At 67.8% G+C, this 57,671-nt stretch carries 51 protein-coding genes and 3 tRNA genes (1 of these 54 running past the window's edge); 22 read left to right on the forward strand and 32 right to left on the reverse strand.

The annotated features are described in order from the left end of the window. Window positions 1–447: 447 nt before the first annotated feature. The 9 genes from AB0L97_RS15520 to AB0L97_RS15560 all read right to left on the reverse strand — a co-directional run bounded on the left by AB0L97_RS15520 (window position 448) and on the right by AB0L97_RS15560 (window position 11,217). Window positions 448–1,293 carry a hypothetical protein gene (locus AB0L97_RS15520; protein ID WP_364429645.1) on the reverse strand — a complete coding sequence of 282 codons (846 nt, stop codon included), beginning with the start codon at window positions 1,291–1,293 and terminating at the stop codon, window positions 448–450. A 93-nt stretch (window positions 1,294–1,386) separates the two neighbouring features. Beyond that, window positions 1,387–3,906: a hypothetical protein gene (locus AB0L97_RS15525; RefSeq protein ID WP_364429648.1), complete on the reverse strand. Its 2,520-nt coding sequence runs from the start codon at window positions 3,904–3,906 to the stop codon at window positions 1,387–1,389. Further along, window positions 3,906–6,431, reverse strand: coding sequence for an ATP-binding protein (locus tag AB0L97_RS15530; RefSeq protein WP_364429651.1), 2,526 nt, complete (start codon window positions 6,429–6,431; stop codon window positions 3,906–3,908). Before AB0L97_RS15530 ends, AB0L97_RS15525 begins: the two co-directional genes overlap by 1 nt. Continuing rightward, complete coding sequence (locus AB0L97_RS15535; protein WP_364429654.1) at window positions 6,431–6,976, reverse strand: hypothetical protein; 546 nt, start codon at window positions 6,974–6,976, stop codon at window positions 6,431–6,433. The genes AB0L97_RS15530 and AB0L97_RS15535 overlap by 1 nt, the downstream gene beginning before the upstream one ends. Further along, entirely contained in the window at window positions 6,973–7,233 is a 261-nt protein-coding gene (locus tag AB0L97_RS15540) for a hypothetical protein (protein ID WP_039796594.1), read from the reverse strand. The genes AB0L97_RS15535 and AB0L97_RS15540 overlap by 4 nt, the downstream gene beginning before the upstream one ends. A 16-nt stretch (window positions 7,234–7,249) precedes the next feature. Next, window positions 7,250–8,254 (reverse strand): conjugal transfer protein, encoded by a 1,005-nt coding sequence (locus AB0L97_RS15545; RefSeq protein WP_364429658.1) that lies wholly within the window; start codon window positions 8,252–8,254, stop codon window positions 7,250–7,252. A 68-nt stretch (window positions 8,255–8,322) separates the two neighbouring features. After that, window positions 8,323–9,447 (reverse strand): GAF domain-containing protein, encoded by a 1,125-nt coding sequence (locus AB0L97_RS15550; RefSeq protein ID WP_364429660.1) that lies wholly within the window; start codon window positions 9,445–9,447, stop codon window positions 8,323–8,325. A gap of 373 nt (window positions 9,448–9,820) precedes the next feature. Next, window positions 9,821–10,714, reverse strand: coding sequence for an ROK family protein (locus AB0L97_RS15555; RefSeq protein WP_364429663.1), 894 nt, complete (start codon window positions 10,712–10,714; stop codon window positions 9,821–9,823). Window positions 10,715–10,764: 50 nt separating this feature from the next. After that, window positions 10,765–11,217, reverse strand: a complete 453-nt coding sequence (locus tag AB0L97_RS15560; protein ID WP_356968241.1) for a hypothetical protein — start codon at window positions 11,215–11,217, stop codon at window positions 10,765–10,767. Window positions 11,218–11,483: 266 nt separating this feature from the next. Between AB0L97_RS15560 and AB0L97_RS15565 the strand changes: the two genes are divergently transcribed. Beyond that, window positions 11,484–12,200: a MerR family transcriptional regulator gene (locus AB0L97_RS15565; RefSeq protein ID WP_364429667.1), complete on the forward strand. Its 717-nt coding sequence runs from the start codon at window positions 11,484–11,486 to the stop codon at window positions 12,198–12,200. A gap of 378 nt (window positions 12,201–12,578) precedes the next feature. Here the strand turns inward: AB0L97_RS15565 and AB0L97_RS15570 are convergent. Further along, window positions 12,579–12,655: transfer RNA gene (locus AB0L97_RS15570), tRNA-Pro, on the reverse strand. 47 nt (window positions 12,656–12,702) lie between these two features. After that, a tRNA-Gly gene (locus AB0L97_RS15575) sits at window positions 12,703–12,776 on the reverse strand. Between the two features lie 990 nt (window positions 12,777–13,766). On the opposite strand from AB0L97_RS15575, the gene AB0L97_RS15580 reads away from it, so the two are divergent. Then, window positions 13,767–14,717 (forward strand): GGDEF domain-containing protein, encoded by a 951-nt coding sequence (locus AB0L97_RS15580; protein WP_355075952.1) that lies wholly within the window; start codon window positions 13,767–13,769, stop codon window positions 14,715–14,717. Between the two features lie 15 nt (window positions 14,718–14,732). Here the strand turns inward: AB0L97_RS15580 and AB0L97_RS15585 are convergent, their stop codons facing one another. Together AB0L97_RS15585 and AB0L97_RS15590 are read right to left on the reverse strand one after the other, a co-directional pair. Beyond that, window positions 14,733–15,545: a DNA-formamidopyrimidine glycosylase family protein gene (locus tag AB0L97_RS15585; protein WP_364429671.1), complete on the reverse strand. Its 813-nt coding sequence runs from the start codon at window positions 15,543–15,545 to the stop codon at window positions 14,733–14,735. Between the two features lie 23 nt (window positions 15,546–15,568). Continuing rightward, window positions 15,569–16,042, reverse strand: coding sequence for a ribose-5-phosphate isomerase (locus AB0L97_RS15590; RefSeq protein WP_355075948.1), 474 nt, complete (start codon window positions 16,040–16,042; stop codon window positions 15,569–15,571). A gap of 421 nt (window positions 16,043–16,463) precedes the next feature. Here AB0L97_RS15590 and AB0L97_RS15595 point away from each other — a divergent pair, with 421 nt between their 5' ends. Beyond that, complete coding sequence (locus tag AB0L97_RS15595) at window positions 16,464–17,327, forward strand: M48 family metallopeptidase (protein ID WP_364430147.1); 864 nt, start codon at window positions 16,464–16,466, stop codon at window positions 17,325–17,327. Between the two features lie 40 nt (window positions 17,328–17,367). On the opposite strand, the gene AB0L97_RS15600 is transcribed toward AB0L97_RS15595, so the two are convergent. After that, window positions 17,368–18,009 (reverse strand): disulfide bond formation protein DsbA, encoded by a 642-nt coding sequence (locus AB0L97_RS15600; protein ID WP_364429674.1) that lies wholly within the window; start codon window positions 18,007–18,009, stop codon window positions 17,368–17,370. 179 nt (window positions 18,010–18,188) lie between these two features. Between AB0L97_RS15600 and AB0L97_RS15605 the strand changes: the two genes are divergently transcribed. The 4 genes from AB0L97_RS15605 (at window position 18,189) to AB0L97_RS15620 (ending at window position 21,769) form a co-directional block, all read left to right on the forward strand. Then, window positions 18,189–19,424: an FAD-dependent oxidoreductase gene (locus AB0L97_RS15605; RefSeq protein WP_364429677.1), complete on the forward strand. Its 1,236-nt coding sequence runs from the start codon at window positions 18,189–18,191 to the stop codon at window positions 19,422–19,424. 106 nt (window positions 19,425–19,530) lie between these two features. After that, on the forward strand, window positions 19,531–19,932 hold the full coding sequence (locus AB0L97_RS15610; RefSeq protein WP_355075942.1) for a YciI family protein: 402 nt from the start codon (window positions 19,531–19,533) through the stop codon (window positions 19,930–19,932). Further along, window positions 19,929–21,194, forward strand: coding sequence for a DUF6596 domain-containing protein (locus AB0L97_RS15615; protein WP_364429681.1), 1,266 nt, complete (start codon window positions 19,929–19,931; stop codon window positions 21,192–21,194). Before AB0L97_RS15610 ends, AB0L97_RS15615 begins: the two co-directional genes overlap by 4 nt. Window positions 21,195–21,292: 98 nt before the next feature. Then, complete coding sequence (locus AB0L97_RS15620) at window positions 21,293–21,769, forward strand: NUDIX domain-containing protein (RefSeq protein ID WP_364429684.1); 477 nt, start codon at window positions 21,293–21,295, stop codon at window positions 21,767–21,769. 3 nt (window positions 21,770–21,772) lie between these two features. On the opposite strand, the gene AB0L97_RS15625 is transcribed toward AB0L97_RS15620, so the two are convergent. Further along, window positions 21,773–22,609, reverse strand: a complete 837-nt coding sequence (locus AB0L97_RS15625) for a phosphoribosylaminoimidazolesuccinocarboxamide synthase (protein ID WP_364429687.1) — start codon at window positions 22,607–22,609, stop codon at window positions 21,773–21,775. 216 nt (window positions 22,610–22,825) lie between these two features. Between AB0L97_RS15625 and pepN the strand changes: the two genes are divergently transcribed. Beyond that, on the forward strand, window positions 22,826–25,408 hold the full coding sequence (gene pepN / locus AB0L97_RS15630) for an aminopeptidase N (protein WP_364429690.1): 2,583 nt from the start codon (window positions 22,826–22,828) through the stop codon (window positions 25,406–25,408). A 177-nt stretch (window positions 25,409–25,585) separates the two neighbouring features. Here the strand turns inward: pepN and AB0L97_RS15635 are convergent, their stop codons facing one another. From AB0L97_RS15635 to AB0L97_RS15650, 4 genes are all read right to left on the reverse strand, one after another. Beyond that, window positions 25,586–26,050 carry a DUF5130 domain-containing protein gene (locus tag AB0L97_RS15635; RefSeq protein ID WP_355075932.1) on the reverse strand — a complete coding sequence of 155 codons (465 nt, stop codon included), beginning with the start codon at window positions 26,048–26,050 and terminating at the stop codon, window positions 25,586–25,588. Continuing rightward, window positions 26,037–26,315: a hypothetical protein gene (locus AB0L97_RS15640; protein ID WP_355075930.1), complete on the reverse strand. Its 279-nt coding sequence runs from the start codon at window positions 26,313–26,315 to the stop codon at window positions 26,037–26,039. Before AB0L97_RS15640 ends, AB0L97_RS15635 begins: the two co-directional genes overlap by 14 nt. A 104-nt stretch (window positions 26,316–26,419) precedes the next feature. Further along, the gene (locus tag AB0L97_RS15645; protein WP_364429695.1) at window positions 26,420–27,994 is read right to left on the reverse strand and encodes an alpha-amylase family glycosyl hydrolase; all 1,575 of its coding nucleotides are present in this window, start codon (window positions 27,992–27,994) and stop codon (window positions 26,420–26,422) included. A 247-nt stretch (window positions 27,995–28,241) separates the two neighbouring features. Further along, a complete protein-coding gene (locus tag AB0L97_RS15650) occupies window positions 28,242–28,646 on the reverse strand; it encodes a globin (protein WP_195043276.1) in 405 nt (134 codons plus the stop codon). Window positions 28,647–28,889: 243 nt separating this feature from the next. Here AB0L97_RS15650 and AB0L97_RS15655 point away from each other — a divergent pair, with 243 nt between their 5' ends. Beyond that, window positions 28,890–29,594: an HNH endonuclease gene (locus tag AB0L97_RS15655; RefSeq protein ID WP_355075927.1), complete on the forward strand. Its 705-nt coding sequence runs from the start codon at window positions 28,890–28,892 to the stop codon at window positions 29,592–29,594. A gap of 4 nt (window positions 29,595–29,598) precedes the next feature. On the opposite strand, the gene AB0L97_RS15660 is transcribed toward AB0L97_RS15655, so the two are convergent. Further along, entirely contained in the window at window positions 29,599–30,165 is a 567-nt protein-coding gene (locus AB0L97_RS15660) for an XRE family transcriptional regulator (RefSeq protein WP_364429699.1), read from the reverse strand. 191 nt (window positions 30,166–30,356) lie between these two features. Between AB0L97_RS15660 and AB0L97_RS15665 the strand changes: the two genes are divergently transcribed. Then, window positions 30,357–31,052, forward strand: coding sequence for an AzlC family ABC transporter permease (locus tag AB0L97_RS15665; protein ID WP_364429702.1), 696 nt, complete (start codon window positions 30,357–30,359; stop codon window positions 31,050–31,052). After that, window positions 31,052–31,360, forward strand: coding sequence for an AzlD domain-containing protein (locus tag AB0L97_RS15670; protein ID WP_355075921.1), 309 nt, complete (start codon window positions 31,052–31,054; stop codon window positions 31,358–31,360). Before AB0L97_RS15665 ends, AB0L97_RS15670 begins: the two co-directional genes overlap by 1 nt. A gap of 551 nt (window positions 31,361–31,911) precedes the next feature. Here AB0L97_RS15670 and AB0L97_RS15675 read toward each other — a convergent pair. The 8 genes from AB0L97_RS15675 to AB0L97_RS15710 all read right to left on the reverse strand — a co-directional run bounded on the left by AB0L97_RS15675 (window position 31,912) and on the right by AB0L97_RS15710 (window position 44,322). Further along, window positions 31,912–32,577 carry a hypothetical protein gene (locus AB0L97_RS15675; RefSeq protein ID WP_364429706.1) on the reverse strand — a complete coding sequence of 222 codons (666 nt, stop codon included), beginning with the start codon at window positions 32,575–32,577 and terminating at the stop codon, window positions 31,912–31,914. Between the two features lie 46 nt (window positions 32,578–32,623). Beyond that, the gene (locus AB0L97_RS15680) at window positions 32,624–33,076 is read right to left on the reverse strand and encodes a thioesterase family protein (RefSeq protein ID WP_355075992.1); all 453 of its coding nucleotides are present in this window, start codon (window positions 33,074–33,076) and stop codon (window positions 32,624–32,626) included. A gap of 8 nt (window positions 33,077–33,084) precedes the next feature. After that, the gene (locus AB0L97_RS15685) at window positions 33,085–38,022 is read right to left on the reverse strand and encodes an NAD-glutamate dehydrogenase (RefSeq protein ID WP_364429709.1); all 4,938 of its coding nucleotides are present in this window, start codon (window positions 38,020–38,022) and stop codon (window positions 33,085–33,087) included. Window positions 38,023–38,215: 193 nt separating this feature from the next. Further along, window positions 38,216–38,338 carry a hypothetical protein gene (locus AB0L97_RS15690; protein WP_355075915.1) on the reverse strand — a complete coding sequence of 41 codons (123 nt, stop codon included), beginning with the start codon at window positions 38,336–38,338 and terminating at the stop codon, window positions 38,216–38,218. Between the two features lie 571 nt (window positions 38,339–38,909). Beyond that, complete coding sequence (ettA, locus tag AB0L97_RS15695) at window positions 38,910–40,586, reverse strand: energy-dependent translational throttle protein EttA (RefSeq protein WP_039796561.1); 1,677 nt, start codon at window positions 40,584–40,586, stop codon at window positions 38,910–38,912. Window positions 40,587–40,666: 80 nt separating this feature from the next. Next, window positions 40,667–41,164 (reverse strand): single-stranded DNA-binding protein, encoded by a 498-nt coding sequence (locus AB0L97_RS15700; RefSeq protein WP_355075913.1) that lies wholly within the window; start codon window positions 41,162–41,164, stop codon window positions 40,667–40,669. Window positions 41,165–41,323: 159 nt separating this feature from the next. Then, on the reverse strand, window positions 41,324–42,292 hold the full coding sequence (locus AB0L97_RS15705; protein ID WP_355075911.1) for a serine/threonine dehydratase: 969 nt from the start codon (window positions 42,290–42,292) through the stop codon (window positions 41,324–41,326). Further along, complete coding sequence (locus AB0L97_RS15710; protein ID WP_364429716.1) at window positions 42,289–44,322, reverse strand: cytochrome c oxidase assembly protein; 2,034 nt, start codon at window positions 44,320–44,322, stop codon at window positions 42,289–42,291. The genes AB0L97_RS15705 and AB0L97_RS15710 overlap by 4 nt, the downstream gene beginning before the upstream one ends. A 199-nt stretch (window positions 44,323–44,521) precedes the next feature. On the opposite strand from AB0L97_RS15710, the gene AB0L97_RS15715 reads away from it, so the two are divergent. The 4 genes from AB0L97_RS15715 to AB0L97_RS15730 all read left to right on the forward strand — a co-directional run bounded on the left by AB0L97_RS15715 (window position 44,522) and on the right by AB0L97_RS15730 (window position 48,111). Then, window positions 44,522–44,595 (forward strand) — tRNA-Arg (locus tag AB0L97_RS15715). A 285-nt stretch (window positions 44,596–44,880) separates the two neighbouring features. Then, window positions 44,881–45,852 carry an AsnC family transcriptional regulator gene (locus AB0L97_RS15720; RefSeq protein WP_364429719.1) on the forward strand — a complete coding sequence of 324 codons (972 nt, stop codon included), beginning with the start codon at window positions 44,881–44,883 and terminating at the stop codon, window positions 45,850–45,852. A gap of 162 nt (window positions 45,853–46,014) precedes the next feature. Further along, entirely contained in the window at window positions 46,015–46,887 is an 873-nt protein-coding gene (locus AB0L97_RS15725) for a VOC family protein (protein WP_364429722.1), read from the forward strand. A 3-nt stretch (window positions 46,888–46,890) separates the two neighbouring features. Beyond that, window positions 46,891–48,111 (forward strand): carboxylesterase family protein, encoded by a 1,221-nt coding sequence (locus tag AB0L97_RS15730; RefSeq protein ID WP_364429725.1) that lies wholly within the window; start codon window positions 46,891–46,893, stop codon window positions 48,109–48,111. A gap of 31 nt (window positions 48,112–48,142) precedes the next feature. Here AB0L97_RS15730 and AB0L97_RS15735 read toward each other — a convergent pair whose 3' ends face one another. Next, window positions 48,143–49,132 carry a zinc-binding alcohol dehydrogenase family protein gene (locus AB0L97_RS15735; RefSeq protein WP_364429728.1) on the reverse strand — a complete coding sequence of 330 codons (990 nt, stop codon included), beginning with the start codon at window positions 49,130–49,132 and terminating at the stop codon, window positions 48,143–48,145. An 86-nt stretch (window positions 49,133–49,218) separates the two neighbouring features. Between AB0L97_RS15735 and AB0L97_RS15740 the strand changes: the two genes are divergently transcribed. After that, window positions 49,219–49,548: a metalloregulator ArsR/SmtB family transcription factor gene (locus AB0L97_RS15740; protein WP_356968276.1), complete on the forward strand. Its 330-nt coding sequence runs from the start codon at window positions 49,219–49,221 to the stop codon at window positions 49,546–49,548. A gap of 124 nt (window positions 49,549–49,672) precedes the next feature. Here AB0L97_RS15740 and AB0L97_RS15745 read toward each other — a convergent pair whose 3' ends face one another. Both AB0L97_RS15745 and ectB read right to left on the reverse strand, forming a co-directional pair. After that, window positions 49,673–50,071 (reverse strand): group 1 truncated hemoglobin, encoded by a 399-nt coding sequence (locus AB0L97_RS15745; RefSeq protein WP_355075990.1) that lies wholly within the window; start codon window positions 50,069–50,071, stop codon window positions 49,673–49,675. Window positions 50,072–50,218: 147 nt separating this feature from the next. Then, entirely contained in the window at window positions 50,219–51,475 is a 1,257-nt protein-coding gene (gene ectB, locus AB0L97_RS15750) for a diaminobutyrate--2-oxoglutarate transaminase (protein ID WP_364429732.1), read from the reverse strand. A gap of 227 nt (window positions 51,476–51,702) precedes the next feature. On the opposite strand from ectB, the gene AB0L97_RS15755 reads away from it, so the two are divergent. Genes AB0L97_RS15755 through AB0L97_RS15765 form a run of 3 tightly spaced genes read left to right on the forward strand, consistent with a single transcriptional unit; the run spans window position 51,703 to window position 54,279 of the window. After that, on the forward strand, window positions 51,703–52,476 hold the full coding sequence (locus tag AB0L97_RS15755) for an ABC-2 family transporter protein (RefSeq protein WP_355075897.1): 774 nt from the start codon (window positions 51,703–51,705) through the stop codon (window positions 52,474–52,476). After that, entirely contained in the window at window positions 52,469–53,296 is an 828-nt protein-coding gene (locus AB0L97_RS15760) for an ABC-2 family transporter protein (RefSeq protein ID WP_364429736.1), read from the forward strand. The genes AB0L97_RS15755 and AB0L97_RS15760 overlap by 8 nt, the downstream gene beginning before the upstream one ends. Then, window positions 53,293–54,279 carry an ATP-binding cassette domain-containing protein gene (locus tag AB0L97_RS15765; RefSeq protein WP_355075893.1) on the forward strand — a complete coding sequence of 329 codons (987 nt, stop codon included), beginning with the start codon at window positions 53,293–53,295 and terminating at the stop codon, window positions 54,277–54,279. Before AB0L97_RS15760 ends, AB0L97_RS15765 begins: the two co-directional genes overlap by 4 nt. A gap of 25 nt (window positions 54,280–54,304) precedes the next feature. On the opposite strand, the gene AB0L97_RS15770 is transcribed toward AB0L97_RS15765, so the two are convergent. Beyond that, on the reverse strand, window positions 54,305–54,982 hold the full coding sequence (locus tag AB0L97_RS15770; RefSeq protein ID WP_355075891.1) for a DUF4389 domain-containing protein: 678 nt from the start codon (window positions 54,980–54,982) through the stop codon (window positions 54,305–54,307). Window positions 54,983–55,220: 238 nt separating this feature from the next. Here AB0L97_RS15770 and AB0L97_RS15775 point away from each other — a divergent pair, with 238 nt between their 5' ends. From AB0L97_RS15775 to AB0L97_RS15785, 3 genes are all read left to right on the forward strand, one after another. Beyond that, window positions 55,221–55,637, forward strand: coding sequence for a hypothetical protein (locus AB0L97_RS15775; protein WP_355075889.1), 417 nt, complete (start codon window positions 55,221–55,223; stop codon window positions 55,635–55,637). Between the two features lie 106 nt (window positions 55,638–55,743). Beyond that, the gene (locus AB0L97_RS15780) at window positions 55,744–56,916 is read left to right on the forward strand and encodes a PLP-dependent cysteine synthase family protein (RefSeq protein WP_364429742.1); all 1,173 of its coding nucleotides are present in this window, start codon (window positions 55,744–55,746) and stop codon (window positions 56,914–56,916) included. Next, on the forward strand, window positions 56,913–57,671 hold the 5' portion of the coding sequence (locus tag AB0L97_RS15785; protein ID WP_364429745.1) for an MFS transporter. The gene runs 480 nt beyond the window's last position; 759 of the gene's 1,239 nt are visible here — the first part of the coding sequence; the start codon lies at window positions 56,913–56,915; the stop codon falls past the right edge of the window. The genes AB0L97_RS15780 and AB0L97_RS15785 overlap by 4 nt, the downstream gene beginning before the upstream one ends.

Below are 57,671 nucleotides of genomic sequence, written 5' to 3' on the forward strand. Positions count from 1 at the left end.
TCCGGATCCACCAACGGCTCCGGCTCCGGCTCAGGCTCCCGACCCACACCCCCACCCGGCGCCGCCTCCACCCGAGGAGCCACCACACCACCCGGCGCACCCTCAACCGACTGACCCGGCTGCTGAACCGGCGGACCACCCTGCTGACCAGGCACAGCATGACCCGGCACAGGCGGACCAGACGAACCCGGGCTCGCCTGCGCAGAACCCGCGTGACCGGGATCGCCTGCTCCATTCGGCTGACCAGGCCCCGACTGGCCCGGCCCTGGAGCGCCGGACTGCCCCGGTCCAGGAGACGGGCTGCCAGGCTGCCCCGGCACCCCGCCCGGCCGTGGCCGCTGCTGATCCGGCCGGTTCGACCAAGGCGTCACCGGCCCCGGCGGCGCCTCGGGCTCCTCGCCGGTCTCGATCTGGGGCTCTACTTCTGTTGGCGGCATCGCTTACTCATCACATTCCACTGCCGAGCACTCGCTTCACCCGCACGTCGTTCGTGCTCGGGATGACCAGTTCGACGAATTCGCCGGTCGTCGCATCGGTTGTGACGACCCGTGTCTCGCTGACCGCGATGCCGACCTGAGTCGGCGCATTGCTTCGATAATTCCAGAAAACCAAGTCACCCGCCGATACCGCGGAGGGATCCACCCGCTGGCCGCACGCGCCCTGAGCCGCAACGGTGTTCGGCAGCACGACTACCGACGCGCCGTCAACCTGTCCACAGGGCCGCCTCGCCGATCCGCTCGCTTGCCCGGCGCCCTCGGTAGCGGATGGCTGCTCCCCCGTAGCCGCGCATCGCCCCGTCGATTGCGCTGCCGAGGCCTGGTAGATCACCGATCTGGTGAACTCCGCGGCGCCCACGCGGCTACCGGAGCCGTTCTGCGCGCCGCTCGCCGTCACCTGGGCCAGGGCGAGCTGACGGGCACACTCCGCGCCGACACCCGAACTGCCGTTCAGCAACGGAACACCCTGATATGGCGCGTCTTTCAACGCCGTCGCACAGGCGCGCTGCCAGTCGGACGCGCCGGTGTCATCCGGGGCGATGGTCAGTTCCGCGTACGGGTTGGTGGTGGGAAGGGTGGTCAACCCGCCCGTCGGCGCGCTCTGCGCCGTCGGCCGCGCGACAGTCGAGGCGCGACTCTCGGTTACCGTCGCGGAGGGGTCGGGCCCCACCGCACTGTCGCACTGGTAATGCAGGTCGGACGCGATCGATGAGGTGGCGCCGCCGATGACCAGCACCAGGCCCATCAAAAGCAGCAACATGGCGCCGACGCCCCCTAGCACCACCCATACCCACATCGGCATCAGTATGAATGTCAGGAGACGACCGATCATCGAGAACCTTTCTGTGCGTTCAGACCCGTTGCCATACGCTTCGAATCCCGGTGCGGATCACGGACGTCTGTTTCTGAGATTATCTATCAAATCCCACGGTATGCGAGGCTCCTCGGGATGCCTCGGGTCCGGCGGCATGAACGGGCTGTGAGCAGTGTCCGGTTGCGCGAGCGAGTTGGCACCCGTACTCATCTTCCCTTGTTGATACTGGATTGTCTGGGTGCCGTTGTCGATCTCGGCACGCAGCACCCGAACCCGTTCGAGGTCGGTTGGATCCTGCGCCACCCAATTGGTGGCGGCCTGGATTCGAAGCGCATGCTCGTTGGTGATCCATTTCCCCAACCGGTCCGCTTGTTCGGGGTTGACGTCGGCAATATGGGCGCCGTGCACCAAGATCGTATCCGAGGTATCGCCGCTCGCAATTTTCTGCAATTTTGTAATGAAATCCATCTCAGGATTCAAGACATACGATCTGCCGAGCTCTTCCAATTCGTTGCTCCGGAGCGCGACACCACCGGGGAAATCGCCTCGGTACCGATCGACCACGGCCTCCAGGGCATGGAACCTGGCCATCATCATATGCGGATCATGTCCGTTCACCAGATCGTTCTCGAAAAGCCCGTGAGCGGCAACGACACTTCCGATGTGACCCGACTGAAGCGGCTCTTTATCAGTATGCTTGATGACATCCGTTGTGGCGTTCCAGGCCCGGTGCAAGACTCTCTGCCTGACACCGGCCATCTGGAGGGCGAAGGGGATATTGGACGACAGACCTGTCATATGCACGACATTCTGCGCGGCGAACGCGGCTTCCCTATCCGCACTCGAGGCCAGCCGAAGGTTCCGAGCGCGACGCCTGGCGCGTGCGATGCCGTCGCGGGCGGTATTCGCGTTGTGCACTTGTGTGTTCACCCCCGCGTGTGCGGCCGCTCGCAGGTCCTTGGTCTTCATGCCCCGCGCCTTGTTCCTCTTGTCCATATGGTCGAGCCAGGACCAAGGACTGAACGGGTTGAGGCGCCCCCCGGCGAGCCACGCTGTGACCGGCGAACTGTTGATGGTGCTGACCGCGCCGAGCATCGCGAGCGGGGACATGGAGTTGGCCGCACCCGAGTTGCCCATGCCCAAGCCCATACCCAGTGCGGCGCCACCGCCGCCGCCCCCTGACGATCCGCCGCTTTGTATCGCCGCCCCGATACGGTTGGTCACCCAGTCGTTGGCCTCGTCGATATTTCGGCTCAGTCGCCGCACCTGGATGATGGCGATGATCTCGACACCCGCACCGATGACGAAGACCACCATGATCTGACCGTTCGCGGCCCGGAACAGGCTGCCCAGCAACAGTTCGTAAACGCCGAGGGCGATCACGAAGAAGGCCATCTTCCCCGCGGAGATGAAGCCGTGCACCACGCAACGAACGGTGAATGTCTGCGTCGGGCCATAGATGTAGCCACCCGCGGCGAACCCGAAGATCGACGCGAACCCGTAATAGATCAGGTCGAGCGCGGCCCACATGATCTTGATGGACAGATACGCGGCGAAGGCCAAGAGAATGACCGCGCACAGCAACAACAGCAGTCCGGCTCCGATCTGGCCGACGCCCGGATTCTGCATCGCGGAATACGCGGCGCCGTCGCCGCATGATCTCATCCCGTTGCGCACCCGGTCTTCGCTGCCTGCCGCCATGCCTGCGGACCACGCCGCCCGGCAGGACGGGTTGCTGTCCACGACGTGCCCGGTGTTCCACACCTGCAACGGATAGCGCACGAAATTGTCCGCCATGGTCATTTGCAGCGTGGCGACCAATTGGTTCGGATTAGGATTGCTGTTCCCGTTCAGACCCGCCGCGACCGAGAGTCCCAAGTCACGCCCTTGCACCAGCACCCCGTGGTCGGATAGTGCCTCACCCAACGGGTTCGCCAGGAAGAACACGCTTGCGATAGCGAAGAAAATCATCGTCACGACCTGCGTAACGGCCTTGGCGTACAGGGCACGAACGATGAAATAACCCACGAAGAAGGCACCGATCGCAAGCGCCGTCGCGGCCATCAGGGGCGTCGCGATCTGCGTTGTCAAGTTGCGGGCCATCGCTTGCAATGGGGCGCTGATCAGGTTCAGCCATTGGAAATCCAGCGCCTTGGCCGGGAGCCAGACCCCCGTGATGGATAAGAGCTGCCATACCGCGAACAACGGCATGAGGATGATCCACAGCGCGAAATTGCCCAAATTCAGCACTCCGCCGCGATCGACCACCAACATATAGCTCGACACATTGACCCCGTAGGAGTCCCTGATGTTCATCCAGCTGGTCGCGGCGTTGGGTGCGGTTCCCTGAGTCGCGGTGCCAGGCTGGGCGCCGGATACCGCATGAACGAGGCCAGGAAAGACGAACAGCGCGAAGAGGGCCAGGACGATCCACGCGGTTCGCCGACGACGACGGGATGCGGCGATCCAAGTCCGGAATCGCCGGAACACCATCTGCGGCCGCCAACGGTCCGTGTCCCAGAAGAACTGCGGTTCCCAGGGCAGCCCGAAAGAAGACTGATCGGTGCGAATGCTCGAGCCGAGTAGAGATCTCATCAGCGCACCAATCGCTCCGGCAGGCTGGAGCGCACACTGTTGACGCTGGTCGGGGTGCTCGTGATCGCCGCGGCCCGGTCGGGACGCGCCGGACCGAGCACCTTGCCGCGACCGATGCGGTTCAGCGCGTCACGCATGAACATCTCGCCACGGCGCTCCTCGGGGATCTGCCGACCGGGCCCGACCGGAGGCGAGGTCTCTTCGCGCAGGATCTGCAAGAGGAACGGGGCTTCCTCCAGATCGACACCCAGCCACTCCAAACTGTTGCGCGCCAGCGTCTCGTCGCGCTGCCGGAAGACGAACCGGTTCGGGATGAGGTTGTGCGCCGCGCCCTGGAAGTCCGTGGCCGGGTCGTGCGAGGCGAGCCCGATCGCGGCCAGGTGCTTACGGCCGTCACGGCTGAAATCCGAAGTAACCGCCGAGCCGACCTGCGTCTGCGTGAAATGGTGCGCCTCGTCGCCGACCAGCAAGCCGAACCTGCCGTTGTCCGAGAGAAACGCCTCTCTCGCCGCGACACCGACCAGTTCGTACAGCGCCGTGCCGAGCCGCTTGGTCAACGGCAACCTGTTGTACAGGTGCGGAGTGGTGAGTTCCTCGGCGCTCGGCAGTTGCAGGTTGTGACTGCGGACCACCGTCGCGGCGGCATCCAGGCGCAGCGGTCGCAGCTTGGGATCGAACAGCACCGGCACCCGCTCCACCACGGTGCCCAGCCGCGCCGCCAGATCGGCGTACTCCTCGCCTCGCTCGGGATGCTCTCGCAAGCGGCGCACGACGTGAAAAAGATCGAGCAAGCTCTTGATCTTGTGCTCGGCCATGCCTCGTGGTGACAGCAGATTGCTCGCCGCCGCGCCCGCACCCGAGGTCGGTGACAGATCCAGGAGCGGAAGGATGGAGTCCAATGCCCGTTCACCGGCGATCCGCGGGTTGAACAACCGCAGCGGATCCAGGGACACCGTGGGATTTGCCAGGTCGATGATGACCGCGTCATCGATCGACCGCGCGAAGTGCTCCCATTCGCCGACCTGACTGCGGTCGATGGCGAGGAACTGGCCGCCCATGTCGTGTACGAGCACCGCCATCAACTTCAGGAAATACGATTTGCCCGAACCGAGTTCGCCGGTCACCGCGAAGGATGCGGACAGGTCGTGCAGCGCGGCTTCCATAATGCCGAAGTGGATCGGCTCGAAATGACCCGACAGTAGGTTGACCCCGATCACCGGACCGCTGTCGTCGCCGATCTGACTGGTGGTGAACGGCACGAAGCCGGCCCACATGTCCGAGGGGACGATATGGGCGTAATCGTCGAATGCCCGCCGCGGCGCGCTGCCGGGTATGAACATCGACCACAGGTCGACCTGCGCCCCCACCGGCGCGGTCATGTCGACCTGGAAACGCTTGTAGCGCCGCTTGAGCGTGTTGACGGCATCCATGGTGGCGTCCCGTGACGGGCCGCCGATGGCGATGACGGTGGTGAACGAAACCTCCGATTCACCGCCGTTGACTTCGAAGTGCTGGTTGTATTCGCCGAGCATCCGCGCTTTCGACGCCAGTGTGTTCTGCGCGAAGGAGACCTCCTGGTCCCGCTGATCCATCTGCTCGCCCAGCCGGCGCAAACTGAGTTCGTTGTTCTTCAGAACCTGCTCGGCGGGCTTGGTCGAGATCCGCATAGCCCAGTCGACGGTGACGTCGCCGAGACCCTCCAGCACGTTGAGGAACTCGCTGCCCCCTGGAAACGTCATGCCCGCGTAGGGGAACGAGTGCGGCGTCAGCATCGCCTGATACGACGGACGGTATTCGAAATCCGGCTGCACCACCTTGACCACTGGGACGAACGATGGCCGGATACGCCGGTTGCTGTCGGCCTGCGCCCCTTCGTCGAGCGCCGCGGAGCGGAACACCGCCGCCGTCGCATCATCCAACGCGCCCGCCCGGGTGGGCGCCACCGGATCACCTGCCGCGCCACGCGAAAGGTAGTGCTCCCAGAGCCATTGGAACAGGGCGGCGGGCACCGGCACCGGATCGAAGTCACCGCCGACCCTGGACAGGATCTCGTTCGCCTTCTCGTCGTATTGGTCCAGGTCGGCACGGGAGATCGCCGTCGCGTCGATGGTGGTGGTGCTGCCCCGCCACAGCCGCGACAACGCGGACATGCTGGAGTTGCTCGCCCCGACCGGGATCGACAGCAGGAAGACGCGAGTCTGCGGCATGATCGCGTACACGCGCTCGTAGGAGGCGACCACCTCGTCGGCGTAGTCCTCGCACTCGTCCAGGTCGACGCCTTCGACCATCTTGGTGAGCACATCGATGGTGTTCAGCCGCGCCTGGATGCCCAGCAGCAGCGATCCGCTCGGCAAGTTGGTGACCAGCGCGTGATGCGCCAGCTTCACGTCGTACTTGTCGCTGGCCTTGCGCAGCCCGTAGCCGAGCGGATTGACGAAGTAGGTCGCGGTGACCAGCCCGGAATGGGTGAACTGGAGATTGCCGCGAATCGCCGCGGTGGGCTGTAGGTCTCGTCCGAGTGCCATCAGGGGCGTCCTCCGGGATTCGGGCCATTGCCGTTGCCGTTGTCGTTACCGTTCAGCCGCCGCCACAGGTCGGTAGCCTTGCCGCCCCCACTCACCACCTCGAGCATGCGGACACCGGGCTTCGGCTCGGCGGCCACGGCCGCGCCGGGGTGGTCGGGCAGCAAGAGGACCACGGTCTCCTCGATGAACATGGTGTGGCGCACCGAGTCGCCGGTGATCGGCATACCGGAGGCGGACACCGGCTTGCGGTAGACGATGAGCCTGCCCAGCCACAGGGCCCGCGAGGTCATCCGGACACCCGTATAGGGGACGAGGCCGAGCACGAAGACCACCAGGATGGTCAGCGCCAGGCCGGTGATGAAAGTGACGGCAGGGTTGAGCGGGAAAGTCATGGCGCACACCGAAGTCACCGACATCATCGCCACACCGGCGGCGACCTGCGGCAGGGTGTAGGGGCCGAACGGGAGCTTCTGCCCGTTCTGCGCCTTGCCGATCATCGTGGGGACACGTTTGATCGGCGTGAACACCTTGATGACTTGGCTCATCGATAGCCACCGATGGGATGATCTGGGACGATCAGGTTCGCGTCCGTGCGCGCGTAGTTGATGGTCGTGGGCAGAATCCAGATCACCACCCCGGCCATCAATCCCGATCCGAAGACGACGATGATCCGCGCCGGCGACAACCTCGATTTCGCTGCCTCGGAAATCACCACACCGATCGTCACGATGGCGATGATGATCATCCCGCCCCATCGGACAAAGATCAGGATGCCATAGAGGATGTTGCTGAGATTACCCATCGGGCTGCCTCTCGGATCAGTTCTGTGTCGCCGGCGGAATCGTCACCGTCGGCGAGGAAGACGAGGTGGAAGTGGGCGGCGCTCCGCCGCGGGAATCCTGACCGACGACTACCGCCAGCGGACTCGACAAGGCTGGAATCGGATCTATGGACACCACCTGCCACTGGCCCGCATTGCGGATCATGGTGAGCGGGTAGGCCAGCGTCGCGGTCGCTCCCGTATCGGCTTTGGGGTTGATGGTGGCCAGCACTTGGGCCTTCGCGCCGCCGGAGCCGCAGCTCGAATCGTCGGTGGTGAGCGAGGTCAGCTCGACGGCGGTGAAGGGCGGCGGTTTCAGCGCGGCCAGCCCGGCATCAGGAGTGATGTAGCGGGCCACGTCACCGTTCCCGGCCAGCATGGCACTCAGGAAACCGGCCGCGACCTGTCCGAGCGGAGTATCCGGCGCGCAGGGCGCACCGTAGGCCAGTTTGAGATCGACGCCCTTCGAAGGAGCCTGGACGAGGGCGGGTGTCGACAGCGCACGCAGCCGCCCGTCGGATACCGAGACCGCGACACGGTAGAACTGCCGCTGATCCGGCGCGGTCGCGGCGCCGACTTTGCCGACTCGGACCGACACCGTCACCGACCAGACTTCGAGCCCGCCCGCCGAGAGCGCGCGCGATACATAGACGACCGAGGGGTCGGAGACTTGGCGCGCTGACGAAGGCAACGTGATCTGCTGATTGGAGCCGACGTATTCGCCGATCCGGTCCTGTTGTCCCGCAACGGCACTGAGGTAGGCGACGACGAACTGCTCGGCGTAGGAACCGGCCAATTGCGCATGCCCGACGATTGCCGTCGTCGAATCATCCGACGGCGCGGGTGGACCGGAGTCGAAGACACTGAGAATCGCGTGGCCGCCGCCGAGTACGGCGAGAACGGCGAGCACCGCGACCACAATGTTGTCGCGACGGCGGCGGGCGGCCATCCGGCGAAGCAGTGCCTCACCCGAATCTGCCGACTCACGAACGCCTGTCCTCACTCCCGAAATGGTAGAGAGCACAGGCGTTGTTAACCGGCCGGTAGTTCCCACTCATGGGAACTAAACTGTCAGCAGGCTGGGTTGCTTTTCATCCTGCCCGCGAGCCAATGCCGCAATTGTTCGTCGTATCCGATCGGCGCGTTGCGCTGCCGCGGTTCCAGCACCTGGCGATGGGTTTCCAGCAACGGAACGTCGTCGGCGACACGGACCAGCTGGGCGATCGCCAGCTGTCTGCTGGAGTACCCGGGATAGGGGTAGAGGAGCAGCGACGTGGGCGTGTAACCGCCGCCGTAGTTGAGTACCCGCAACGTCACACCGCAGCTGTCGCCCGACCGCAGCCGTTCGCCGAGTTCCGCCAGCCGGGGACGGTCATCCGGATGGAAGACGTCGACCGGACGGAAGAGATAGTCCCACCGCACCCACGGCGCGGGATCGGTGAGCCAGTGCGAGATGCTGGTGTGCTCGAGCTGGACCACGGCCAGATGCGTGCCCGCCCGGCGATGCGCCTCCCGCAATCCGATTCGTTCCAAGGTCGGCCACGCCGCAGGCGCGTTCTCCGAGGTCACGTCCTCGATCAGCCACCAAGCGCCGCGCGTGCGGTCGTCGTCGCGGGCACGAATGGTGATCCGCCATTGGGCCGGGCGCCCGAATCCGTGTATCACGGTGGTGTCGAATTGCATTCGCTCACCGGGCTTGGGGTCGTAGAGCAGATCGAGCATCTCGGCGTGCCGGTCGAAACTCGATACCCGGTGGAACAGTTCCGCGATCGACATCCTGGGGACGTACTCTTCGGCGGTACTGCCGGACAGCCGCGTGATGCCGCTCGGTTGCTGAATGGTCTGACTGCTCAGGTCCCAGATGGCGCCCACCGCCGGGCGCAACGGAGGCACCCGCTCGGACGCGGGGCCCAGCCACAGTCGCACCGCGTGCACGTCGCCCGCCGGACCGAAGATCGGGCGGATGAGCAATTGGTGCCGCCCCGCCCGCGTCTGAATGGCGAGGTCGACGTCCTGCGCCTGATCGTGCGCGGTCTGGATCGCCTCCGTCAGCCCTGCGGTCGTGAGCTTGTCGTACAACGCCGGTGTTTTGGACAGGGTTCGCTGCAGCACCCGCTGCCAGCTCGCGAACTCACGCGGCGCATCCCCCACCGACGCCACGGACATGCCGTCCGGCGTCAACGTCTCGATCGTCACCCATGGAATCACTGCGCCACTTCGCTTCGCACTTGCCCGACCAGCCGTTCCTCCGGGTCCGCCAACCCGGATGAGACATTGTGACTCAGGCAATGTACCGTTATTTAGCGGCGCAATCAACTCCGTGACATCGCCGCCCGTTCCCATGAAGTCTCCACCATGTTCACGTAGCACGCGCAGCCGTGTTCATTTTGTTCACGTCCGCTTCGGGAGAACCCCCCTTCCACCGGCGCGCAGCCCAACGGCACATCCGCCGCAAACTGGTCTACAAGATCAACGGAAGCCGTCGACCGCAGCCGACGGCATTCCCTCGGCAATCCATGCGCGGCTTGAATTCGCTCGCGCGCAGGGCATTACACCACCGCGCGATCGATCAGGCATTCTTTCCGGACAGGGCCAGCACACCCGCGCCCATGATCGTCGCGACGTCTCCCAGCTGCGAGGGAAGCACCCGCAATCCGGGCAGAAAGCTCAGCCTGGCATGCGTGGCGACCGCCTCGCCGAGTGGTTTCCACAACGCGGGCCCCGCGGCGGCGAGCGAGCCGCCGAGCACGACGAGGTCGAGATCGAGCAGTGCCGCCGTGGAGGCGATCGCGCGGCCGAGCGCCGTTCCGGCTCGGCCGAGCGCCGCGGCGGGAATGTCCTCGCCCACGCGGGCGGCGTCCAGCAGTTCCTGCACCGACGCGCCCGCCCAGCCCTGCTCCCGCGCCCAGCGCACCACGGCCAGGCCACCGGCGACCGCCTCCAGGCAACCGCGGCCGCCACACGAGCACCGATCGTCGAAGCCGGGAACCAAGACATGACCTATGTGCCCCGCGTTGCCGGTACGCCCCACCAACACGAAGCCGCCGACGACCACCCCGCCGGTGACGCGATCGGAGACGTTGAGCGCCAGACTGTCCATCACTTCGCTCGTCGCGCCGAAACCTCGCTCCGCCAGCGCCAGGCAGACGCCGTCCAGCGCGAGCGGAACCTGTGCTTTCGGAAACAACTTCCGCGCGGCTTGAACGATGCCGAAACCGGCTCGCCATTCCGGCACCTCGGAAGGCGCGATCACCCCCGCCGCCATGTCGATCGGCCCGGCCGAAGCGATGCCGAGGGCGGTGACCTCGCCACCACCCGCGACCTCAAGCAGCAGATCCTGGCATTTATCCCAGGCGCCCGTCACCGGGATCGGGATCCTCCGGACGTCGTCGGTGTCGACATCGTCCGCGACCCGGGTCGCCGCGAAGCCCGACGACCCGATCTCCAATGCCAGCACTGTCATGAGTTACGCACCACCGAAGGACTCGACGCGAAAAGCTGCACGCAGCATAGTCACAGACCGTCGGTGCCGGTCGGCTTCAGGGGCTGCCCGAGCACGATGTGCCTGCGGGGCGCGGGAAGAGTGGATACGGTACGCAGCGGACGCGGCCCGGTGCGAATGATGCGCATAGGGCGCTTGTGGTCGATCGGCGCGGCGCGGTGCCGGTCCAGGTTCTCGATGACGCTGCCGGAGTTGTCATAGGCGACGCCGGCCCAGATCATCGCGCGGGGACCGTCACCCCGGGTGGTCAGCGTCTGCGCCAATTGGCGGCACTGCGTGAGCAGCGGGCAACTCTGGCAGGTGCGCACCGCCGCTCGCCAGGCATCCGGATTCCCGCTGTCCATGTCCCAGTTGTCGGGGACGTCGGCGCACGGGGGCCGCTGGTTCGACTTTGCCGGAATCGACGAGATCTTTGCTGACGCAATGGATCCCGTGTCCATCGGAAGGGTTCGCGTAATGCTCATAGCCATCTCCGGGGATGCCGAGCACACACCTCTGGCAGGTGCGTGGCCCATGGATCGGACGTCATCAGGGCTGCTCAACAGTCCCCGGAACCCAGCCGCGATAAGCTGGTCTACGCACGGTAGCCCACTGTTGCCCAGCACACAACCTTTTGTACCGCTATGTAACGGCTCGTTGACCTTCAAGCAACACCCAGCTACCGTCTTTAACGGCACGTTATGAAACGGACCGTTTTCCACGGGGGCCCGACTATGGTTTCCTTTTAAACATGGCTGCAGACTCTGAATTCACGATCGACGAACTGGCACGGGCAGCCGACACCACCGTGCGCAGCGTCCGCGTGTACCACGAGCGAGGTCTGCTGCCCTCGCCGGAGGTGCGCGGGCGGATCGGGTACTACGGGTCGGACCACCTCAACCGGCTGCAAACGATCAGCCGCTTGCTGGGGCGGGGCATGAAGCTGAACGGGATCAGGGAACTGCTCGAAGCCTGGGACCGTGGCGACGGACTCGCCGATGTACTCGGAGTGAAGAGTCAGAACGCAGCCGAAGCAGACCCGGAAGCCACCACCGAGCCACAGGACAGCTACGCGGAGTTGCCGGACTACGCGAAGCAGGCGCTGGCCTCCAGCGAGGACCCGCTCGAGGCGTATCGGGTCACGAATCCACGGTGCTGTGATCTGGCCACCCGGCTGCACGACACCGGGCTGCCTATGCAGGACACGTTCCAATTGGTCGAACGTCTGCGCGCGGACTGCGATCGCATCGCCGACCGCTTCGCCACCGAGTTGTTCTACCGGCTGGCCGGGCAGACCTACGAGGAATCCGCACGAACGCCGCGGGATCGCACGAAACTGGAGACCGATCTGGCGATCGCCCGGTTGATCGTCACTCGCGCCACGTCGGAACTGATCGATCAGGCGTTCGCCCGGCACTCCGAGTTGCCGCCGGTGGCCACCAGCCCGCAGGGGCAAGCCGAACAGTGACGGCGCGAGCCGCGAACCGACCGTTCTCTTATTTCGATCCGGCGCTGTCGAATACTTAAGTAGACAAAATCGTTCGAGCTTTTCGAGCGCTGCGCCGGTGACGGCGGCCCGAATGTCTCATATCCGATCTCGCGCGTCGAACGCGACGGCCGGCGAATCGTCGAACTCGGCTACTCAGGGCCGGTGCCGAAGGGTTGCCACGGGGTGTCCGGCGACCGCAGCCGCAGACGGAAGTCTCCGCGCCTTCCCCATGGCCGCCGTCGCACATGGGCGAAACCCGCTGGGATACGTAGGTATACCGATCCGATGATCGAGGACGGCGCGGCGGCGGCACCGCCTGCCGATCGAGATCCGAGCACGAACCTCACCCCCGAACGATGGTCGGGGTGACAGGATTTGAACCTGCGACCCTCCGCTCCCAAAGCGGATGCGCTACCAAGCTGCGCTACACCCCGTGGCCCTCGCGGCGACGCGGCGGCCGCCGACGAGGATGAATGCTCCGTGGAGCGGGTGACGGGAATCGAACCCGCACCATCAGCTTGGAAGGCTGAGGTTCTACCATTGAACTACACCCGCAGGCATACGACACCGATGGGATCGCCACGATGTCGTGTGCGATCCGACTGTACCGAACCAGGCTTCCGAAACGCCAATCAGCCCCCCGCGCAGCGCGATCTCGCAGGTTGCCCGCCGGAGCGCTCCAGGGTTGCCGCGTCCAGTGTCGCACGGCGGGCGCGCGGGCACGCGGTAGCGCGCGCCGGAAATTTTTAAAGGTGATTTTTCATTGAAACTCTGGCGTGTCGGATTCCGGTGGGCGAAACTCAGATGACACAGATGTCACGCCAGGAACTTCGCTCGAGGGAATTCCGATGAGGACCGCACGACTCGCTGTCACAACCGCCGCGCGCGGCGTGTCGCGCAGCCACGGCCACGACACCGAGCAGGGTTCCGGGCGCTCTGCGCCGAGAAGTCTTTCCGGCGAACCCTCGGCCGATCGCACGGCAACCCAGTGGCCGGGAGAGCGGGATGACACCGACATCGCGCCACTGGGCGGCGAGCGGTACCCGAGCCGGTTCGGCCCGGGGACCGCGAGCAGGCGCCCACCTCGAGCACGCCAGGAACAACCATTCGCAACTCGACAGGGAAGACGAGGACGTCGCGTGCGAGAACAGATTCTCGTGAAGCAAGCGGCGCGTGGACGGTCCGGACCGCCCCCGTGGCTCACGCACCACTCTCCGCACACCTCGTACAGCGTGTCGCCAGCGCGTCGCGCCGCGATTTTGCAGCGAACGGGAATCCGGTGTAACACCAACGCGACGGGAACGATCACATACCCGATCGCCATTCGCCAGGCGTCGAGAACACGTTGCAAATCTCCGCTTTTCGATGCCGAGTGGCTTGCTAGGATCCTTTTTGCCGGACGGGGGTATCTGGAAAGGGGGCGGTGAACGTGCGCCGAACCAGGTGGACGCAACCGCGTAGCAGTGGGAACGATCAGGGTGACGCCGGCGCCTGTGTGACTACAGGGCACCTGGGTACCGACGTCGCCCACACCGGGTGAGTCCGATGTCGACCGACATCGAGCCCCCGGTAGCCGCTATGGCCCGAGCATGGGCCCGTGCGGTCTGCGCCGAGCCCGGTTCGGGCGCGGCGCCCCAGCAGTTGGAACCGGTGCTGATCGAGATCGTCGAGCGCCTGCTCACACTCGCGCGATGCGAGCCGTTCCCGGTTCCGGAAGCACGCATGCTCGGGGCCCGGCTCGCCGATGCGCCGTTCGACCGGATCCGGATGCTGGCGCAGGCCACGCGCTGGCTGCTCGGCTTCCCATCCGGCACGCCCGGCTCCCTGGTGGCCACACGCTGGCCGTTCATCGCCAGTCAGGCCATCGACAGTTACGCCCAGGCGCTTCAGGAGCGCGCTCTCGCGCAACAGGAACAGAACCTGTCGGCCAAGGTGTCGCTGCGCGTGCAGGAGATCGCCGCGCTGCAGCACCGGTTGCGCCACGAGGCCACCCACGACGCGCTGACCGATCTGGCCAACCGGACGCTGCTGCAGGACAAGGTGCGCCTGATGGCCACCGACCCGACGCGCGGCGTCGGGTTGCTGCTGATCGACCTGGACCGGTTCAAGCAGATCAACGACGGGTACGGGCATGCGATCGGTGACGAAGTGCTGGTCGAACTGGCCGGCAGACTGCGCGAAGTGTGCCCGCCGGACACGGTGATCTGCCGGTACGGCGGTGACGAGTTCGTGCTCGCGACCAACCCCCACCACAACAACCTCGGTGACCTCGCGCATCGGATCGTGGCCGCGCTGCGTGACCCGGTCTGGTCGTCGGCCGGGCCCGTTCCGGTGTCGGCCAGCGTGGGCACCGCCTACAACCCGCCGGGCAGCCCGCTCGATTTCACCGATCTGCTGCGCCGCGCCGATCGCGCGATGTACTCCGCGAAGACGGCCGGTGGGCGCCGCTTCGCCCTCGCGGACGAGCCGGACATCGACACCGCCGTCGCCGGCTGACCCGGCCGATCCGGGTCAGCCGGGTTGACAGGTGGGGCACCAGAAGAGATTCCGCGCCTGCATCACCTGATGGGCGATCGGCGTCTCGCACAGACGGCACGGGGCGCCTTGGCGGCGGTAGACATAGGTGCGCGGGCGATCCGGGGCATACGAGGGCTCGCCGTGATCGTGTTCGGGCCGCACCACGACCATCTTCCCGACGCGCACCCCTACCCGCATGAGCGCGACCAGATCGGACCACATGTCCGCCCATTCGCCCGCGGACAGCTCCGTACCCGGACGATGCGGGGAGATCCCATGGCGGAACAGCAATTCCGCGCGATAGACGTTGCCGACCCCTGCGACCACCTGCTGGTCCATCAGCAGCGCGCCGATCGGCCTGCGGGAACGATGGATGCGCTGCCACGCCCGGTCCGGATCGGCGCCGCGCCGCAGCGGATCAGGACCGAGCCGATCGGTGAGCGCCGTCACCTCCGGCGGCAGCAGGATCTCGCACGCGGCAGGCCCGCGCAGGTCGGTGCCGAAGCCCGGCTGCCCGTCCGGTTCCCCGGACAAGCGCATCCGGACCTGCCCGACCGGCTCCCCCATCGGCAACGCGGATTCGGTGAACGTGCCGTACAGTCCGAGATGCACGTGCACCACCAGGCCCGAGTCGTAGTGGTGCAGGAGGTGTTTGCCCCACGCCTCGGATTTCGTCAGCACCTGCCCGTCCACGCGGGCAGCGCCCGCGGCGAACTTGCCTTGCGGGCTCGATACGCGCACCACACCGCCCGCGAGGCGACGCTGATGCAGCCGCGCGAGGCGGTGCAGCGTATGTCCTTCCGGCACAGCCGGTTACGAGCTCCGTGCGCTCAGTACGCGGGAACCGCCGGGGCGATTCCGGTCTTCTCGTACTCGGCCAGGATGTCGATGCGCCGCTGGTGGCGCTCCTCGCCCGACCAGGGGGTGGAGACGAACGCGTCCACGATGGCCAGCGCCTCCTCGGTCGAGTGCATGCGGCCGCCGATGCCGATCAGCTGCGCGTTGTTGTGCTCGCGTGCCAGCTTCGCGGTCTCCACGCTCCAGGCCAGCGCGCACCGGGCGCCGGGCACCTTGTTCGCGGCGATCTGTTCGCCGTTGCCACTGCCGCCGAACACCAGGCCGAGGCTGCCGGGGTCGGCGACGGTCCGGCGGGCCGCCTCGATGCAGAAGGCGGGGTAGTCGTCCAGCGCGTCGTACTCGAGCGCGCCGCAGTCGACGACCTCGTGGCCCGCCTGCTCCAGATGGGCCTTGACGTGATTCTTCAGTTCGAAACCGGCATGGTCGGCACCCAGGTAAACGCGCATGGCAGGCATTGTGTCAGGTGGCCGCCGCGCGGCGGCGAGAGGGCTTGCCCCGCGATTAACACCGCGGCGGGCCCGCGCGAATCGACTGATGCGCCAGTTGTGTTCGCGGCCACAGTGCCCGATGACACGGCCGACGCGCCGACCCCGTTCCCGGCAACTGAATAGAGTTCATTCCATGCAGCCGTTCGAACCCCAGCCGTCCGACCAGGCGGGCCGACAGGCCGACCCGTACGCCCAGCAGGGCGGGTGGGTCTCGGATCGGAGCACGCCTGCCGCGTCGTACGGCCAGCAGTACACCTCGGGCTCCTATCCGTCCGCGCCCCCGGCTGCGTATCCGGCGCCCTATGGCTCCTACCCCGGCGCCCCGGTGCCCCCCGGAGCTCCGCCGCAGCGGCAGCCCCGCGGTCTGTCGCCGTTCGGCATGCCCGCACGGCACAGCTGGGAGATACCGATGCTCGTCGTCGTGGTGGTGTTCACCGTGTTCGCGTATCTGATCGCGCTGGTGCTGCTCGCCACCGGGAACTTCGACCAGTACGTCCTCGCGTTCGCGGCCGCCCCGCTGCTGCTGTGGTTCGGTCGCGGCATCAACTACGCGGGCCAGCGGGTGAACGGCGTGAAGATGTCGCCGACCCAGTTCCCCGAGGGCTATCAGATGGTGGTGGACGCCGCCGCTCGCTTCGGCATGTCGAAGGTGCCGGACGCCTACGTGGTGCTCGGCAACGGCCAGATCAACGCGTTCGCCAGCGGGCACGGGTTCCGGCGCTACGTAGTGGTCTACAGCGATCTGTTCGAGATCGGCGGCGCCGCACGCGAACCCGACGCGCTGGCGTTCATCATCGGCCACGAGGTCGGTCACATCGCGGCGGGGCACACGTCGTACTGGCGGCAGCTGGGCATGTTCCTGGTGCCGTTCCTGCCGGTCGTCGGCAGCAGCTTGATCCGCGCGCAGGAGTACACCGCCGACAACCACGGCTTCTGCAATCGGCACACCGGCGCGTCCGCCGCCATGGGCACCCTGGCCGCGGGCAAGTACATGAACCGGCTGGTCGGCTTCGACGAGATGGCCGACCGGGCGGCCGTCGAGAAGGGCTTCTTCGTCTGGATGGTGAACGCTCTGTCCAGCCACCCCGTGCTCACCTGGCGGATGTGGGCGCTGCGCGATCGCAGCAGGCACGGGAAGCTGTTCCTGCGCCCTGCCCCGCCCGCGGGCGCCGGTGTGCCCGCGGGCGGGTACACGAGTTCCTACGGCCAGGTGCCCGCGAGCCCGCCGAAGTCCGCGTTCTGACCGGGCCGGGTGCCGCGCGACGGCACCCGGGCGCGGGTGCTCAGTCGAACGACGGATCTTCGGTCCGCGTGCGCTTCAGCTCGAAGAAGTGCGGGTAGGACGCCAGTGCCACCGCGCCGTCCCAGACCTTGCCCGCTTCCTCGCCGCGGGGAATACGGGACAGCACCGGACCGAAGAACGCGGTCCCGTTGATGTGGATGGTCGGGGTGCCGACGTCCGGTCCCACCTTGTCCATGCCCGCGTGGTGGCTCTCACGCAGCGCCTCGTCGTAGTCGGTGCTCTCGGCGGCCGCGGCCAGCTCGGCGGGCAGACCGACCTCCGCCAGCGCGTCGGCGATCACCGCGGCGAGGGTCTCCTTGCGGCTCTCGCGTTCGTACTCGGCCCGCCGGTTGTGGATGCGCGTGCCCATCGCGGTGTACAGCGGCGACAGCACCTTGTCGCCGTGCTCCTGCGCCGCGGCGATCGCGACGCGGACCGGGCCCCATCCCGTGTCGAGCAGTTCCTTGTACTGCGGCGGCACATCTCTGCCCTCGTTCAGCACCGACAGGCTCATCACGTGGAACTGGGCTTCGATGTCGCGCACCTGCTCGACCTCGAGGATCCAGCGGGACGTGATCCAACACCACGGGCACAGCGGGTCGAACCAGAAATCGGCGACGTCCTTGGTGGCTTCGTCGGTCACGGGCGGCTTCCTCTCGATCGCAAGCGGACGGGCGGCCGCACACTGCGCCGCCCTACCGAGCAACCACGTCGGCGCGCGATTCGTTCCCACTCGCGGCATCCGTTTTCCCGAGCGGCGCGCACGGCTGCCAGTAGGGTTGACCGGCAGGTGCTTGGTTCCCTTCGGAGAAGGAGTCCGCGATGAGTTCTGACCAGCATTTCGTCATAGTCGGCGGCGGACTGGGCGCGGCCAAGACAGCAGAAGCTCTGCGCGAGAAGGACTTCGAGGGAAGCGTGACACTGATCGGCGCCGAGGAGCACCTGCCCTACGACCGGCCGCCGCTGTCGAAGGAGCATCTGCTCAGGAAGAAGGCGCTGCCGGAATTCATCGTCGATCCCGCGCAGTGGTATCGCGACCACCACATCGACATCCGCCTCGGCACCACCGTCACCGGGCTGGACCCCGGGGCCAAGACGGTCACCCTGCCCGACGGTTCCACACTGTCCTACGACAAGCTCGCGCTCGCCACCGGCTCCACGCCGCGGACACTGCCCGTTCCCGGCGCCGACGCGCCCAACGTGTACACGCTGCGCACCATCGAGGACTCCGACACGTTGATCGAGCTGTTCGGCAGCGCGACGCGGCGGCTCGTCATCATCGGCGCCGGCTGGATCGGCCTGGAGGTCGCCGCCGCGGCCAGGGCGGCGGGCGTCGAGGTGACCATCGTCGAACGCGCCGACCTGCCGCTGCTCGCGGTGCTCGGACCGGAGATGGGCGAGGTGTTCGCCGATCTGCACCGGGCCAACGGCGTCGACTTCCGGTTCGGCGCGCAGGTCGAGGCGATCACCACCGAGGACGCGATCGCGACCGCGGTCGCCAACGGCGTCCGGCTCGCCGACGGCAGCACGATCGAAGCCGACGCGGTGCTGGTCGCCGTCGGCGCGCGCCCGAACGTGGAGCTGGCCGCCGACGCCGGTCTCGCCGTGGACGACGGCGTGCTGGTCGACGAACGCCTGGCCACCAGCGATCCGGACATCGTCGCGGTCGGTGACATCGCCGCCCAGCAGCACCCTGTGCTCGGCAGGCGGGTCCGGGTGGAGCACTGGGCCAACGCGCTCAACCAACCCGCGGTCGCCGCCGCGACCATGCTCGGCAAGCAGGCTTCCTACGACCGGCTGCCCTATTTCTTCACCGACCAGTACGACCTGGGCATGGAGTACACCGGGTACGCCGCGCCGGGCGAACACGCCAGGGTCGTCGTGCGCGGCGACACGGCGGCACGCGAGTTCGTGGCGTTCTGGCTGGACGGGAACAACCGCGTGCTCGCCGGGATGAACGTGAACGTCTGGGACGTGACCGACCGGATCAAGGAACTGATCCTGGCGGGCGAACCGGTCGATCCGGATCGGCTGGCCGACACCTCGGCCGAGATGTGATGTGGATCACTGCAGAGATGTGTCGAACGCACGCGACGTGCTCCGACCTCCTCGCGGGCGCCACCGGAGCGCTCCCAGCGACCGAACGCCGGAGAGGAAATCGACCATGAAATACATGCTGCTGAAGACCTACGCACCCACCAAGTACTGCGACACACCGATCAACGAATGGTCCCCGGAAGAGATCCAGGCGCACATAGACTTCCAGCGCGCGCTGGGTGCGCAACTGGCCGAGGCGGGCGAGTTGGTGGACGCGCAGGGATTGGCCGGGCCGGAGGAGGCGCGGATCGTCAGTTCGGACGGCCGGTCGGCGCCGGTGGTCACGGACGGGCCTTTCCCGGAGACCAAAGAGTTCTTGGCGGGGTACTGGATCGTCGACGTGGACAGCCCCGAGCGGGCCTACGAGATCGCGGCGCAGGCCTCCGCCGCCCCCGGCCCCGGCGGCAAACCGATCGGCGAGTACATCGAAGTTCGCGCGGTGATGGGCGCCCCCGCCACCGAGCAATGAGCGACCGGAGTGCGGTGCCCGACGACACACCGCTCCCGGCGAGCACCGAGGACCTGCTGCGCGCACTGGCGCCGCAGGTCCTCGGAACGCTCGTCCGCCGCTTCGGTGATTTCGACACCGCAGAGGACGCGCTGCAGGAAGCGCTGCTCGCGGCCGCGACCCAGTGGCCGATGGAGGGCCTGCCGGACAATCCGCGGGCTTGGCTGATCCAGGTCGCGCAGCGCCGCATGGCCGACGCCGTGCGCGCGGAGGTGGCCCGGCGGCGCAGGGAGACCACGGCTTTCGACCGTGAGGTGCCCGACGCCGTCCCTGTGGACCACGACGACACGCTGACCATGCTGTTCCTGTGCTGCCACCCGGCGCTGACGCCCGCCGCCGCCATCGCGCTGACGCTGCGCGCGGTGGGCGGACTCGGCACCGAACAGATCGCCCGCGCCTTCCTGTTACCGGAAGCGACCATGGCGCAACGGATCACACGAGCGAAGAAGAAGCTGGCCACCGTCGAGCGGCCCTTCGCGCAGCCGGGGGATCAGCGGTGGCGCGAGCGGCTGGGCGCGGTACTGCACGTGTTGTACCTCATCTTCAACGAAGGTCATACCAGCAGTTCAGGGCACACGTTGCAGCGAACGGACCTGTCCGATGAGGCGATCCGGCTCACCAGGGCGGTGCACCGGCTGCTGCCCGGCGACAACGAGGTCACCGGGTTGCTCGCGTTGATGCTGCTCACCGACGCCCGCCGGGCCGCACGCACCGGCGCGCACGGCGAACTCGTCCCGCTGGCCGAACAGGATCGCGCGCTGTGGGATCGGGCGCTGATCACCGAAGGGACGACCTTGGTCACCGGCACGCTCTCCGGCGGCTTGCGCGGGCCCTATCAGATCCAGGCGGCCATCGCGGTCCTGCACGCGCAGGCTCCGCGTGCCGAGGACACCGAGTGGACCAAGATCCTCGCGCTGTACGACCGGCTCGAACGGCTCTCGGACAATCCGATGGTGACGCTGAACCGGGCGGTGGCGACGGCGATGGTGGCGGGGCCCGAAGCCGGTCTCGCGCTGGCCGAGACCCTCGACGAACACCTGTCGGGTACCCACCGGCTCGACGCCGTGCGCGGCCATCTGCACGAGATGGCCGGTGCGATCGACGCGGCCATCGCCTGCTACACCAAGGCCGCCGCCCGCACGACGAGCGTCCCCGAGCGCGACTATCTGACCATCCGTGCGGCACAGCTGCGCCACGAAGCGCGTGCGGACCTCACGGGCTGAGTGGATGTCCGAATGGCTGTGGTGGGAGCTGCTGTGCGGCGCGCCGGGCACCAGCATGCGGGACACTCGGCCGATCGCGACCGGGCAGACTACCCGGTGTGGCAGGCAAACACAGTGCGGGAGTCCTTCTCTTCCGCCGGAACCCCGACGGCGCCGTCGAAGTATTGCTCGGACACATGGGCGGGCCGTTCTGGGCGCGAAAAGACCTGGGCGCGTGGTCGATTCCGAAGGGCGAGTACGAGCCGGAGACGGAGGCCGCCGAGGTCGCGGCGAACCGGGAGTTCGCCGAGGAACTCGGGCTGCCGGTCCCGGACGGCACGTGGCTGCCGTTGGGCGAGGTACGTTACAGCAGCGGCAAGAAGGTGCTCACCGTCTGGGCCGTCGAAGGCGACCTCGATCCCGCCGCCGTAGTACCGGGAACCTTCCAGCTCGAATGGCCGCCGCGCTCCGGCCGCCTCGCGGAGTTCCCCGAGGTCGACCGCGCGGAGTGGTTCGATACGTCCACCGCGCGAGACAAGCTCGTCGCGGGGCAGCGGCCCTGCCTGGACCGGCTGACCGAGCTGCTCGCGGACTGACCGCTATCGCGGCACGCCCGCCCAGGTCCGGCCGGTGATGAGTTCGTAGGCCTCCACGTACTTCTGGCGGGTCGCCGCGACGACATCGGCCGGGATCTCCGGGCCGGGCGCCTCCTTGTTCCAGCCCGTGGAGGTGGACCAGTCGCGGACGAACTGCTTGTCGAACGAGCGCTGCGCGCGGCCCGGCTCCCACTCGTCGGCGGGCCAGAAACGCGACGAATCGGAGGTGAGCACTTCGTCGCCGAGAGTGAGCACATCGCCGTCCCAGCCGAATTCGACCTTGGTGTCGGCGACGATGACACCGCGTTCGGCGGCGTGCGCGGCGCCCCTGGCGTAGATGTGCAAAGTGAGTTCGCGCAGCCGCTCGGCGACCTCGCGTCCCTCCTGGTTCACCACGTCCGCGAAGGTGATCGCCTCGTCGTGCCCCTCGGACGCCTTGGTGGTCGGTGTGAAGATCGGCTCCGGCAGCTTGTCGCCCTCGCGCAGACCGGGCGGCAGCGCGATCCCGCACACCGAGCCCGTCTGCCGGTATTCCACCAGCCCGGACCCGGTCAGGTAACCGCGCGCGATGCATTCCACCTGCATCATCTTCAGCGGCTTCACCCGAATGCCGCGACCGGCGAACTCGGCGGGCACGTCGGTGGCCGAGACCACATGGTTGGGCACATCGGTGAAGTACTCGAACCACCAGTTGGACATCTGCGTGAGCAGGGCGCCCTTGTCCGGGATCGGCGTCGGCAGCACCACGTCGTACACCGAAACCCGGTCGGACGCGACCAGCACCAGCGTGTCGCCGTCCTCGTACAGGTCACGCACCTTCCCGGCGTGCACATGCTTCAACGTCGAGCCTCCGAATCCCTGGGGTGAACCTGCGCTGTACCAGGCACAATACCGCCGCCCCCGAGCACCGCCGCCGCGCCGTCCGCCGCACACAGCGGACCGGTGCGTAAGTGCCGCGAACATTAGGGTCGATCGGGAAAGTCCCGCGCGGCCTGCCACCCCGAGGTGGCATTGTGGGTTTTGCCCGTGCCAGTTCTTCGACCACGAAGGAGCCTTATGTCCGCACCCAACCTCACTCGCGACCAGGCGATCGAACGCGCCGCGACGGTGTCGGTCGAGAACTACCGCGTCGAGCTGGATCTGACCGACGGCGCGGGCAAACCGGGCGAGCAGACCTTCTTCTCCCGCAGCACCGTGACCTTCGGCGCGACACCGGGCGCGAGCACATTCGTCGACATCGTGGCGCGCGGCGTGCGCTCGGCGGTGCTCAACGGGACCGCGCTGGACGTCTCCGGTTACGACGAGTCGACCGGGATCACGCTGACCGACCTGGCCGAGCACAACGAGCTGGTGGTCGAGGCCGACTGCGAGTACTCGCACACCGGCGAGGGTCTGCACCGGTTCGTCGACCCCGCCGACGACGCCGTGTACCTGTACTCGCAGTTCGAAACCGCCGACGCCAAGCGGATGTTCGCCTGCTTCGATCAGCCGGATCTGAAAGCCACCTTCGACCTCGCCGTCACCGCACCGGAGGACTGGCAGGTCGTCTCCAACGCGGCCGTGGTGCAGACGCTCGTGGCGGAGCCGGGCAAGCACGTCTTCCGCACCACCCCGAAGATGAGCACCTACCTGGTCGCGCTCATCGCGGGCCCGTACGCGCAGTGGACCGACGTCTACACCGACGACCACGGCGATATCCCCCTCGGCATCTACTGCCGCGCCTCGCTCGCCGAGCACATGGACGCCGAGCGACTGTTCACCGAAACCAAGCAGGGTTTCGGCTTCTACCACCGCAACTTCGGCGTGCCGTACGCGTTCGGCAAGTACGACCAGTTGTTCGTCCCCGAATTCAACGCGGGCGCGATGGAGAACGCGGGCGCGGTGACCTTCCTGGAGGACTACGTCTTCCGGTCCAAGGTCACCCGGGCGTCCTACGAGCGCCGCGCCGAGACCGTGCTGCACGAGATGGCGCACATGTGGTTCGGCGACCTGGTCACCATGAAATGGTGGGACGACCTGTGGTTGAACGAGTCGTTCGCCACGTTCGCGTCGGTGCTGTGCCAGTCCGAGGCCACCGAGTACACCAACGCCTGGACCACCTTCGCGAACGTGGAGAAGTCCTGGGCCTACCGGCAGGACCAGCTGCCCTCCACCCATCCGATCGCCGCGGACATCCCCGATCTCGCCGCGGTCGAGGTCAACTTCGACGGCATCACCTACGCCAAGGGCGCCAGCGTCCTCAAGCAGCTCGTCGCGTATGTCGGGCTGGAGCCGTTTCTGGCGGGCCTGCGCGCGTACTTCGCCGACCACGCCTACGGCAACGCCACCTTCGACGATCTGCTGTCGGCGCTGGAGAAGTCGTCCGGCCGCGACCTGTCCACCTGGGGTGCGCAGTGGCTCAAGACCACCGGATTGAACATCCTGCGCCCCGACTTCGAGGTGGACGCCGAGGGCAGGTTCACCTCGTTCGCGGTCGTGCAGGAGGGGGCACAGCCGGGCGCGGGCGAGCGGCGCGTGCACCGTCTCGCGGTCGGCGTCTACGACGACCAGGACGGAAAACTGGTGCGCACCAAGCGCGTCGAGCTCGACCTCGACGCCGCCGAACGCACCGAGGTACCCGAGCTGGCCGGCGTGCCGCGCGGCCAGTTCGTGCTGGTCAACGACGACGACCTCACCTACTGCTCGATCCGCCTCGACGCCGGTTCGCTCGACGTGCTGGTCAACCGCATCGCCGACATCGCGGAGCCGCTGCCGCGCACGCTCGCCTGGTCGGCGGCCTGGGAGATGACGCGCCAGGCCGAGTTCCGCGCCCGTGATTTCGTCGCGCTGGTCGAGCGTGGAGTCGGCGCCGAGAGCGAGATCGGTGTGGTGCAACGGCTGTTGATGCAGGCCAACACCGCGCTGGGCAGCTACGCCGAGCCGGAATGGGCCGCGACCACCGGCTGGCCGGAATACGCGAACAGGCTGCTGGAGCTGGCGCGCGAAGCCGAACCCGGCTCCGACCACCAGCTGGCCTTCGTCAACGCGCTGACCGGCGCGAAGTTGTCGGCCTGGCACACCGAGGTGCTGAGCGAGCTGCGCGACGGCGACCCGGCGAAGGTCGGATTGCCCGGCTTGGTGGTCGATACCGACCTGCGCTGGCGGATCGTGTCGGCGCTCGCGGCGGCGGGCGAGATCGACGCCGAGGGGCTGCACACTCCGGTCATCGATGAGGAGCTGGCCAACGACCCCACGGCCGCCGGCAAGCGGCAGGCGGCCGCCGCAGCGACGGCGCGTCCGATCGCCGAGGTGAAGGAGCAGGCGTGGGCGACGGTGATGGGCGACGATTCGGTACCCAACATCACCGCCCGCTCGATCGTCGGTGGCTTCGCGCCCGCCGGGCAGGGTGAGCTGCTCGCCTCCTACGTGGAGCGGTATTTCGCCGAGGTGCCCGGCGTCTGGGAGCGTCGTTCCAGCGAGGTCGCCCAGACCGTGGTGGTCGGCCTCTACCCGCACTGGGCGATCAGCGAGGACGCGGTGGCCGTCGCCGACAAGTTCCTGGCCGGCGATCATCCCCCGGCGCTGCGCCGGCTGGTCAGCGAGGGCAAGGCGGGGATCGAACGCTCGCTGCGGGCCCGCGCCTTCGACGCACAGCCGTAGACGAAACCGGCGCGTCCACCCTGGTCGGGTGGACGCGCCGGACTTACGGCAGCTATCGCGGTGCGCAACCGCAGCGGCCACACCACGTCTTACGAGCGAAGCGAGACCGCGCATTTACCGTTCGGAGCCACAAGAGGGCCGCGAACACCAGCGCCGCAGTCGCTGCAGGTGAAACAGCTACCTGCCGATGGCGGCGGCCATCACGCGGACGGCCGAGACCACGCCGTCGATCAACTGGCCCTGCCGGAACGAGCTCAGCGCGGCGGTGACGCCGAGCTGGCAGACGCGATCGTTCGCACGGTCGGCGACCGCCCGGCCCGAGCGCACCTCGATCGCCTTCTCGTTGGGCGAGACGGCGATGAGCACCGAGTGCGCCGCCTCGGGCGTGCCAGGGAAGATCGCGTCCGCGGACGCGGCCGGGTCCTCGCCCAGATCGCCGATGTAGACGTTGAAGCGCACCTTCGTCGCGCGGGTCGCCTCGGTGAGCACGTTGTCCATGGTGAGCCGCTCCACGTCGTTGAACGGCGCCTCCTTGAACACATCGCCTGCCTCGTGCACGCCGGAGACGCGTCCGCTGCTGGTGATCGCGTATCCGTGCGGCAAATCGGCTTCGACCACCGCGGGCCACTTAGAACCTGCCACTTGCCCGTCCTCCGATCAGCTCCACCGCGGTGGACTCGATGGCCGCATGCTGCTCATGCGGCGTTTCCGCGAAATGGTGACCCGAGCCGATCACCTCTTCGGTGGCACTCCACAGCACCGGCGACGCGGTCCACTTCTGGCCGAGGGCGAAGTGGACCGGCTTCTCGCCAGGCAGCGGCTTACCGAGGAACGACAATCCGGCGATGATGCCGTAGATCACCAGCGGTATGCCGGCGAAGATCAGCACTGTCTCGAGAATGCTCACGGATCAAAGGTAGACGATCCTCTGTAGTAGTTCTCCGTCCGGTCGAGCCGGATCGCCCTCCGTGTCGATTGCATCGGCTCCGAGCTGGGACTTTCCGACGCGCCTCAGACCAACCAGGCGGTCGCGTTCGGCGCCAGCTGACCTCCGTCGGTCGGTGCGCTGGCCAGCAGCACGTCTCCCGGCGGTAGCTGAATGGGCGCGTCCGAGGCGTTGAGCACGCAGACCAGTCCCCCCGGCCTGCGGAAGGCGAGACAACCCGCCGGGCTGCCGTACCACTCGATCCGATCCCCGGCGAACTCCGGCCGCAGCGCGCGCAGTTCGAGTGCCAGGCGATACAGCGACAAAGTCGACCCCAACTCCTCGAGTTGCGCTTCGACGGTCAGCGACGCCCAGTCGCCCGGAATCGGCAGCCACGGTGTCCCGGTGGTGAACCCGTACGGCGGCGCGGCGCCCTCCCAGGGCAGCGGCACTCGGCAGCCGTCGCGGCCGCGCTGGGTGTGGCCGGAGCGCTCCCACACCGGATCCTGCAAGACGTCGTCCGGCAGGTCGTCGACGTTGGGCAGCCCCAGCTCGGCGCCGTTGTAGATGAACACCGCGCCCGGCAGCGCCAGTTCCAGCAGGATCATCGCCCGCGCCCGCGCGACGCCGAGCACACCGCCGCCGTAGCGGGTGACCTCGCGCTCGATGTCGTGGTTGGACAACGTCCAGGTGGGCACGGCGAAGACCGGTGCGACGGCCGACAGCGAGTTGTCGATCGCGTCACGCACCGCTTCGGCGTCGAACGCCGATTCCGCGAGGCGGAAGTTGAACGCCAGGTGCAGTTCGTCGGCTCGCACGTACTCGCCGAAGCGGGTGTTGTCGTTCACCCACACTTCACCGATGGTGACCGCGTCCGGGTACTCGTCGACCACCTTGCGGATCCGGCGGTGGATGTCGTGCACGGCGGGATTGTTGAACCGCGGGTCGCTGTCGTCGTGCGCGAGCAGGGCCGAGACGGACAGCTCGGGCATGTCGGGCAGACCGTCGGGTTTGGCCATGCCGTGTGCGACGTCGATCCGGAATCCGTCCACCCCGCGGTCGAGCCAGAACCGCAGCGTCTGCTCGAAATCGGCGGCGACCTCGGGGTCGGCCCAATTCAGGTCGGGCTGCTCACGGGCGAAGATGTGCAGGTACCACTGGCCGGGAGTGCCGTCGGGTTCGGTGATCCTGGTCCAAGCGGGGCCGCCGAAGATGCTCGGCCAGTTGTTCGGCGGCTCGGCGCCGCCGGGGCCGCGGCCGTCGCGGAAGATGTATCGATCGCGCTCCGGGCTGCCGGGAGCCGCCGCCAGCGCCGCGCGGAACCACGGATGCTGGTCGCTGGTGTGATTGGGCACCAGGTCCATGGTGACCTTGATCCGGCGGGCATGCGCCTCGGCGATCAGCGCGTCCATCGCGGCGAGACCGCCGAAGAGCTGATCGATGTCGCGGGGATCGGCAACGTCGTAGCCACCATCGGCCATCGGCGAACGCATCACGGGACAGATCCACAGCGCGTCGACGCCGAGCAGTTCGAGGTAGCCCAGTTTGTCCCGGACTCCCCCGAGATCGCCGACCCCGTCTCCGCTCGAGTCCGCGAAAGATCTCGGATAAACCTGGTAGAACACGGCCGACCGCCACCACGACTGTGTGGTGCGGTCCACCGGCGCCGTTAAGGCTGGTGCATCACTCACATCCGCAATAGTGCCAAAGTTTCGAGGCGAAAGCCTTCTCCCGGCACACAGTTTCGAATGGCGGGCAAATACCCAGCACTGCCACCCGCACAGGCGAAAAAGGCTGCTCCGCTCCGCCTCTCGCACGCAACCGTCACGCCACCTGGGGTTCACCAGCGAATGTTTCGCCACCACAACGCGGTAGAAAACACACCAGCGCCGCGGTGCTGCGCCGTGGTCAGAACGGGGCGTTCACCAACGAGTTGGCAGCCATTTCCAGGTAGTCGAGCAGCGCCTTACGGTGCTCGTCGTCGAGCGTTTCCGGCTCGATCTCGGCGACCGCGATACGCATGCACCGCAGCCACGCGTCCCGCTCGATCGGTCCGATGGTGAACGGCATGTGCCGCATGCGCAAGCGGGGATGGCCGCGCTCGTCGGAGTAAGTGCGCGGACCGCCCCAATACTGCTCCAGGAACATCCGCAAACGACGCTCCGCCGGACCGAGATCCTCCTCCGGATACAGCGGGCGCAGCACCTCATCGGCGGCCACCTCGCGATAGAACGTCGCGACGAGCCGCCGGAACGTCTCCGCCCCACCGACCGCCTCGTAGAACGACGTCGCCGTTTGCTCGCCCGAAGTCATAGACCCTCTCGCTTCACCGGATGCGCCGCTGTCCATTGTGCCCGCGCCCGGGCACCGCCGCCGTACCGCCCTTGCGCCGCCGATCGGCAACCGGAACATCGCGCCGGAATGGCACTTCAGCCACAGTTAACCGGACATTGTTGAAAATCACCGTGCAATGCCCGACATTCCATGGTCAACTGGGGGACAGTCTCTGCTTTGCAGATACCACATGATCCTGCCAATCATGAAATCGAGGTCGAGATGAAGCAGCGGCACGGCGCCCGATCACATGAGGCGCGAGCGCACCGACAACTCCAGCCCGCCGACGTCCACAATTGTGGGTCGGGGGCTACTCCGCTGCACATCTTGTCCGAACGATATCCGGGTGGACATCGTGGCCATCACGACCACGGACCCCGCCCGACCGCCCCGCCCGCCGAGGGCACGAACTGGCTCAAGACCAGGGTGTTGCTGTTGAACGCCACCTACGAGCCGCTCACCGCATTGTCCGCGCGCCGCGCGATCGTCCTCCTCATCTGCGACAAGGCCGACGCCGTTCACCACAACGACGAAGGGCCGGTAGTGCACTCCGCCGATACGTCGGTGGCCATTCCCTCGGTGATCCGCCTGCGCACCTACGTGCACGTTCCGTATCGCGCCAGGGTGCCGATGACCCGCGCCGCGCTCATGCACCGGGATCGCTATCGCTGCGGCTACTGCGGCGGCAAGGCCGAGACCATCGACCACGTCATCCCGCGCAGCCGCGGTGGGGAACATTCCTGGGAGAACTGCGTCGCCAGCTGCGCGCCGTGCAACCATCGCAAAGCCGACAAACTGCTCAGCGAGCTGGGCTGGACGCTGCGTGCCCCACTGGTCTCCCCGAAGGGCCCGCACTGGCGCCTGCTGTCCACTACCGCCGAACTCGACCCCGTGTGGTTGCAGTATCTCGACGAAGGCGCCGCCTGACCGATCAGGTGTACTCCACCACCAGCGTCGCCCAGGTCGGCGACGCCAGTGCCTCGAACACGTGCGGTTGGTCACCCGGGTACGCGATGTAGTCGCCCGGGTGTAGTTCGACGGGCGCGTCGACGGGGCCGACCAGCGCGCGCCCTTCGGCGAGCAGGACGTGCTCGACCACACCGACGCTATGCGGATCCGATCGCCGCGCATGCCCCGGTTCCGCGGTGATGCGGAACAGGTCGCGGCGAGAATAGGCCGGCCCGGCCGCCAGCAGCGTCGCCCGGTACTCCGACTGCTCGGCCGCCACCACCGGCCCCTCACCGGCGCGAATGACGTGCACGTTCGGGCGCGGCGGGTCGAGCAATCGGGAGAACGGCATGTCGAGGGCGACGCACAACGCCCACAAGGTCTCCAGGCTCGGATTCCCGGTTCCCGATTCCAATTGCGACAGAGTGGATTTCGCGATACCTGCCCGGCCGGCGACCTCGCTCAGCGAGAGTCCGGCCCTCGTGCGCTCGCGGCGCAGCGCGGCGGCGATCACCGCCTGTGGTGTTGTCGTCGCGTCCTGCTGCGTCATTCCCACCTCTGCTTGTTTTGCAGCGCCTTCGGCACCGCGTGTGCCGCGATTATGCCGTGGGGTCGTGGTGTTGTGGTTGCGCTGGAGTGCTGGGTGGTTGCGGTGCGGACATGTTCACAGCGCGTGTCCTTCGGAGCTCTCGCCGGGAAACCATATTGACGAAGTGCGGCGTCATGTTCACTATAAACTACATGCGTTCGATATGGCGAACACTCGATCGGAATGCGCTGCTCGGGATCGGGGCGGTGTGCCTCGCCGTCGGTGTGATCGGGATTTCCTACGGGGCGACCGCGGTCGCGGCGGGCTTTCCGGTCTGGCTGCCGGTGCTGCTCGGGTGCGTGGTGCTGGCCGGAAGCTCGGAGTTCCTGTTTCTCGGGATCGTTGCCGCCGGCGGCAACCCGATCGCGGCCGTGCTGGCAGGACTGCTGGTGAACGCGCGGCATGTTCCGTACGGACTGTCGGTTCCCGACGCGGTCGGCACGGGCTGGCGCCGCTCGCTCGGCGTTCATCTGATGAACGACGAGTCCGTCGCGATGACCATCGCGCAGCCCGACGCGCCACGCAGACGGGCGGCCTACTGGATCACCGGCGCTGGGGTGCTGCTCGCCTGGCCCGGCGGCGCCGCCGTCGGAGCGCTGATCGGATCGGTGGTCACCGACACCTCGGCGCTCGGACTCGATGCGGTGTTCCCCGCGGTCCTGTTAGCGCTGGTGTTGCCCGCGCTGCGTGACCGGACCACCCTCGCCGCGGTGGGTGTCGGCACCGCGCTCGCCCTGGTCAGCGCTCCGTTCCTACCCACGGGGCTGCCGGTGCTGCTCGCCCTGTCCGGGGTGCTGGTCGCGGCGCGGCAAAAGCCTCTACCAGCGACCGCGCGGGGAGCGGCGTGATGCTGGCCGCCGGAGTCGTCGCTCTCGCCGCGGGCACCTACGCGTTCCGCTGGGCCGGCCCCGCACTCCGCGACCGAGTGCGCCTTCCCGAACGTGTGGTGTGGCTGCTGGAGATCGGCGCCGTCGTATTGCTCACCGCGCTCGTGGCCGTCACCACCTTGCCGCTGGGCACCGCAGACCTCGGATTCGCGGTGCCCGCAGGCGTTTTCGCGGGTGGACTGGTCGCATGGTTCCGACGCCCCATTCTGCTGGTCATTCTCGCCGCAGCCGCGACGACGGCAGTCCTCCGCTACATCGGCGTCTCTTGAGCGGCACCGTGCCCGCAGCAGGAGGCGGCGCCGTCCCCTCCTGCCGACGGCGCCGCCTGTCCCATCGATCGCATCCGAGCGCTTCTGTGCTACTCGGGTTTACAGTCCGCGGCCCGCATTGGCACCGATCCAGCGGCAGCGAAAGAACTAGAGATGTGCGTATTTTCGATGCCGACCCCCGCTAGGCCGTGATGGTCACCCGGCGACTCACGCGACGGAGCGATACAGCGCGCGTTCGGACGGCCTCGCACCGCCGCGGCCGGAGCGACATGCGCTCGGCACCAGTTCCTTCAAACCGACCGAAAGGCAGTTTTCACTGCGGGAATCGGTCCGACGCGGCTGTAGGGCCTTGTCCTCCGTCGAGAGGTCGGCCGCCCACCGCGGATCGCGGGCGAGCAGGAATGAACGCACCAGCGCTTCGTGGGGAGGCAGCGGAGCGGCCGAGCCCCGCGACCCCATCCCGAATGATGATCGGTAGCGACGATCCCCGGCTGACCGCCCTCCGGCGCGGATGGTGCGCCGCACCCGGCGACGACCATCGAACGACGCGATCAACGCGGTAGCAGAGGAATTCCACCGCCGAGCCGACGCGCGACCGAGCCGTAGCGAGCGTCGAGTCGCAGCCAGGTTCTGGTCGCGCGGACACGGACGATCTCGGCGGCTGGGATACGGCGAGGGTCGGCCTTCTCCCCCGAGTGCGGGATGAAATCCATCGCCGTGAGCGCGAAGACGACACGCATCGGCACCTGCACCCGGGTGCCCGCGCCGGACACGGTCAGCACCGCCTGATCCAGCAACGAGGCGGGCGGGCCGTGGCCGCTGCCGTGTTCCTTCGCCAGCTGCGCACCCTGCTCGGCGAGCTCGACCAGGGTGCGTGCGGGCACGTCGTCGACGTGTGCGAAACCGTCGACGGGTGGCAGCGCGCCGCGCCATGCGGAGTCCATCGAATATCCGAGGTCGATCGGACCGCCACCGGCCGAACCGGCCAACACGAGGTCGGCGCCGACCGTCACGTCGTCGACGCCGAGTTCGGCGACCACGGTGCGCATCGCCAGCGCTTCGAAACCCGTCGCCACCCAGGCCGAGACGTATTTCTCCCCGCGGCGGCGCAGGCGCACCACCGCCCCGGGGTCCAGCCGCACGGCCCTGGTCAGAAACGTCGCGAGATTCTCCCGCTCCGCCGGATCGGGCACATGCAGCACTCGTTGTTCCGCCATCACGGCCGCTCCGCCGTCAGCACTCCGCCGCCACCGACGCGGTCGCTCAGTCCATCCATTCGGACAGGTAATCACGCTCGGCGTCGGTGAGCCTGCGCAACCGCTGCGCCCGCATGTCGAACGCCGCGATCTGCGTGGACGCCACCACGGCCGCGGGCGAGTCGGGCAGCGCGCCCGCCGCCCGCACCTCGTAGCCGATGGTGAAGTCGACCGCGCGCAGCTGCTCGATCCACATGGCGATGTCCAGCGGCGTATCCTCATGCCGCAATTGACCGCGATAGCGGACACGCAGATCGGCGAGGACGCACCCCTCACGCAGCGGTGCGGTCGGGCGGCCGTCCTCGAACAGCCACGGAATGCGCGCCTCTTCCAGCAGCGTCACCATCCGGGCATGGTTGACGTGCTGGAACACGTCCATGTCCGACCACCTGACATCCACCTTGGCGTGGAACCGCTTGGGCAGCACCAGGCTGCCCGCGGCCTTCCCGCTGCCGCTCACCGAACTCGTCAACGTGGTACCTCCGATTGAGCGCCCACCCCGCTCACCATGCTCCGCACTTGCCGCGCTGCAACCGACAACGTGGCGAGATCGTGGGTTCCGGACTCGAACAATTCCGACAGCGCCGCCCTGGCTCTGCCGAGGCGGGACTGATTCTTCGACTCCCAGTATGCAATCTTCTCGTCCGCCGTCTCCTCGGGGTCGCCGCCGGAGAGCACGTCGAGCGTGAGCGAGCGCAGCGACCCGTACATGTCGTCGCGCAGCGCGAGCCGCGCCAGCGCGTGCCAGCGGTCGCCGCGTTCGAGGTGGCTGACCGCCTGCAGCAGCCAGTCGATCTTGAGGTGGTCGTTGAGCGCGTAGTACAGCGACCCGACCTCGTCTCCGTCCCGGTCGGTGATGTCGGCGATGTCCACGATGTCCAGCAGCGGGAAGAGGTGGAGCAGACCGAACACCTCGGTGGCGAGGTCGGTCGGCGCACCGCGAGCGATCAACTCGGCGGACCGGTCGGTGAGCGAGAACACGTGGTGCCCGCGCAGCCATCCCGGCACCTTGGGGGCGAGTTCCCGCACGTCGGCCCGGTACCGGCTGATCTCGGAGCCCACCGCGATCGGCTGCGGGCGATTGCTCAGCAGCCACCGGGATGCCCGGTCGAGGGTCCGCTTCGTCTCCAGTTCGAGCAGGTCGCGCACCGGGGTCGGCGCGTCACAGGCGCGGATTCGCGCCCATCGTTCGTCCAGGTCGAAGATTCCGCTCGCCGCGGCGAAGGCGCGCACCGCGTCGGTGGTGGTGGCGCCGACCTCTTCGTTCAACCGGTGCGCGTAGGTGATGCCGCCGTAGTCCACCATCTCGTTGACGATCATGGTGGTGACGATCTCCCGGCGCAGCCGGTGGCGTTTGATCGCCGCTCCGAACCGGTCGCGCAGCGGCGTGGGGAAGTACTCCGGCAGCCGCGCGGCGAAGTATTGACTGTCGGGCAGGTCGGAATCGAGCAGATCGGCCTTGAGCGAGAGCTTCACGTGCGCCATGAGATTGGCCAGCTCGGGCGAGGCCAGTCCGGCGTTCTCCTCCAGCCTGTGCTTCATCTCCTGGTCCGAGGGCAGCGCCTCGAGTTCGCGGTCCAGGCCGCGACGCTGTTCGAGTTCCTCGATGAGCCGCGTCTGCACGCTGAGCATCTGCGGCGCCTCGGTGCGCGAGATGCCCATGAGGAAGTTTTGCGCCACATTGTCCTGCAGGACCATCTGGGCGACCTCGTCGGTCATGGAGGCCAGTAGCGGGTTGCGCTCGTCCGGCGGCAGCTGACCGCCGGAGACCACGGCGTCGAGCAGGATCTTGATGTTGACCTCGTGGTCGGAGCAATCCACGCCCGCCGAGTTGTCCAGCGCGTCGGTGTTGATCTTGCCGCCGTTGCGGTTGAACTCGATGCGGCCGAGGGCCGTGGCGCCGAGATTGCCGCCCTCGCCGATCACCTTGACTCGCAACTGATCCCCGTTGACCCGGACCGCGTCGTTGGACTTGTCGCCCACCTCGGCGTTGGTCTCGGTGCTCGCCTTGATGTAGGTGCCGATACCGCCGTTCCACAACAGATCCACCGGAGCGAGCAGGATCGCGCGAACCAGATCCGGCGGCGACAGCGATACGACGTCGTCGCCCAGGCCGAGAGCCGCCCTGGCCTGCGGGCTGATCGGCACGGCCTTCACGGTGCGATCCCACACACCGCCACCGGGGCTGATCAGCGACGTGTCGTAATCCGCCCACGACGACCTCGGCAACGCGAACAACCGCTTCCGCTCCTGATAGGAACGCGCGGCGTCGGGAATCGGGTCGAGGAAGATGTGGCGGTGGTCGAAAGCGGCCACCAGACGAATGTGCTCGGACAACAACATGCCGTTGCCGAACACATCACCACTCATGTCACCCACACCGACCACCGTGAAGTCCTGGGTCTGAGTGTCGATCTCCATCTCACGGAAATGCCGCTTGACGCTTTCCCACGCACCCTTGGCCGTGATGCCCATCGCCTTGTGGTCATAACCCGCCGAACCACCGGAAGCGAACGCATCACCCAACCAAAAGCCATAACTTTGGGCCACGTCGTTGGCGATATCGGAGAACGTCGCAGTGCCCTTATCGGCCGCAACGACCAGATAGGTATCGTCACCGTCACGCCGCACCACCCGAGCGGGCGGAAGCACCTCCCCGCTCGCGCGATCCACGTTGTCGGTGACATCCAGCAGGCCCGAGATGAACGTGCGATAGCAAGCCACACCCTCGGCGCCCAGCGCCTGCCGGTCCGCGACCGGATCACCGGTGGCCGCGGGTGGTTGCTTCACCACGAAACCGCCCTTGGCGCCGACCGGCACGATGACCGCGTTCTTCACCGCCTGCGCCTTCACCAGGCCCAAGATCTCCGTACGGAAATCCTCCAAACGGTCCGACCACCGCAATCCACCACGGGCCACCGGCCCGAAGCGCAGGTGCACGCCTTCCACCCGCGGCGAGTACACGAAGATCTCGAACTGCGGCTTCGGCTTGGGCAATTCGGCGATCTCCCGTGGCTCGACCTTCACCGACACGAAGTCGCGCGGTTTGCCTTCCGCGTCGGTCACGTAGAAGTTCGTCCGCAGCGTCGCTTTGACCAGGCCGAGGATCGCGCGCAGGATGCGGTCCGCGTCCAGGCTGACCACCTCGTCGATCCGCCCGCGCACCTGGGTCTCCAGTTCCGCGGCGTGCTCGGCGGAGACGGTGTCGGGGTCGAAGCGCGCCGCGAACAGGTCGACGAACAGGCGCGCGATATCCGGATAGGTGAGCAGCACACGGCAGATGTTGGCCTGGCTGTACGGAAAATTGGCCTGCTGCAAGTACTTCGCGTAGGTGCGCAGGATCGACACGGCCCGCCACGGCAACCGGGCACGCAGCACGAGCTCGTTCATCCCGTCCGCCTCCGCGCGGCCGTACCACATGGCCGCGAAGGCTTCCACGAACCGTTCCCGCAGCCCGCGCACCTCCGCCTCCAGCACGTCGGCGCGTTTGGAGGACTCGAGCAGTTCGGCGTCCAGATCGCGGTCGAGCGAACTGCGCAGCAGCTCCGGGCGGGCCAGCAGGCCGAAGTCGTAGATCCACCGCTCACCGCCGGTGCCGTCCGCCGCCGCCTCCAGCGCGATCTGGTACGGCCGCTCGTCGACCACCTCCACACCGAGGCTCTGCAACAGCGGAAGCACCTGGCTCAAGGAGATGCCGCTACCACCGACGTAGAGCGTGAAACGCCACGAGCCCGGCGCCGAATCCGGCTTCCGGTACAGATATTGATCGATGACGCCGTCTCGCAAATGTTCCAGGCGCACGATGTCCCTCAGCGCGCGGGCCGCGGCGAAATCCTGTTTGTAACCCTCGGGGAAGGCCTCCGCGTATCGCTGCACCACCGCGGGATCCAGCACCGTCGACGTGCTCACCTCGTCGTTCAGCCGGTCCTCCCAGGTGCGGCTGGCCTCGGCGAGCAGGTTCTGCAAGCGCAGCCTGGTGGGCTCGGAGGTATCGGCGCCGGGCGGCGTACGGCGCGGGACACCGAGTTCGGCCTCCGGCATGCGCACGGTGAAATACACTCGCGCCAACTCGCTTTCGCCCACCCGCGCGGAGTAGTCGATGGACACGCCACCCAGTTCGCGGACCAGGATCTCCTGCATCTCGAGCCGAGCGCTGGTGGTGTACCGGTCCCGCGGCAGGTAGACCAGGCAGGCGACATAGCGACCATAGGTGTCCGCGCGCAGGAACAGGCGCACCTGGCGCCGCAGGCTGACGCTCAGCACGGCGGTGGCGGTGCGGCGCAGCGTCTCGCTGTCGGCGGAGAACAGCTCGGTGCGCGGGAAGGACTGGATGACCTCGAGCATGGCCTGACCGGAGAACGAGTCCAGGTCGAATCCGCTCTCCTCGATCGCCGAACGGACCCGGCGTTCGATCACCGGGATGTCCAGAACGTTCTCGTGCACGGCGGTGACGGTGAAGACGCCGATGAACAGGTGTTCACCGACGATGGTTCCGTCGGCGTCGAAATCGGCGACACCGACGAAATAGGGATACACCGCACGATGCACGGTGGCGGGGACCAGCCCCTGGGTCAGCGTGAGCAGCGGACGGTCACCGCCGTTGACCGGCACGTGGAAGTCGGTGCCCACGTCGGGCCGCAGCACGCCGAGGCAGGTGTCGGGCACGACGGTGGACATCTCGCGGCCCTGGTCGGTGCTCAGTCGGTAGCGCGCGTAGCCGAGCAGGGTGAAGTTCCCCCCGGCCAGCCAACGCAGCAAGTGAGCGGTGTCGGTCAGTTCGGTCGGCTGGAACGGCGCGGACCCGGATTGCGCGGCCGATTCGAGATCGTCGGCCAGTCTGCTCTGCACGTCTTCGATGGCCTCGGTGTCGCCGATCACCTGACGCACGTCGTCCACCACGTCCGGCACCGCGGATTCGATCTTGGCCAGCAGCGCCGCACTGGTCGACGGGTGCAATTGCACGTGCATCCAGGACTCCCGCAGTCCCGCCCCGCCGGTGCCGTCCACCTCGTGCGCGGCGGCGTGCGTCAGCCGCCCCTCCTCGTCCCGCTCGACCTCGAAGATCGGGTGGATGATCTCGCTGACGCTGGCGCCGATCCGGCTCAGCGACGAGCTGATCGACTCGACCAGCAGCGCCATGTCATCGGTGACGATCTGCACCGCCGCACCGATTCCGGAGCCGTCGTCCGGGTGGTACACCCGCACCAGTGCGCGACCGGGGCGGCGCGTCACCGCCAACTCCAAGTGCCTTCGGAAGATCTGGGTGATGCCGGTGATCGCACAGTCCACATCGCCCGCGTCGACGTGGCGGAAGTACGCCTCCTCGAGCGTCGCGAGTTCGCCGCGCAGTGACTGCGGCAAACCCGCGGCCCACGCCGCGCTGGACAATTCGGACGAGACGGTCATTTTTCGCCAACTCCCTCGGATATCGGTTCCGTAACAAAGTGACGCCGGTCCGAGAGTAACTGTGCGCCGATGACGCGTGGGTGAATTCCCTTTTCACATCCGGTGGTTCACCACGACGGCGGAGTTCGCCGCTCGTGTGCCGAGATCACACGCGACAACCTCGGGCACAGCACAGAAGTCGGACCCGCGAACGTCAGGTGAGCGCGACAGGTCGTATCCGTGGCGGCAGCGGCGCCGCACCGGTACCTCGGGTCAGCTCGACCACCGCGTCGGCGGTCGAAGCCACCGATTGCTCGAACTGCGCCTGCGCATTCACGACTCCCACCCTAGCGAGCTACGCGTGGGTAGGTGTCACTCCTGTTCCGCGTTCCCCGGAAAGACTTTTCGCGCCACCCCACCGCGGCCGTCGCCCCCGCTCTCGACCCGAACTCCGGCTCAACCGGCCCCGCATGGCACACCAGCAAACGCCAGGCAGCGCGCACTCGCTCATGGCAGGCAGGCGGGCACCCTGGCAAGGAGAAACCTCGCCGACACCAGATCCAGCGGCGGTGAAGGTGCCCCGGACGTATATCGAACAGTCGGAGCCCTTCCCCGCTCACCGACCAGGCCCAACAAGGTTTACGCTGCGCGGGGCGAACTGTATCCGAGTGACCCACCCCGGGAACATATGCGTCCGACGTCCCTGTCTTGCCCCCTATGGCCCCCAGCAACCACCGCCGACCGGGGCCCTCCACAGGCGAGGTCCTGCGCCGCCCGAAGTCGAACCGTGGGATCCGCCGAAATCCGGGCTTTCGCGGCGTTGTCGACCTCGCCCGGCCACAGCATCCAGGCAGTGCGACACGTAGGGCGGGTGCGGTCGCACCGTGCACCCGCCTACGCCGACGAACTCAGCCGCGGGTGAGTTTGCGGTGCGTAACCCGGTGCGGGCGGGCCGCTTCCGGGCCGAGCCGCTCGACCTTGTTGGCTTCGTACGCTTCGAAGTTGCCCTCGAACCAGAACCACTTGGCCTCGTTGTCGGAGTCGCCCTCCCACGCGAGGATGTGGGTGCAGGTGCGGTCCAGGAACCAGCGGTCGTGCGAGATGACCACGGCGCAGCCGGGGAACTTCTCCAGCGCGTTCTCCAGCGAGCCGAGGGTCTCGACGTCGAGGTCGTTGGTCGGCTCGTCCAGCAGGATCAGGTTGCCGCCCTGTTTGAGCGTCATCGCCAGGTTCAGCCGGTTGCGTTCACCGCCGGACAGAACGCCCGCGGGCTTCTGCTGGTCGGGGCCCTTGAAGCCGAACGCGCTCACGTAGGCGCGCGACGGCATCTCCTGCTGGCCGACCTCGATGTAGTCGAGGCCGTCGGAGACGACCTGCCAAACCGTCTTCTTGGGGTCGATGCCCGCGCGATTCTGGTCGACGTAGCTCAGCTTGACCGTCTCGCCGACCTTCACCTCGCCGCTGTCCGGCGACTCGAGCCCGACGATGGTCTTGAAGAGCGTGGTCTTACCGACGCCGTTGGGCCCGATCACGCCGACGATGCCGTTACGCGGCAGGGTGAACGACAGGTCCTTGATCAGCTGACGGTCGCCGAAGCCCTTGTCCAAGTGCTCGACCTCGACCACCACGTTGCCCAAGCGCGGGCCCGCGGGAATCTGGATCTCCTCGAAGTCGAGCTTCCGCATCTTCTCGGCCTCGGCCGCCATCTCCTCGTACCGGCCGAGGCGAGCCTTGTTCTTGGCCTGCCTGGCCTTGGCGCCGGAACGGACCCAGGCGAGCTCTTCCTTGAGCCGCTTCTGCAGCTTCTGGTCCTTCTTGCCCTGGACCTCGAGCCGCTCGGCCTTCTTCTCGAGGTAGGTGGAGTAGTTGCCCTCGTACGGGTAGGCGCGGCCGCGGTCCAGCTCCAGAATCCACTGGGCGACGTTGTCCAGGAAGTACCGGTCGTGGGTGACCGCGAGCACGGCGCCCTGGTACTGCGCCAGGTGCTGTTCGAGCCAGTTCACGCTCTCGGCGTCCAGGTGGTTGGTCGGCTCGTCGAGCAGCAGCAGGTCGGGCTTGCTCAGCAGCAACTTGCACAGCGCCACGCGGCGGCGCTCACCACCGGAGAGGTTGGTGACCGGCTCGTCCGGCGGCGGGCAGCGCAGCGCGTCCATTGCCTGCTCGAGCTGGGAGTCCAGGTCCCACGCGTCGGCGTGATCCAGGTCCTCCTGCAGCTTGCCCATCTCCTCCATGAGCTCGTCGGAGTAGTCGGTGGCCATCAGCTCGGCGATCTCGTTGAAGCGATCCAGCTTCACCTTGATCTCGCCCATGCCCTCCTCGACGTTGCCGCGGACGGTCTTCTCCTCGTTGAGCGGCGGCTCCTGCTGGAGGATCCCGACGGTGGCGCCGGCGGCGAGGAACGCGTCACCGTTGTTCGGCTGGTCCAGTCCGGCCATGATCTTCAGCACGCTGGATTTACCCGCGCCGTTCGGGCCGACGACGCCGATCTTGGCGCCGGGAAGGAAGTTCAAGGTGACATCGTCGAGCACGACTTTGTCGCCGTGCGCCTTGCGAACCTTCTTCATTTGGTAGATGAACTCAGCCATAAGTGTGAAGCCTATCGGTGCGAGAGATGGGGGGACGAAGCAGAGCTACCCTGCCGCCGGGACGAAAACCGGCCATGCGATCAAGCGTCGACCGGCTCGGGCGCGTTGCCGCGCGGCGGTGCCGAATCGGCGGCAACGATATTCTCCCCCGGCGCGTCGCCCACCGGCACCTGACCTTCAGCGCTCGCGATCGCGGAAGTATTCCGTGGCGGCAGGTCGGACAGCCGCGTCAAGTGCGCGACACAGCGGGACAGGTCCGGTCCGACCGCGGTGGCGCGCATCTCCAGATCCCGTCGCTCCACACCGTCCTTGCTCCGGTACTCGTGGGAGCGCAGCTGGCCGTAGGCGATGATCGGATCGCCGCGCCGCAGTGACGCGTCGACACCTGCCACCAGCCTGCGCCAGCAGCTGACGGTGAGATAGAGGGTGCCGTTGTCCACCCATTGCCCCGACGTCTGGTCCAATCGGCGGGAATTGCTGGCCAACCGGAAGGTGACCACCTGCTCGCCATTGGTCAGATCACGCTTGACCGGATGGGTGGCGATCGTTCCGATCACGGTCGCATTCGCCTCGTACATAGCTACGCCCCTTCACATTCGGATCCGGAACCGCCCGGAATGTCCTCCCCCTCCAGGAGGCACTTCCAGCGTGCGCCGATTTCGCGGACCCGAGCGATCCGATCCGGGAATGTGCACAACTTCCCGAAATGTGAAGACCGAGCTTTCACGCCCGCGTGGTCAGAACACCGCGACGTCGGTATTGGCGCCGCAGAGGACCACGACCGGTCGCTCGTCCGGCGCGGGAACGTAGACGCCGCTGTGCACTGCGGCCAGCGCCGTGGCGCCGGACACTTCCACCAGGATGCGGAATTCGCGCCACAGATATTCCCGCGCCGCGCTGATCGCGTCGTCGCTGACCAGCACCGAGCGCACGCCGTGGCGGCGGGCGACGTCGAGTGCGATGTCACCGATCCGGGTCGGCCCCAGCGAGTCGACGGTGATCCCGGACCCGACAATGTCCACCGGACGCTCGGCCGCCAACGCCGCGCGCAGGATCGCGGCGCCGTCGGGTTCCACCCCGATCACCCGCTGACGCCGCCCGACCGCGGCCGCGATGCCCGCGACCAGTCCGCCACCGCCCACCGCGGCCAGCACCGGTGGCCGACCACGTACCTGCTCCTCGAGTTCCAGCCCCACCACACCGATGCCCGCGACCACCGCGGGCAGGTCGTAGCCGTGCAGCAGCAGCGCGCCCCGTTCGGTGGCCAGCTCGGTCGCGTGCTGCAAGGCCTCGGCGTAGCAGGTGCCGTGCCAGAGCACCTCCGCGCCGTGCGACCACATCGCGGCGACCTTGGTGTGCGGCGCCGTCTCCGGGACGACGACGGTGCAGGATTTTCCGAGCCGCGCCGCGGCCAGCGCAGCCGCGATACCCGCGTTGCCGCCGGAGGCGATCACCACCTGATCGACCCCGGCGCCCGACTCGAGCAGCGCGTTGAGGCTGCCGCGTACTTTGAACGTCCCGCCGTGCTGGAGGTGCTCGAGCTTGATCGTCACCGGGACGGGACCGGACGGGCTCGCGATGGAGGTGTGGAAGACCGGCGTCTTACGGATCTGCCCCGCCAGCCGCTTGCGTGCGGATCGCACGTCCGACCGTTCCACCCGCCCGGCCGGTCTGTGTGGGGAGACCGTGGTGGCGCGTTCACTCACTTACGCACTTCTCCATCTCGCTTGGCCAGTTCGGCGAACATCGCGTTGTGTGCGGCGAGTGCGGCGTCGTTGTCGCGTTCGGCGGCTCGATCGGTGCGTTGCGCGAGTCGCTGATCGCTGCGCGACCATTGGATCAGCAACGCCAGCATCACCACCACCAGGGGGACCTCACCGCTCGCCCACGCGAGGCTGCCGCCGGTGCGCTGGTCGCCGAGCAGATCGCCGTTCCAGCCGAGACCGAGGCCGTGGTAGAACCAGCCGCCGAGCACCGTGGTCATGCTCATCAGCGCGATGCCGAAGAACGCGTGGAACGGCAGCGAGCCGAACACCATGGCGAGCTTGGTCAACGGCTCCGCCTGCCTCGGCTTGGGATCGATGCCGATCACCACCCAGTAGAACAGGTAACCGCTGAGCAGGAAGTGCACGTTCATCAGCAGGTGCGCCGCGTGCGAGTCGGCGTAGGCGTCGAAGATGCCGCCCAGGTACAGCGCGTAGAAGCCGCCGACGAAGATCGCCGACGCCACGATCGGGTGGGTCAGGAAACGCGAGACCGGGTTGTGTACCGCGGCCAGTAGCCATTCCCGCGGACCCGGCACGCCACCGCGGCCGGCCGGCGGCAGCGCGCGCAGCGCCAGCGTCACCGCGCCACCGAGCGCCAACAGGATCGGCGCGAGCATGGACAGCGCCATATGGGCTCCCATATGCACGCTGAACATCGCGGGTGAGTACCGGCCGACGCCGGAAGAGGTGGCGACGAGCAGCACCACACAACCGGACAGCCAGGCGAACGTCCGCCCGGCCGGCCACGCGTCACCCCGCGCTCGCAGCCGCCGCACGCCGAGCAGGTACAGCACCGCGAGCACGATGGACAGCGTTCCGAAGATCAGATCGAACCGCCAGTCGAACGCCAGGCGGGCGAAGCTGGGCGGCCCGGCCAGGTTGTAGCCCAGCTCCACTTCGACCGGCGTCGGAACGGAATCCGGCGGTGGCGGCGGCGTACGGCCGAGCCCGACCGCGAGGCCGATGGTCGCGGCGAAGATCAATACTTCGACGCCCGCGTACCGCACCAGGGCCAACCGGTCGCCGGGATCGGCCGCCAAGGCGGGCAACGAGGCGCGGCGCTGCACGTAACCGAACACACCGAGCACCGCCAGCGCGGCGGCCTTGGCCAGCACCAGCCTGCCGTAGGTGCTGGAGAGCAGTTCGTCCAGCGGCACGCGGACCCAGGAGTTGATCACGCCGCTGACCGCGATCACGGCGAAGGCGACCGTGGCGGTCGACGAGAAACGCCGGGCCGCGACGTCGGTGTACGCACCGCCGCGCAGGGCGTGCGCGAGCACCGCGAACAGGCCGCCGACCCAGACGGCGGACGAGACCAGATGCAGGATCAGGCTGTTGGTCGCCACGTCGTGCGACCCGCCCGAGGAGGAATGGCCGGTCAACGCCAGCGGCATCATGGTGGCGATCGCGGCCCCGAGCAGGACCGGAGTCCAGCCCCAGCGCAATGCGAGGCGGCAGCCCACGGCGACGATCAGGGCGAAAACGACGGTCGTCCGCCAAGCTCCGGCCAACTCGATTCGATCGATCGCCTGCCACAGTTCCTGCGGGCGCAGAACATCCCCCACCGGCCGTCCGGTGGTGTCCGAAACCGTCAGCGGCACCAGCAGCGCCGCGCAACACGCCCAGACCACCGCGAAATTCGACGCCCTGCGCACCGCGCGATACCCGCCGACGTCCAGCAGCCCGTTCGACTGCGGCGGCACCAGGAAGGCCGCGAACAACAGCGAGCCGACTGTCAGCGCGGCCGACAGGTCGGCGAGCGCCCGGACCGCGGGCAGTCCGTAGGTGGTCGCCGCCCCCGGGTCGGGGATGCCGAGCAGGCTCAGTGCCTGCGCCGCCGACAACCCCACCACCAGCGCCGCGACCACGGCCGCGGTGGCGCCGGCCAGCGCGGTGATCGTGCCGAACGTCGCCCCCGACCGAGCGGCCTCGACTCGGGGAGCGGCGGACGAGGTGGGGGCGGAGGACATACGACTGAGCGTAGTTCGGCGAGTATTCCGTGGCCCGGTCGGGTTTGTACCGATATCCTTGGCCCCGATCACCACGGCGCGTCACCTACTGTTCGGGATGGCTGAAACGTTGCTAACGCTAAGAATCCGGCCACCTGGACGCTCGCTATAATCGACTCGCTGGACAGCACGGCCAATGTCGGCCATCGTAGAACCCGCTGCCTCCGTAGCTCAGTTGGATAGAGCAAGGGCCTTCTAATCCCTAGGTCGCAGGTTCGATTCCTGCCGGGGGCGCAACAACCCCTGTGACCTGTACATACAACGGGTCACAGGGGTAGTACCCACCGAGCGCGACGCTCAAACACCAAAGAACATTGCCCAGTCGGCTTCTCTATCCGGAGCGTAATTTCGACGATCCGGCCGAGTTCGCCGACGACTTCGCGACCGAGTTGCGGCACCGCTTCGGAGCAGCCGGCCAGGAAGTACGGCGGCACGCCGAAGGTGGCCCGGAAGATCGCCGTGGGTGAGCACGCCCATGATGAGGATTCGGTCGCGGAGGGCCGCAGTACGCTGTCGCCGGTGAGTTCTCCGGTCCTGGACCACATCGATCGCGCGATCGTGCACGCGCTGCACATCGACGGGCGCGCACCGTTCAGCCGCATCGCAGCGGTGCTCGGCGTGTCCGATCAGACGGTCGCACGGCGGTATCGCAGGCTGCGCGCCACCGGGCAACTGCGGGTGGTCGGCCTGCCGAACTCCCGGCGACTGGGGTGGGTGGAGTGGTTCGTCCGGGTCCAGGTGACCCCCGACGCGGCGGTGGCTGTCGCCGATGCGCTGGCCCGGCGGCCGGATACCTCGTGGGTCTGCCTCACCTCGGGCGGCACGCAGATCGTCTGCGTCACCCGCACCCGCAGTTCCCGAGAGAGCGATGCCCTGCTGCTCGGGCAGTTGCCGAAGACGCCGCGGGTCACCGGCGTCACCGCGCACTGCCTGCTGCGCGTCTTCGCGGGCGGTCCGGCCGGCTGGCACGGCCGGGCCGACTCGCTCACCGCCGAGCAGATCGCCGCGCTGGCCCCGTCTCAACAGGCGTCGACAGCGCCTGCGGAGGGCGACGAGGAATTGTTCGCCATCCTCGCGCAGGACGGTCGCGTCGGTTACTCCGACATCGCCCGGGCGACCGGGTGGTCCGAGATGACGGCCAAACGCCGCCTGGCCCAGTTACGCGAGGGCGGTGCGTTGTTCTTCGACGTGGATATCGATCCGGTACTGCTGGGATTCGAGACGCTGGCGATCCTGTGGCTGACCGTCGACCCGGCACGGGTGCGGCAGGCCGCCGAGGCGATCGCCGCGCATCCCGACGTCGCCTTCGCCGCCGCCACCACCGGCCCCACCAACCTGCTGCTGTTCGCGGCCTGCCGCGATGTGGACGCCCTCTACGACTTTCTCGAACAGGGCATCGGCAACCTACCGGGCATCCGCGGCGTGGAGAGCGCTCCGGTCATCCGTAACAGCAAGCGAGTCGGCGCAGCCCTCACCCGAACACGCCGCTGAGCGCGACACATACTTCCGCCCTATTCGGTGCACAGTCCGGGCGGGAGCCGTTGCGTGGCCGGGTGAGCGATTCCACCATTGCAGACGGCAATATGTCGAAATCCCGCAATCAACGGGGCGGTGACTGGAACAGGTGCCCCACGGCGGCCCAGCCTTTTGGGCATGACCGACATCGATCGCATCGACCACTCCGTCCTCTACACCACCGACATGGATGCCACCGCCGGAACATACGAGGCGCTCGGCTTCACCCTCACGCCGCTGTCCATGCACATGGGCTCGGATCGGCCCGGTGGTGAGCGCAAACCGATGGGTGCGGGCAACCGGTGCGCGCTGTTCGGCTCGACCTACCTGGAACTGCTCGGGCTGTTCGGGGACGGTTCGGTCGATCCGTGGCAGATCCGGCCCCTGATCGCACAATACGAGGGTCTGCACGGCTGCTCGTTCGGCTGCGCGGACGCCGAAGCGGTCGAGCGCCGGCTGCGCGCGGCCGATCTGTCGTCGTCCGGGGTGCTGCCGCTGCAACGCGACGTGGACACCCCCGACGGCCCGGCGACCGCGCGGTTCGAGGCGGTGCACCTCGACCGCGCGCTGACCCCCGAGGGGCTGATCCACGTCGCCCGGCATCTGACGCCCGAACTGATCCATCAGTCCCGCTACCTGGACCACGCCAACGGCGCCACCCACTTGCACAGCGTGCTGCTCGTCGTGGACGACACGGAACTGGCGGCGACCGTCGACCGCTACGCCCGCATCCTCGACGTCCGGCCGCTGACCGAGCCGCCGCTGACGGTCCTGCCGCTGACAGTGGGCCGGATGGAGATCGTCGCGGTCTCCGACTTCGAGGCGGTCCTGCCCGGGGAGCCGGTGCCCGCACTGCCCTACCTCGCGGGCCAGGCCGTCGCCGTCGCCGATCTCGACGCCGCGCGGAAACTGGTGGTTGGCAACGGTTTCACCGTGCGCGAGCTGCCCGGGGGATTCTTTGTCGGGGCTGCCGAGGCCCGCGGCGGGGCGGTCGCCTTCCTGGCGGCATGAGCGATGAACGAACTGGTACACGCGCCCGCCGGGGCATTGCGCGGTGTCAGCAGCGGGTCGGTGACCGCGTTTCGCGGCATCCCGTTCGGCCGGGCCGCGCGGTTCGCCGCGCCGGGGCCCGCTGCCGCCTGGACCGGGATACGCGATGCTCGGCGGCCGGGTCCGGCGTCTCCACAGCCACGCTCGCGGCTGGAACGGGTGATGGGGCCGGGCAGTGCTCTCGACCGAAGCGAGGACTGCCTGTCGCTGAACGTATGGACACCGGGCGGCACCGGGCTGCCGGTGCTGGTCTGGCTGCACGGCGGCGGGTTCTCCAGCGGTTCGGGCGCCGAAGCCTGGTACGACGGCTCCCTGTTGGCCGAGCGTGGGCGGATGGTGGTCGTCACGGTCAACTACCGGCTCGGCGCATTGGGGTACCTGTACTTGGCGCCGGAATACGGCCCGCCCAATGTGGGCTTGCTGGACCAGGTCGCGGCGTTGCGCTGGGTGCGGGAGAACATCGCGGCGTTCGGCGGCGACCCGAGACGCGTCACGCTGGCAGGTCAGTCGGCCGGGGCGCTGTCGGCGCTCGCACTGCTCCGCCACCCGGCCGGTGTAGGGCTGTTCCGGCAGGTCATCCTGCAGAGCACGCCGATAGGGACGCGGCCGTACGCCCCGGCCGCGGCCGCCGGGATCGGGCGGCAATTCCTCGAGGTACTCGGCCTGCACCCCGAGAAGGCGGATCGGCTACGGGCCGTGTCGATCGGCCGATTGCTGTCCGCGCAGGGAGAGCTGGCCCGGCGGCGGGCCGTACCGCTGGACGTGACACCGCCGTTCCAACTGGTCGCCGCGGGCGGGGTGTCCGCCGACCTGGTGGGCGGACTGCCCCATGACCTGCCGATGCTGGTCGGCACGACCCGCGACGAAGCCCGCGCGTTCTTCCCCGACGGGCCTGCGGAGCTGACCGAACGGTTCTTCGGCCTCGACGGCCTGCCGACCCGATCGGCCTTCGCTTTCCGGTTCGACTGGTCTCCGCCGGACAGCCTGTTCCGAGCCTGCCACTGCATCGACCTACCCTTCGTGTTCGGCCGTCTCGAGGCCTGGCGCACGGCGCCGATGCTGGCCGGCGCGGACCCGGCCGACCTGCGGCGATTGACCATGAAGGTGCAGCAGGCCTGCGCTGCGTTCGTGCACACCGGTGATCCCGGCTGGGCCGGGTTCCCGCACATCGAGCACTTCGTCTAGGTCCGTGTCTCGAGCCGAGATCACCGAAGCCTCACTCGCCGCCGATCGCGACGACGTACTTGCCGGAACCTCGTCCAGTGGCAAGCAGATCGTGTATTTCAGCGACCCGGTCCAGCGAGTCGACCACCGTCACCGGCAGTTCCAGTCCGCCGTCACCGACCTTGGCCAGACCGTCGGCGAGGGCCGCGGCGACTCTGTGCGGCACCGTGTCCCGCAGCCGGCTGATGCTGAACCCGATCAGGGCGACGTTGCCGCCGATGAGCCGGGCCAACGGCGGCAACGGCGTGGGCGTGCCACCGGTCGCGTTGCCGAACAGCACGATTCGCGCACCGGGCGCGGCCAGTTCCAGGTCGAGCTCGAGATTCGCGGTACCGGTCGGATCGAGGATGACGTCCACCCCGCCCGGGGCCGCGGCCCGCACCGCGGCGACGACATCCTCGCCGCGCGCGGTGACGACATCCCACCCCGCCGCGAGCCCGTCCGCGATCTTGTCCGGCCTGCCCACCGTGCCCAACCGCGGGCCCGCGCCCTCGGCGGCCGCCAGTCGCGCGACCGCGTGGCCGACTCCCCCGCTGGCCGAGTGCATGAGCACCGAGTCGCCGGGCCGCAGCCGGGCGGCATCGCGCAGCAACAACGTGGCGGTCGACAGCACGAGCGGCGCGGCGGCCGCGACCGGTAGCGGTACGGCGGCGGGTACCGCGGTGACCACGTCGGCGGAAGCGAGTGCGACCTCGGCCAGCCCGCCCGCGCGGGTCAACGCGGCGACGCGGTCTCCGACGGCGAAACGGTCGACCCCCGCGCCGAGCGCGCGCACCCGGCCCGCCACCTCCAGCCCGGGCGTGTACGGCCAGCCGGAGGCATATCCCGCGTCGCCGCGTCGCGCCATGACATCCATGAAGTTGATACCTGCGTAGGCGACCTCGATCGCCAGCTCGCCCGGACCCGGGCGCGGCTCGTCGGTCGAGACGACCCGCGTCGTGGTGGCATCCGGCGCCGGACCGGTCAGCTGCACTGCCCGCATGAGGACCCCTTATTCGATGTTCGATGTTCGTCGAACATAGAATAAGCACGGTAGCCTGGTTTCACCAAGGAGGAGGGAGTGCGCACATGGCCCGATCGCAACGGAACACGGCCCCACCGCGGCACCCCGACGTCGCCGAGCTGGACCTCCTCGACATCCTGCACGCGCTGTCCGACCGGACCAGAATGACGATCGTGCGGACGCTGTGGACCGGGCCGGAGCGGGTTTGCGGCACCTTTCCCGTGGATGTCGCGCCCTCGACGCTCAGCCATCACTTCCGTGTCCTACGCGAAGCCGGCCTGATCCACCAGCGAGACGAAGGCACCAAGCGCTGGACATCACTGCGCCGCAACGATATCGAGGCCCGATTCCCCGGCCTCGTCGGCCACATAGTCGACGCCTTCGAACGCGCGTGAATCACACCGTGGTGCGCAACCGCCAGGACCCGAAAAGTGCGGCGACTACGGCGTAGGGCGCGGACCGCAGTCGCCGAGCCCGCCTGCCCGCCACCGGAAGCGGGCACGCCACCGGACCCGGCGGCTAGATCGTCGCGGTCGACGAGGCGATGTCGTCGGCCAGCGGGGCGATGGCGCCCAGGATCTGGGCGACCAGATCGGCGGGCACGCCCGCCGCGGTGAGCGACGCCTCCAGATGCCCCGCTACCAAGCCGAAGTGCTGCATGGTGATACCCCGGCCCTGGTGTACCTGCTTCATCGGAGCACCGGTGTACGGGATGGGACCGCCGAGGGCCGCGGCGAAGAACTCGACCTGTTTTCCCTTCAAGCGCGACATGTTCGTGCCGGTGAAGAATCCGGCCAGTTCACCGTCGGCGAGCACGCGGGTATAGAAATCTTCCACGACGACCTCGAGTGCCGCGTGACCGCCGATCTGGTCGTAGATGCTGCTGGTTGTCTTGCTCTTCCCGAGCCAGGAGGGCATTCGCATGGCTACCAGGACACCACCGGACTGTTGCGTCCGGATTAGTACAGTGTCGCGACTCTTTTGCCTTCGTCGCAGCGCGATTACTCGCTCCTCACCGCCACGCGGGCATCGCTGAGATAGTTTTGCAACACGTACGGAAAGCCTTCATCCGCACACCGCTTCCATCGCTGCCGCCAATAGCCGGATGCCGTGGTCGATCTCGTCGTCGGCGATCGTCAGGGGCGGCATCAATTTGATCACCTCGTCCATCGAACCGGACGTCTCCACGAGCAAGCCACGATCGAAAGCGGCCCGGCCGACCTTTTCCGCGAGAGACGTGTCCTCGAACGCGACGCCGTGCACCAGGCCCCGCCCCCGCGTCGAGACTCCGGGGAAGGTCGAGACGAATTCGCCCAGGGCTCGCGCGATCCGCTCCCCCTTGGCGACGGTCGCGAGTTCCAGTGCGGAATCCGACCAATAGTGCTCGAGCGCGACACGCCCCGTCACGAACGCCGCGTTGTTGCCCCGGAAGGTGCCATTGTGCTCACCGGGCGCCCACTGATCGAGCTCCGGCCGAAACAACACCAACGCCATCGGCAGACCGTAGCCGCCGATCGACTTCGACAACGTCACGATATCGGGCGTGATCCCGGCGACCTCGAAAGAGAAGAACGGCCCGGTACGGCCGCAACCCATCTGCACGTCGTCGACGATCAACAGAATGCCGCGGGCCGAACACAATTCGGCCAGTCCGCGCAACCACTCCGCCCGGGCCACATTGATGCCGCCTTCGCCCTGCACCGTCTCCACGATCACCGCCGCAGGCTTGTCCAACCCCGATGACGGATCATCCAGCGCCTTACGCATCCACAGCAGATCGTCGGCGACACCGAGATACCCGTCGTATGGCATCGGCATCGCGTGCCCGAGCGACACCCCTGCACCCGACCGCTTCGCGGCGTTCCCGGTCACCGCCAGCGCGCCCAGCGACATCCCGTGGAAAGCGTTGGTGAAGCTCAGCACGGTCTGCCGCCCGGTCACCTTGCGCGCGAGCTTCAACGCGGCCTCGACCGCGTTGGCTCCGGTCGGCCCGGGGAACTGGACTTTCCAATCCAGCCCGCGCGGGGCGAGGACGTTGTCGCGCAACACTTCCAGCAACCGCCGCTTGGCGACGGTGGACATGTCCAGCCCGTGGGTGATGCCGTCCCCGGCGATGTAGTCGAGCAGCGCCCGCTTGAGTACGGGGTTGTTGTGGCCGTAGTTGAGCGAGCCCGCGCCCGCGAAGAAATCCAAGTACTCCTTGCCGTTCTCGTCGCGCAACCACGCTCCGCTGGCGGTGTCGAAGACGGCGGGCCAGCAGCGACAGTACCCGCGCACGTTCGATTCGAGTGCCTCGAAAACAGTCATCTCGGCGACGGTCATCGGCGTTCCTTACTCGTCGTGCGCGAGCGCTCCACAATCTGAAGTGAGAGTGTTTCTAACATCGACGCGGCCCGGATGTGGCCTTTTCTTCAAAACGCGCCGAAGCCTTTCCCGCTCCGCGCCGCGGCCAGTAGAGTCAACTCCTTGTGCGCGGCAGACCGGAGGGGGGCGGACAGCGTGCCGTCAGGGAACGATTTCGCAGCGCCGTCGCCCTCTACACATCCCTCGTGGGCGCAGGATTCCGCAGACAGTGGCAATACAAAATGGCCATGTTCGCGGGGCTGTTCACCAACTGCGTGTTCGGGTTCGTCCGCGCGGCCGTCCTCGCCGCGGCGGTGGATGCCGCGGGCGACTTCGGCGGGTACGACCGGGGCAGCGTCGGCGCCTACGTGTGGCTCTCCCAGGGGCTGCTCGGCGCGGTGCAGTTCATGGGACCGCTGGGACCGCTGGACGATCGGGTGAAGAACGGCGACATCGCGATCGACTTCCTGCGCCCGGTCGACATCCAATGCGGCTATCTCGCCGATGATCTCGGGCGCGCGGCGTGCACCTTCCTGCCGCGCGGAGTGCCGAGCGTGCTGGTGGGCACGCTCACCTTCGGGCTGGCGATGCCGGTCACGCCCGGTCCCTACCTGCTCGGAGCGGTGAGTGTCCTGCTGGCGGTGGTCATCTCGTTCCTGTGCCGGTTCCTCGTGGTGCTGATCGGATTCTGGGTCGTGGAAACCCGCGGCATCCGGGTGCTGTACTACGCCGCGGGCACGTTTCTGGCCGGACTGTTCGTGCCGGTGCACATGTTCCCATCGTGGCTGGGCGCCATCGCGGCGGCCACGCCTTTCCCGTCGATTCTGCAATCTCCGATCGACGTGCTCTCGGGACGGATCACCGGCGCGGAAGCACTCTCGGTCGTCGGGATCCAAGTGTTCTGGGTGGTGGTCACCGCGATCGCCGGACGCGTGCTGCTCGTCGCGGGCCGGCGCAGGCTGGAGGTGCAGGGTGGGTGACATCGTTGCCCCGCGCACCGAGTCGTGGTCGACGCCCTACGTGGCCGTGTTGCGCTCCAGGATCCGGGCGCAGCGCAGCTACCGGTTGTCGTTCGCCAGTGAGCTTCTGAGCGCATTTCTGGTGGGCCTGGTCGAATTGGCCGAGGTGTGGCTCATCTTCCGCACCGCACGCGTCCTCGGCGGCCTCGACCTGGACGGCGCACTGCTTCTGTTCGGGTTGAGCAACACGAGTTTCGCGCTGTCCCAGGTGCTTTTCGGCCACCTCGACACGCTGCCGGTGCTGATCCGGATGGGCCAGCTCGACGCCTACCACCTGCGGCCGCAACCACTGCTGCTGCAATTGATCACCAGCGACATCTCCCTGCGCCGGTTCGCTCGCGCCTCGGTCTCGGTCGTCGCGCTGGTGACCGGTGCGGCACGCAACGACATCGCCTGGAGTTCGACCACGGCCGCGCTGCTCGCACTCACGCTGGTCGGCGGTATCGCACTGTTCGGCGGGGTGTTCGTCTGCGCCGCCGGATTGCAGTTCTATCTGATCGACGGCTCCGAGCTCACCAACAGTTTCACTTACGGCGGCTCGTTCGCGGCGACGCAACCGGCGTCGGTGTTCCCCACCCCCATGCGGCTGCTGTTCGGGTTCGCGATTCCGGTCTCGTTCACGGCCTATCTGCCCACCCTCGCGCTGCTCGGCTTGCCCGGCCCTCCGCTGCTGCCCGCCTGGCTGGCCTGGCTCACCCCGGCGGCGGCACTGTGGGTCTGGCTGCTGGCGCTGGGTTTGTGGCGATCGGGCACTCGGCACTACCAGGGAGGCGGCGGATGAGCACGGGCAGCCCGGAGGCGATCATCGACATGGAGAGCCTCACCAGGCAGTTCATCCTGTATCGCAAAAACGGCCGCCGCTGGCGCAGGCGCCGCGAGACGCTCACCGCCGTCGACGGGATGACCGTCCGGATCGAGCGGGGCGCCGCCGTCGGCTACATCGGCGCCAACGGCGCGGGCAAGTCCACCACGATCAAAATGCTCACCGGCATCCTGGTCCCCACCGCGGGCACCGTGCGCACCTGCGGGCTGGATCCCGTGCGGCAGCGACGTGAACTGGCCGGGCGGATCGGCGTGGTGTTCGGCCAGCGCTCGCAACTGTGGTGGGATCTGCCCCTGCGCGAGTCGTTCTCGATCCTCGCCGCGATCCACCGGTTGGAGCCGGGCGCCGCGCGCAAGCGCGCGCACGAACTGATCGAGCAGCTGGAAATGGCCGACACACTCGACACACCGGTGCGCCAGCTCTCGCTGGGCCAGCGCATGCGCGCGGAAGTCGCCGCGGCACTGCTGCATTCGCCCGAGTTGGTCATCCTGGACGAGCCCACGATCGGCCTCGATGTGCTGTCCAAACAACGGCTGCGCGAGTTCCTGCGCACGGAGCGGGCCGAGCGCGGTACGACCCTGCTGCTCACCACCCACGATATGGGCGATATCGAAAGGCTTTGCGAGCGTGTGCTCGTCGTGGATCACGGACACTTGGTGTACGACGGGTCGCTGACCGGCCTGGCGGCCACCGTCGGCGCGCGCCGGGTACTGGTGGTCGACCTGGCCGAACCGGCGCCCGACCTCGACGATCTACGCTGCGCCCAGCTGCTCGGCACCGAAGGCGACGGTATGCGGCAGCGGCTGGCCTTCGATCCCGAGCAGATCACGGCCGCGCAATTGCTGGCCGCGGTGTCGGAGCGCGCCGAAGTGCGGGACCTGTCGATCGAGGAGCCCGAGATCGAGGACGTCGTCCGGCGGATATACGAATCCGCCCGCTGAACAGGCGGGCGGATTCGGTACCGGTTCAGTCGGGCTCGCGAGCGCCCTGGTCGAGCCGGAAGGGCGGGTACTCGTCCCGCATCAAACCGGCATAGGCCTGCACGCGGATGATCCAGCGATTGACGCCCATCACGAAGTCGTAGATGCCCTGCGGGTAGCGCGCCGTGAACAGCAACCCGATCAACGCGACGATCAGCAGGATGCTCAGCAACGAGATCGAGCCGCCGCCCCAGTCGTCACCGTCGCTCCCCGCGATCGCGATGCCGCCGCTGAGCACCGCGCCGACGATCAGGTAGTGCGGAATGGCGAGCAGCCACCACTTCACCAGCACCAGGCCGCGGTGCAAGGTCTCCGGATAGTCGATCTCCAGGTCGGCCGGGTAGTCCGCGTTCGGTTGCAGGCTGAACGGCGGGTACTTGTCGGTGCCCAGTACCGAGAGCGCGTAGAAAGTCACCCGCCATCCCCAGCGCATGACGCCCACGTTGAAGTCGAACAGTCCCCGCGGGTACTTGCCGGTGATCAGGATGGCGAAGAAGGCCACCACCGTGAGCACGGCGTACGCGATGTGTAGGAAGAACAGCACGACGTAGTGCGGAATCGCCAGTAGCCACTTGACCAGCCACAGCCACCGCGACAGCGCGGAGTCCAGATCGCCTCGAACACGAATCGGGCTGGGCGGCGTGACGGGCTTCTCGAGTTCCATGAGCAACGCTCCTTACGGTTGCTGTGATCCATGCCACAACCAGTAGGTGTCCTGATTGTCGCGTATTCGGCCGCCGGCGAACGGCACCATCTGATACCGACATGCCAACGAATCGGGGTGCATTCGGTCTTCGGCAAACGACCGGCGTTGTGCCGCAGCCGATATCACCCGCACCGCGACCGCATCGTCGTTCCCGCCCGCGGATCGTCGCGCGGGCGAACTTGTACCATCGGACAGCGTGACGTTCGGCGCGCTGCGGCTACCGGTGATCCGGATGATCGTGGCTCTCACGTACACCGTCTGGGTGGTCGCCATGGCGGTGCCCCAATGCCATGTCTTCGGCCACGCTGTCGCGTCACACGCCCACATCGAAGCGTCCGGGCCCGTCGTGGCCTCTATCGTCTCCCCGGCGATCCTCGTCGACCGGCATCAGCACGCCGCCGAACCGGACCGGCATGTGCCCGCCGATGGTGTGCTCGCCGCCCTGCCGCGCGCTGTCTCGCTGCTGCTGTTGCTGTTGATCGCGTCCGTGTCGGTGCTGCTCGCGGCCCCTGGGTCCGCGCTCGGGGGCGGCGTGCGCGCACCCCCGGTCGCGACCCTCCCGGTATATCCGGGCAGAGACAGACTCACTCGATTCGGCATCGATCGGAACTGATCGGTCAGCGTCAGGCCGGAGCCTGCCGGGGCCCGGCCGGTGTTCGTGCGAAGTCCGCACTCACACCGTCGCTGCGACAGCGACCGCACAGAATCGACGATTCCCTATGACTTCTGCGCTGCAGAACCCGGCTGTGCCCGATCCCGCTCCGCGCGAACCGGAGACGACCCCGCTCGCGAGCCCGGCGAGTCTCCTGACGGCGGCCCAGCGCTGTCCGCGTCCGGCGACCATGGTGGGCAACACGCCCGTGCTCTGGATCACCGAACCGCTCGGCGGCACAACGCGACCGGACGGCCTCGGCTTCTGGGCCAAGCTGGAGGGCGCCAACCCCGGCGGCATGAAGGACCGGCCCGCGCTGCACATGGTCGAGCGCGCCATCGCGCGCGGTGCGCTCGCACCTGGCGCTCCGATCATCGAATCCACCAGCGGCACGCTCGGTCTGGGCCTGGCGCTGGCGGGAATGGTGTATCGCCACCCGGTCACGCTGGTCACCGACCCCGGCTTGGAACCGCTCATGCACCGGATGCTCGCGGCCTACGGCGCGCGGGTGGAACTGGTCACCGAGCCGCACCCCACCGGCGGCTGGCAGCAGGCGCGGCGCGACCGCGTCGCCGAACTGCTGGCGCGCGATCCGCGGGCTTGGTGCCCGGACCAGTACCGCAACCCCGACAACCAGGACGCCTACGAGACCCTGGCGCTCGAGTTGGTCGCCCAGCTGGGCAGGATCGACGTCCTGGTCTGCTCGGTCGGCACCGGCGGCCATTCCGCGGGGATCACCCGCACGCTGCGCCGATACTTTCCGCACCTGCGCTTGGTCGGCGTCGACACGGTGGCGTCCACGATCTTCGGACAGCCCGCGGGGCCACGGCTGATGCGCGGGCTGGGTTCGAGTATCCACCCGGACAACGTCGACTATTCGGCGTTCGACGAGGTGCACTGGGTCGCGCCCGCGGAGGCGGTCTGGGCCTGCCGCAGACTCGCCGCGACACACCACGCCAGCGGCGGCTGGAGCGTCGGCGCGGTCGCCCTGGTCGCGGGCTGGCTCGCCCGCACCGGCGATCCGGCCACGCGGATCGCCGCGGTCTTTCCCGACGGACCGCTGCGCTACTTCGACACGGTGTACAACGACGACTACTGCCGCGAGCACGGCTTGCTCGACGTCGCACCACCCACCGCACCGCTGCGCATCGCGCATCCGTCCGACGCCGTCGCGCTCTCCTGGACCCGGTGCACGACGGTCGTCGATCCCCGTGACGCCAGGAAGGAGCGGACGCGATGACCGACCTGATCGCCACCTTCCGCGGCTTCAACCGCCCCAGCCGCATGCTGATGGTCAATCAGTTCGCCATCAACACCGGCTTCTACATGCTGATGCCCTACCTGGCCGGTTACCTGGCCGGTCCGCTCGGGCTGGCCGCGTGGGCGGTCGGGCTCGTCCTCGGTATCCGCAACTTCTCCCAGCAGGGCATGTTCCTCGTCGGCGGCACGCTGGCCGATCGCCTCGGCTACAAGCCGCTCATCGTGACCGGATGCCTGCTGCGCACCGGCGGTTTCGCGCTGCTCGCGGTCGCGGACACGCTGCCCGCGCTGCTGGTGGCCTCGGCCGCGACCGGCTTCGCGGGCGCGTTGTTCAACCCGGCGGTCCGCGCGTATCTGGCGGTCGACTCGGGCGAGCGCCGGGTGGAGGCGTTCGCCGTGTTCAACGTCTTCTACCAGGCGGGCATACTGTTCGGCCCGATCGCCGGGCTCGCGCTGATGGCCGTCGACTTCCGCGCGACCGCCACGGGCGCCGCGGTGGTGTTCGGCGTGCTGACGCTGGCCCAGTTACGCGCGCTGCCGCAGCACCGCGCCGAGCCGAAAACCACCTCGGTGCTGGACGATTGGCGCGTGGTGCTGGCCAACCGCCCGTTCCTGCTGTTCGCCGCGGCGATGATCAGTTCCTCGGTCCTGGCCTTCCAGGTCTACCTGGCGTTGCCGGTGCACGCCGCACGGATCGCGGGCGACTCGGCCACCGTGCTGATGACGGCGGTGTTC

The sequence above is a fragment of the Nocardia sp. NPDC051911 genome, from assembly GCF_040681035.1.
GTDB lineage: Bacteria > Actinomycetota > Actinomycetes > Mycobacteriales > Mycobacteriaceae > Nocardia > Nocardia sichangensis.

Coding starts and splice junctions, on each gene's coding strand:
- AB0L97_RS15520 (WP_364429645.1), bottom strand. CDS start 1,293: ATGTGGGTATGGGTGGTGCTAGGGGGCGTCGGCGCCATGTTGCTGCTT.
- AB0L97_RS15525 (WP_364429648.1), bottom strand. CDS start 3,906: ATGAGATCTCTACTCGGCTCGAGCATTCGCACCGATCAGTCTTCTTTC.
- AB0L97_RS15530 (WP_364429651.1), bottom strand. CDS start 6,431: ATGGCACTCGGACGAGACCTACAGCCCACCGCGGCGATTCGCGGCAAT.
- AB0L97_RS15535 (WP_364429654.1), bottom strand. CDS start 6,976: ATGAGCCAAGTCATCAAGGTGTTCACGCCGATCAAACGTGTCCCCACG.
- AB0L97_RS15540 (WP_039796594.1), bottom strand. CDS start 7,233: ATGGGTAATCTCAGCAACATCCTCTATGGCATCCTGATCTTTGTCCGA.
- AB0L97_RS15555 (WP_364429663.1), bottom strand. CDS start 10,714: ATGACAGTGCTGGCATTGGAGATCGGGTCGTCGGGCTTCGCGGCGACC.
- AB0L97_RS15560 (WP_356968241.1), bottom strand. CDS start 11,217: ATGAGCATTACGCGAACCCTTCCGATGGACACGGGATCCATTGCGTCA.
- AB0L97_RS15565 (WP_364429667.1), top strand. CDS start 11,484: ATGGCTGCAGACTCTGAATTCACGATCGACGAACTGGCACGGGCAGCC.
- AB0L97_RS15580 (WP_355075952.1), top strand. CDS start 13,767: ATGTCGACCGACATCGAGCCCCCGGTAGCCGCTATGGCCCGAGCATGG.
- AB0L97_RS15590 (WP_355075948.1), bottom strand. CDS start 16,042: ATGCGCGTTTACCTGGGTGCCGACCATGCCGGTTTCGAACTGAAGAAT.
- AB0L97_RS15595 (WP_364430147.1), top strand. CDS start 16,464: ATGCCCGCACGGCACAGCTGGGAGATACCGATGCTCGTCGTCGTGGTG.
- AB0L97_RS15605 (WP_364429677.1), top strand. CDS start 18,189: ATGAGTTCTGACCAGCATTTCGTCATAGTCGGCGGCGGACTGGGCGCG.
- AB0L97_RS15610 (WP_355075942.1), top strand. CDS start 19,531: ATGAAATACATGCTGCTGAAGACCTACGCACCCACCAAGTACTGCGAC.
- AB0L97_RS15615 (WP_364429681.1), top strand. CDS start 19,929: ATGAGCGACCGGAGTGCGGTGCCCGACGACACACCGCTCCCGGCGAGC.
- pepN (WP_364429690.1), top strand. CDS start 22,826: ATGTCCGCACCCAACCTCACTCGCGACCAGGCGATCGAACGCGCCGCG.
- AB0L97_RS15650 (WP_195043276.1), bottom strand. CDS start 28,646: ATGACTTCGGGCGAGCAAACGGCGACGTCGTTCTACGAGGCGGTCGGT.
- AB0L97_RS15655 (WP_355075927.1), top strand. CDS start 28,890: ATGAAGCAGCGGCACGGCGCCCGATCACATGAGGCGCGAGCGCACCGA.
- AB0L97_RS15660 (WP_364429699.1), bottom strand. CDS start 30,165: ATGACGCAGCAGGACGCGACGACAACACCACAGGCGGTGATCGCCGCC.
- AB0L97_RS15665 (WP_364429702.1), top strand. CDS start 30,357: ATGCGTTCGATATGGCGAACACTCGATCGGAATGCGCTGCTCGGGATC.
- AB0L97_RS15670 (WP_355075921.1), top strand. CDS start 31,052: ATGCTGGCCGCCGGAGTCGTCGCTCTCGCCGCGGGCACCTACGCGTTC.
- AB0L97_RS15675 (WP_364429706.1), bottom strand. CDS start 32,577: ATGGCGGAACAACGAGTGCTGCATGTGCCCGATCCGGCGGAGCGGGAG.
- AB0L97_RS15685 (WP_364429709.1), bottom strand. CDS start 38,022: ATGACCGTCTCGTCCGAATTGTCCAGCGCGGCGTGGGCCGCGGGTTTG.
- ettA (WP_039796561.1), bottom strand. CDS start 40,586: ATGGCTGAGTTCATCTACCAAATGAAGAAGGTTCGCAAGGCGCACGGC.
- AB0L97_RS15700 (WP_355075913.1), bottom strand. CDS start 41,164: ATGTACGAGGCGAATGCGACCGTGATCGGAACGATCGCCACCCATCCG.
- AB0L97_RS15710 (WP_364429716.1), bottom strand. CDS start 44,322: ATGTCCTCCGCCCCCACCTCGTCCGCCGCTCCCCGAGTCGAGGCCGCT.
- AB0L97_RS15725 (WP_364429722.1), top strand. CDS start 46,015: ATGACCGACATCGATCGCATCGACCACTCCGTCCTCTACACCACCGAC.
- AB0L97_RS15730 (WP_364429725.1), top strand. CDS start 46,891: ATGAACGAACTGGTACACGCGCCCGCCGGGGCATTGCGCGGTGTCAGC.
- AB0L97_RS15735 (WP_364429728.1), bottom strand. CDS start 49,132: ATGCGGGCAGTGCAGCTGACCGGTCCGGCGCCGGATGCCACCACGACG.
- AB0L97_RS15740 (WP_356968276.1), top strand. CDS start 49,219: ATGGCCCGATCGCAACGGAACACGGCCCCACCGCGGCACCCCGACGTC.
- AB0L97_RS15745 (WP_355075990.1), bottom strand. CDS start 50,071: ATGCCCTCCTGGCTCGGGAAGAGCAAGACAACCAGCAGCATCTACGAC.
- ectB (WP_364429732.1), bottom strand. CDS start 51,475: ATGACCGTCGCCGAGATGACTGTTTTCGAGGCACTCGAATCGAACGTG.
- AB0L97_RS15765 (WP_355075893.1), top strand. CDS start 53,293: ATGAGCACGGGCAGCCCGGAGGCGATCATCGACATGGAGAGCCTCACC.
- AB0L97_RS15770 (WP_355075891.1), bottom strand. CDS start 54,982: ATGGAACTCGAGAAGCCCGTCACGCCGCCCAGCCCGATTCGTGTTCGA.
- AB0L97_RS15780 (WP_364429742.1), top strand. CDS start 55,744: ATGACTTCTGCGCTGCAGAACCCGGCTGTGCCCGATCCCGCTCCGCGC.